Annotated in this window: 39 protein-coding genes (2 of these 39 cut by a window edge); 16 read left to right on the top strand and 23 right to left on the bottom strand. The window is 50.2% G+C overall.

All coding sequences use genetic code 11. From position 1 onward, the window contains the following. On the bottom strand, window positions 1-8,177 hold the 5' portion of the coding sequence (locus CBR65_RS12845; RefSeq protein ID WP_087467217.1) for an amino acid adenylation domain-containing protein. It extends 3,085 nt beyond the left edge of the window; 8,177 of the gene's 11,262 nt are visible here — the first part of the coding sequence; its start codon is at window positions 8,175-8,177; its stop codon lies beyond the left edge, outside the window. 286 nt (window positions 8,178-8,463) lie between these two features. On the opposite strand from CBR65_RS12845, the gene CBR65_RS12840 reads away from it, so the two are divergent. Next, window positions 8,464-9,369: a LysR family transcriptional regulator gene (locus tag CBR65_RS12840; RefSeq protein WP_087467216.1), complete on the top strand. Its 906-nt coding sequence runs from the start codon at window positions 8,464-8,466 to the stop codon at window positions 9,367-9,369. 33 nt (window positions 9,370-9,402) lie between these two features. Here the strand turns inward: CBR65_RS12840 and CBR65_RS12835 are convergent, their stop codons facing one another. After that, on the bottom strand, window positions 9,403-10,923 hold the full coding sequence (locus tag CBR65_RS12835; RefSeq protein WP_087467215.1) for a YifB family Mg chelatase-like AAA ATPase: 1,521 nt from the start codon (window positions 10,921-10,923) through the stop codon (window positions 9,403-9,405). An 82-nt stretch (window positions 10,924-11,005) separates the two neighbouring features. After that, the gene (locus CBR65_RS12830; protein WP_087467214.1) at window positions 11,006-11,248 is read right to left on the bottom strand and encodes an accessory factor UbiK family protein; all 243 of its coding nucleotides are present in this window, start codon (window positions 11,246-11,248) and stop codon (window positions 11,006-11,008) included. Window positions 11,249-11,726: 478 nt separating this feature from the next. On the opposite strand from CBR65_RS12830, the gene CBR65_RS12825 reads away from it, so the two are divergent. From CBR65_RS12825 to CBR65_RS12815, 3 genes are all read left to right on the top strand, one after another. Further along, a complete protein-coding gene (locus CBR65_RS12825; protein ID WP_087467213.1) occupies window positions 11,727-12,065 on the top strand; it encodes a P-II family nitrogen regulator in 339 nt (112 codons plus the stop codon). 31 nt (window positions 12,066-12,096) lie between these two features. Further along, on the top strand, window positions 12,097-13,362 hold the full coding sequence (locus CBR65_RS12820) for an ammonium transporter (protein ID WP_087467212.1): 1,266 nt from the start codon (window positions 12,097-12,099) through the stop codon (window positions 13,360-13,362). 231 nt (window positions 13,363-13,593) lie between these two features. Continuing rightward, window positions 13,594-13,932 carry a P-II family nitrogen regulator gene (locus CBR65_RS12815; protein ID WP_087467211.1) on the top strand — a complete coding sequence of 113 codons (339 nt, stop codon included), beginning with the start codon at window positions 13,594-13,596 and terminating at the stop codon, window positions 13,930-13,932. 86 nt (window positions 13,933-14,018) lie between these two features. On the opposite strand, the gene CBR65_RS12810 is transcribed toward CBR65_RS12815, so the two are convergent. Continuing rightward, window positions 14,019-14,363 (bottom strand): hypothetical protein, encoded by a 345-nt coding sequence (locus CBR65_RS12810; protein ID WP_087467210.1) that lies wholly within the window; start codon window positions 14,361-14,363, stop codon window positions 14,019-14,021. A gap of 468 nt (window positions 14,364-14,831) precedes the next feature. On the opposite strand from CBR65_RS12810, the gene CBR65_RS12805 reads away from it, so the two are divergent. The 5 genes from CBR65_RS12805 to CBR65_RS12785 all read left to right on the top strand — a co-directional run bounded on the left by CBR65_RS12805 (window position 14,832) and on the right by CBR65_RS12785 (window position 19,389). Continuing rightward, window positions 14,832-15,134 (top strand): hypothetical protein, encoded by a 303-nt coding sequence (locus CBR65_RS12805; protein WP_087467209.1) that lies wholly within the window; start codon window positions 14,832-14,834, stop codon window positions 15,132-15,134. A 466-nt stretch (window positions 15,135-15,600) separates the two neighbouring features. Beyond that, window positions 15,601-16,707: a spermidine/putrescine ABC transporter ATP-binding protein PotA gene (gene potA / locus CBR65_RS12800; protein WP_087467208.1), complete on the top strand. Its 1,107-nt coding sequence runs from the start codon at window positions 15,601-15,603 to the stop codon at window positions 16,705-16,707. After that, window positions 16,691-17,560 (top strand): spermidine/putrescine ABC transporter permease PotB, encoded by an 870-nt coding sequence (potB, locus tag CBR65_RS12795; protein ID WP_087467207.1) that lies wholly within the window; start codon window positions 16,691-16,693, stop codon window positions 17,558-17,560. The genes potA and potB overlap by 17 nt, the downstream gene beginning before the upstream one ends. Continuing rightward, window positions 17,544-18,311, top strand: a complete 768-nt coding sequence (potC, locus tag CBR65_RS12790) for a spermidine/putrescine ABC transporter permease PotC (protein WP_087467206.1) — start codon at window positions 17,544-17,546, stop codon at window positions 18,309-18,311. Before potB ends, potC begins: the two co-directional genes overlap by 17 nt. A gap of 1 nt (window position 18,312) precedes the next feature. After that, complete coding sequence (locus CBR65_RS12785) at window positions 18,313-19,389, top strand: extracellular solute-binding protein (RefSeq protein ID WP_087467205.1); 1,077 nt, start codon at window positions 18,313-18,315, stop codon at window positions 19,387-19,389. Between the two features lie 49 nt (window positions 19,390-19,438). Here CBR65_RS12785 and CBR65_RS12780 read toward each other — a convergent pair whose 3' ends face one another. The 8 genes from CBR65_RS12780 to CBR65_RS12745 all read right to left on the bottom strand — a co-directional run bounded on the left by CBR65_RS12780 (window position 19,439) and on the right by CBR65_RS12745 (window position 33,142). Then, a complete protein-coding gene (locus CBR65_RS12780; RefSeq protein ID WP_087467204.1) occupies window positions 19,439-20,152 on the bottom strand; it encodes a UbiA family prenyltransferase in 714 nt (237 codons plus the stop codon). An 8-nt stretch (window positions 20,153-20,160) separates the two neighbouring features. Continuing rightward, the gene (locus CBR65_RS12775; RefSeq protein WP_087467203.1) at window positions 20,161-21,531 is read right to left on the bottom strand and encodes an alkaline phosphatase family protein; all 1,371 of its coding nucleotides are present in this window, start codon (window positions 21,529-21,531) and stop codon (window positions 20,161-20,163) included. A gap of 3 nt (window positions 21,532-21,534) precedes the next feature. Further along, entirely contained in the window at window positions 21,535-22,641 is a 1,107-nt protein-coding gene (gene eboE, locus CBR65_RS12770; protein ID WP_087467202.1) for a metabolite traffic protein EboE, read from the bottom strand. Window positions 22,642-22,696: 55 nt separating this feature from the next. Next, window positions 22,697-23,845, bottom strand: coding sequence for a 3-dehydroquinate synthase (locus CBR65_RS12765; protein WP_087467201.1), 1,149 nt, complete (start codon window positions 23,843-23,845; stop codon window positions 22,697-22,699). Between the two features lie 90 nt (window positions 23,846-23,935). Continuing rightward, on the bottom strand, window positions 23,936-24,832 hold the full coding sequence (locus tag CBR65_RS12760) for a TatD family hydrolase (RefSeq protein WP_087467200.1): 897 nt from the start codon (window positions 24,830-24,832) through the stop codon (window positions 23,936-23,938). A 110-nt stretch (window positions 24,833-24,942) separates the two neighbouring features. After that, the gene (locus tag CBR65_RS12755; RefSeq protein WP_087467199.1) at window positions 24,943-25,635 is read right to left on the bottom strand and encodes an EboA domain-containing protein; all 693 of its coding nucleotides are present in this window, start codon (window positions 25,633-25,635) and stop codon (window positions 24,943-24,945) included. Between the two features lie 458 nt (window positions 25,636-26,093). Further along, complete coding sequence (locus CBR65_RS12750; RefSeq protein ID WP_087467198.1) at window positions 26,094-30,716, bottom strand: ThuA domain-containing protein; 4,623 nt, start codon at window positions 30,714-30,716, stop codon at window positions 26,094-26,096. A gap of 101 nt (window positions 30,717-30,817) precedes the next feature. Further along, on the bottom strand, window positions 30,818-33,142 hold the full coding sequence (locus CBR65_RS12745) for a di-heme oxidoredictase family protein (protein WP_087467197.1): 2,325 nt from the start codon (window positions 33,140-33,142) through the stop codon (window positions 30,818-30,820). Window positions 33,143-33,739: 597 nt separating this feature from the next. On the opposite strand from CBR65_RS12745, the gene CBR65_RS12740 reads away from it, so the two are divergent. Both CBR65_RS12740 and CBR65_RS22110 read left to right on the top strand, forming a co-directional pair. Next, a complete protein-coding gene (locus tag CBR65_RS12740; protein ID WP_157672062.1) occupies window positions 33,740-34,444 on the top strand; it encodes a polysaccharide lyase in 705 nt (234 codons plus the stop codon). 113 nt (window positions 34,445-34,557) lie between these two features. Beyond that, on the top strand, window positions 34,558-34,773 hold the full coding sequence (locus CBR65_RS22110; RefSeq protein ID WP_157672061.1) for a hypothetical protein: 216 nt from the start codon (window positions 34,558-34,560) through the stop codon (window positions 34,771-34,773). A gap of 35 nt (window positions 34,774-34,808) precedes the next feature. Here CBR65_RS22110 and xerC read toward each other — a convergent pair whose 3' ends face one another. The 7 genes from xerC to CBR65_RS22580 all read right to left on the bottom strand — a co-directional run bounded on the left by xerC (window position 34,809) and on the right by CBR65_RS22580 (window position 40,330). After that, window positions 34,809-35,738, bottom strand: a complete 930-nt coding sequence (xerC, locus tag CBR65_RS12735; protein ID WP_087467195.1) for a tyrosine recombinase XerC — start codon at window positions 35,736-35,738, stop codon at window positions 34,809-34,811. A 33-nt stretch (window positions 35,739-35,771) separates the two neighbouring features. Then, entirely contained in the window at window positions 35,772-36,467 is a 696-nt protein-coding gene (locus tag CBR65_RS12730) for a DUF484 family protein (protein ID WP_087467194.1), read from the bottom strand. After that, window positions 36,467-37,297, bottom strand: coding sequence for a diaminopimelate epimerase (dapF, locus tag CBR65_RS12725; RefSeq protein WP_087467193.1), 831 nt, complete (start codon window positions 37,295-37,297; stop codon window positions 36,467-36,469). The genes CBR65_RS12730 and dapF overlap by 1 nt, the downstream gene beginning before the upstream one ends. A 15-nt stretch (window positions 37,298-37,312) precedes the next feature. Continuing rightward, window positions 37,313-38,560, bottom strand: a complete 1,248-nt coding sequence (gene lysA / locus CBR65_RS12720; RefSeq protein WP_087467192.1) for a diaminopimelate decarboxylase — start codon at window positions 38,558-38,560, stop codon at window positions 37,313-37,315. 29 nt (window positions 38,561-38,589) lie between these two features. Then, the gene (locus CBR65_RS22105; RefSeq protein WP_157672060.1) at window positions 38,590-38,718 is read right to left on the bottom strand and encodes a lipoprotein; all 129 of its coding nucleotides are present in this window, start codon (window positions 38,716-38,718) and stop codon (window positions 38,590-38,592) included. A gap of 195 nt (window positions 38,719-38,913) precedes the next feature. Next, window positions 38,914-40,083 (bottom strand): helix-turn-helix domain-containing protein, encoded by a 1,170-nt coding sequence (locus CBR65_RS12710; protein ID WP_087467190.1) that lies wholly within the window; start codon window positions 40,081-40,083, stop codon window positions 38,914-38,916. Window positions 40,084-40,201: 118 nt separating this feature from the next. Beyond that, window positions 40,202-40,330: a hypothetical protein gene (locus CBR65_RS22580; RefSeq protein ID WP_255377141.1), complete on the bottom strand. Its 129-nt coding sequence runs from the start codon at window positions 40,328-40,330 to the stop codon at window positions 40,202-40,204. A gap of 341 nt (window positions 40,331-40,671) precedes the next feature. Between CBR65_RS22580 and CBR65_RS12705 the strand changes: the two genes are divergently transcribed. From CBR65_RS12705 to CBR65_RS12690, 3 genes are all read left to right on the top strand, one after another. Further along, complete coding sequence (locus CBR65_RS12705) at window positions 40,672-42,819, top strand: carbohydrate-binding protein (protein ID WP_087467189.1); 2,148 nt, start codon at window positions 40,672-40,674, stop codon at window positions 42,817-42,819. A 681-nt stretch (window positions 42,820-43,500) separates the two neighbouring features. After that, the gene (locus CBR65_RS12695) at window positions 43,501-46,191 is read left to right on the top strand and encodes a carbohydrate-binding protein (protein ID WP_232461193.1); all 2,691 of its coding nucleotides are present in this window, start codon (window positions 43,501-43,503) and stop codon (window positions 46,189-46,191) included. Between the two features lie 244 nt (window positions 46,192-46,435). After that, a complete protein-coding gene (locus CBR65_RS12690; RefSeq protein WP_087467187.1) occupies window positions 46,436-48,709 on the top strand; it encodes a glycoside hydrolase family 3 N-terminal domain-containing protein in 2,274 nt (757 codons plus the stop codon). Window positions 48,710-48,840: 131 nt separating this feature from the next. Here the strand turns inward: CBR65_RS12690 and CBR65_RS12685 are convergent, their stop codons facing one another. Both CBR65_RS12685 and CBR65_RS12680 read right to left on the bottom strand, forming a co-directional pair. Beyond that, window positions 48,841-49,305 carry a DUF2721 domain-containing protein gene (locus CBR65_RS12685; RefSeq protein ID WP_087467186.1) on the bottom strand — a complete coding sequence of 155 codons (465 nt, stop codon included), beginning with the start codon at window positions 49,303-49,305 and terminating at the stop codon, window positions 48,841-48,843. A 61-nt stretch (window positions 49,306-49,366) separates the two neighbouring features. Then, window positions 49,367-51,130, bottom strand: coding sequence for a hypothetical protein (locus tag CBR65_RS12680; protein WP_087467185.1), 1,764 nt, complete (start codon window positions 51,128-51,130; stop codon window positions 49,367-49,369). A 127-nt stretch (window positions 51,131-51,257) separates the two neighbouring features. Between CBR65_RS12680 and CBR65_RS12675 the strand changes: the two genes are divergently transcribed. Both CBR65_RS12675 and CBR65_RS12670 read left to right on the top strand, forming a co-directional pair. Continuing rightward, window positions 51,258-51,824: a hypothetical protein gene (locus CBR65_RS12675; RefSeq protein ID WP_087467184.1), complete on the top strand. Its 567-nt coding sequence runs from the start codon at window positions 51,258-51,260 to the stop codon at window positions 51,822-51,824. Further along, window positions 51,817-53,814 carry a S9 family peptidase gene (locus CBR65_RS12670; protein WP_087467183.1) on the top strand — a complete coding sequence of 666 codons (1,998 nt, stop codon included), beginning with the start codon at window positions 51,817-51,819 and terminating at the stop codon, window positions 53,812-53,814. The genes CBR65_RS12675 and CBR65_RS12670 overlap by 8 nt, the downstream gene beginning before the upstream one ends. 154 nt (window positions 53,815-53,968) lie before the next feature. Here CBR65_RS12670 and CBR65_RS12665 read toward each other — a convergent pair whose 3' ends face one another. Next, window positions 53,969-55,303: a PepSY domain-containing protein gene (locus tag CBR65_RS12665; RefSeq protein WP_087467182.1), complete on the bottom strand. Its 1,335-nt coding sequence runs from the start codon at window positions 55,301-55,303 to the stop codon at window positions 53,969-53,971. A 171-nt stretch (window positions 55,304-55,474) separates the two neighbouring features. Beyond that, window positions 55,475-57,671 carry the 3' portion of a TonB-dependent receptor gene (locus CBR65_RS12660; RefSeq protein ID WP_087467181.1) on the bottom strand. It continues 134 nt past the right edge of the window, so only the last 2,197 of its 2,331 coding nucleotides appear in the window; its start codon lies beyond the right edge, outside the window — the gene reads right to left on this strand; its stop codon occupies window positions 55,475-55,477.

Genomic DNA, 57,671 nt, shown 5'->3' with positions numbered 1-57,671 from the left:
TTTTCCAAACTGAGCGTTTGGCCGCCGGTTTGCGAGTTATCTACTGGTTCCGGGGATGTAGCATTATTTGCAGTTATATATTTAACGTCGTTTGAAATAGTCTGTATTTTGTTACCGAAATAACGCTGAAGAGTTTCTGCGTATTCTGTAACAAGATGCTTGGCGACTTCGCGCAATGTGCTGTGCTCGAAGAATATAATCGGTGTAATATCCGTGCCAAAGTGGTTGTTAATTGCTGTTGCCAGCTCCGTATTCGCAATAGAATCAAAACCTAACTCGGAGAGTACAGAGTCCGCATTGATCCGACCATGCTCCAGTTTGAGGATAGTTATTGCCAGATTTAGAAGTGTTGATTCCACTTGCGTCTGTTGACCAATTTGAGAAAAGACTTTTGAATCATTTTTTGTAAGTAGGCTTGATGTTTGCGATTTTACCGCAGCGGCTGCAAGCCCGGATCGTTTTCTCACAGCATTGAGTAGCTGAGATGCATCTCCCCGTACAATCACCTGAGGACCACTCAGATTTGCCAGACTGAAATCCAATAGTGCGAGGCCTTCGATTGATGTTATAGGTTCAACGCCGGTAGAATCACGGAAATATTTCACGGCAGACTCTGTTGCAGACATGCCTCCGTCCAACCACAAAGGCCAACTTAAACTAATTGCTCGCCCTTGGCGTTGGCCATCGGCTACCAAACTGTTTCGCCACTCACAAAATTCCTCAATTACCGCATTGGCATAACCATAATCTGTCTGACCCATATTTCCCATGGTGGCGGAAATGGATGAAAATCCGTAGAAGAATGCTAAAGGGAAGTGGCGGGTAGCTTCATCCAGAACATAAATACCCTTCACTTTAGGCGCGATGACAGGCTCAATGTCCTCCATCGATTTTTTTGTGATTAATTTATCAGCAAGAGCACCTGCGCAATGAATAACACCGGTGATTTTGCCTAAATCCATCTCTATCTGTTCAACGCATTTCTTTAAGTCCCCTGCATTTGTGATATCGCAGGTGTAATACTGATAATCGATATCCGTCCACTCTGTGCGAAGCGCTTTGCTTAGAGATTGACGACCTATCAGGGCGAGTTTTATGCCGTATTGCCTATGCAGATGTTTTACTAACTGCCGACCGATACCTCCGGTGGCACCGGTAATCAGGCAGAGAGTATCTTCGGTGGCCAGACTTTGGGGTGAGGCAGATAAATCGACTGGAGTAACGTGATATTCCGGTAGCATGCGTTGAGTTTCTCTGTAGCGGACCTCCACAGAATCAGGGGCATAGCTAACTTCATCCAGCAGCCGTTGTGCTTCGTTATTAAGATCCGCTTCCAAAGCAATGACAGAGGCTTTAATCTTACTGGTTTCCTGGTGTAGCGATCTGATTAGACCACTGATGCCAGCATAAAGTGGGGTTAGATTATCTTTCGCGGAATAGGCGAATAAAATGCGTGATTTTTCCCTACGCAATAATGTTACGGCTTGAGAGCATACTGCGTAAAAAGGTTTGATTACCGATGCAATTACGGCGTCCAGATCTCCTTTTTCGTGGTCATCTATCAGATAACTCCAAGCAAAAATAATATGGTCTGGTAAGCTATTCTGTTTTTTCAGTTGTGCAAACAGGGCAGCAATGCTGTGTTCGTCCTGTGGATTTGCTGTATAGAAATTATCACCAAGGTATTGATACTTTTCGCGGGGTATAACAATAGTCAGATTTTCCGGCGCTGTTACATGATGCGTAAAATCTACGGTTGACGAAAAAACCAGAACGCGGTTTTGCTGTCTATCGTTGATTTTTGGTGTAGATGTAATCCAGTTCTTATGTATTTGGTTAAAGTAATTTTTTGGATCTTCGCCAGATTGATTGTCCGCTTTACGATCAACGTTTAGTGTTTTAAGACAGTATTCCTTTATTTCAACCAAGCAGTTGCCATGAATATCCATTATTCGAATATCGAATTTGCGTATCCCTCGTAACGCAGATTGTGCATCGCTGGTTAATTCTGCATGAACAAAACATTCCTTGGTTAGGGCACCGTATACTGTTAAAGATTTCATGGAGAAGGGTAAGTAAGTGCTATTGGAATCCTGATCAGGATTGGCCAGTATGCCGATCACTGTCTGAATGCCGCCTTCTAATAAGCTTGGATGCAAAATAAACTGCGCATAATCCGCGTTAAATTTTTCTGGTAGGTGAATTTCTGCTAGGGACTCACGAGAATTAAACGCTACGCTTCTAATGGGCTTATAGCCATCTTTGTAGTTAAATTTCAGCTGGCTAAATAGTTCATAAATAATGGTATGACTTATTTCGTTGTTACACCGCGCTTTAATCGCAGCGATATCTATGCGTGCATGGAGAGGTATAGAATTGGATGAGACCTCAATCATTCCTCGCGCATGTATTTGTTGTTGTTGGCCGCGAGAGCGGATTACATACTCTTTCGTAGGCCATGTTCCCTCAAGCGTGATCTCCAGGGTCTTTTGCTGTTGGTCAACTACCAGTGCCTGGAACCACACGTTACCTTTTAGCGTAACGACCTTTCCTTGCTGCTGTTCCCGGGCTAATTGATCGCCAGCGGCACGGGCGAATTCGAGATAACCGACGGCTGGAAAAATTACCACGTCACCCACCAGGTGGTCGCCAATCAAAGGATTGCTGATATCCAGATGTTTAACAAACGTTCCCGGTTCAGACGCTTCATCGAGCAGAGGGTGGGGTGTACCTGTTAAACGCGACAGATTTGTATATGCAGTTGGTGAGTTAGGTAACCAATAATCTATTTCATTGAACGGATAGAGTGGTAATCTTGATTTGGCAATGGGTTTCTCTGCCTCGTAGGCTTTCTGCCAGTTGATGGCAACACCAGCCAACCATAGTCTTCCCAAACTTGAAAACGCGCGTTTTTGTAGTAGAGGGTGAGTGATGTCCTCTGCACTAATATCTTTAAAAACGGAAAAATAGTATTCCTGGGCCGATTTTACATTACTGACGAGATGGCGACCTTCAGTAGCCTCATCATGAATAAAGGTTTGTAATTGTTGGCAAGCATCGTTAATTGTGCTGGATTCAATCAGCAAACGTTCATCAAAAGACGAACGACCTATTTGACTGGTGTAACAGCAACTTTGCCAACACAGCGTTTCCCCATGGGTTCGGAAAAAGCGAAGATATGCTTCAGCTAACTGACGTAATTGAATTTTTGATTTTGCAGATAACAAAAGTACATTAGTACTATTGCCGATCGTCAGTGCTGAGTGTTGCGTGGTGTATTCTTCCACAATGACATGAGCATTGACACCGCCAAAGCCGAACGAGCTAACACCGGCACGGCGTGGTGTAGCATGACCATTAATCTCGCCAGTTACCCAAGGTTCGGCTTTGGCAGTAAAATAAAATTGGCTATCACCGATGTCGATATGTTTATTCTGGTTTATAAACATCGGCATGCCCGGAAGCGTCTGGTGTTTTAATGCAAGTAAAACTTTGGCGAGGCCTGCCTGTCCGGCAACAGCCTCAAGGTGTCCGATATTAGATTTGACAGAACCAATTCCGCAGGGTTGTATGTCCAGTTGGCTATGTTTTCCTAGCTGCTCGAACGCACGCTTAATTCCCTCGATCTCAATAGGATCACCCAAGGGTGTCCCTGAACCATGTGCTTCGATATAGCTGAGCGAATGCACATCAATAGCGGCGTCTTTTACTGCTTTGACAATGAGCTCGCATTGCGCTTCACCGCTCGGTGCGCTCAGTGAATTTGTACGGCCTCCATGATTTTCAGCGGAGCCGAGAATAACGCCATAGATGGCATCGCCGTCGCTCTCAGCTTGATCAAGCGGCTTTATTATCATTGCCGCAATACCTTCACTGCGCACGTATCCATTAGCGCGATCATCAAACGACATGCAATGACCATCTTTACTGAGCATGCCATTTTTGCTGAATGAATGATGTATGTAAGGACTAGCAATGACGTTGACGCCGCCGACGATAGCGGAATCGCATTCGCCGCTATGAATGGCACGAATAGCGCGGTGCATGGCCACTAAAGAGCTTGAGCATGCTGTGTCGATAACTGCACTGGGGCCGCGTAAATTAAATTGGTAGGACACCCGGTTGGCTATCACGCAGTTAATGTTGCCTGAGATGGTATATCCATCTGGTTCAACTGCATGCTTTTGCACCAGATCCCAGTAGTCGGACGTGACCACGCCGACAAATACTCCCATGTTCGCACCACTAACAGTTTCCAGGCTTAACCCAGCATCTTCCAATGCATGATAAGACGTCTGTAGAAAGAGTCGTTGTTGCGGGTCCATCAATTCTGCTTCGCGAGGGGATATATTAAAGAAAGCTGCGTCGAAGCCGCGAATGTTGGGAATAAAACCACCCAGTTTGTAAGGGTTGTCATCACCTGTACCAAATTCAGTGGTGCGCCAGTCCCAACGAGAAGAGGGTATTTCCGTAATGCAATCCACACCATCAATCAGGTTATGCCAAAAATCCTCGGCATTTTTTGCTTCTGGCATTTGCAATGCCATCCCTACGATGGCCAATGGTTGCTTTTTTCCTAACGTATGTTGAGAGCGGCCACTTTTATCGCTAGTCAGCACTGGCTTGTCAATTTGCGAATTGGTGGGTGTGTCTAACTGGGCCTGATAAAAATCCGATAATGGCTCCAAATGCTTTGTCGCTACTAAATAACGACATATTTTATCCACGCTCACATGGCTGTAAAAAATAGCTGGACTGAGCTTTATGGAAAATTTGTTCTTTATTTTGGCGCTGAGTTGCGTGAAGCGTAATGAGTTGAAGCCATACTGGCCGAAGGGTAGGGTTGGATCAACGGAACTAATATTTAGTAAATCCTTGACAATAGTCACGATGTCGTTACGTAAAAGATGAGCTATTTTTCCTTTTTCTTCTTCATTTATTCCCTCATCCCGAGTAACTGATGATTCCTTGGCGGACTCCGTTCTATCGGTTCTCAAACCGTCTTCCGACATACCTAAGCTGGCGAGTGACGCGGTCAATATTTTTCGATCTACCTTGCCATTCAGTGTTAACGGAAATGCCGTAACGGTGTGGAAATGGCCGGGTATCATATACTCTGGAAGAAGTGATGCTAGATGTTGTTTTATATACGCTTCTGTAATTTTTGTAGCCGTATTTGCATATAAAATAAATGCATGCAAAGTGCTGGACTGCTCACTGGTTTGAATAGTTACGACTGCTTTTTCTATCCCATCTAACGACTCGATAGACGTTTCTATCTCGCCCAGCTCAATACGATAACCGTTGAGCTTTATTTGATTGTCTATTCGCCCTAGGCACGAGAGGTCACCTGAATGCAGAAAGCAGGCAGCATCTCCTGTACGATATAAACGGCTTGTAGGATCGTTTGAAAATGGATTGGGTATAAATTTTTCTTGTGTCAGTTCATCACGTTGCCAATAACCGCGCGCTAAGCCGTCTCCACCGATATACAATTCGCCTTTTTCTCCGGTGGAGACCGGATTTAAGTAATCGTCCAATACATAAAAAGTAGTATTGGCGATCGGTTTCCCAACCGTTATTTGGGTAGCATCGATAATTCTTTTAACTGACGACCAAATAGTCGTTTCGGTAGGCCCATACATATTCCATAGCTCATCACACAGAGGAATTAAATGGTTGGCCAACTCTTTTCTTAACGGTTCTCCACCGCATAAAGCTTTTAGAGGGAGTTTCTCGGTCCACCCTGCCGCAAGTAGCATCTCCCAGGTAGTGGGTGTTGCTTGTAATACGTTAATTTTTCTTTCTTGTAATTTATCCAAAAGTGCAAAGCCATCTTTGGCGTCATGCGCTGAACAGATCTCAACAGTTCCACCTTTAATTAAGGGTAGGTAAAGTTCTAAACCGGCAATATCGAAGCAAACGGTTGTCACTGATAACAAATAGTCTTCGGCAGTAAAACCGGGTGCCTCTGCCATTGACACCAAAAAGTTCGTAAGCCCTTGATGAGTAACTTCTACACCCTTGGGTTTTCCTGTGGAGCCCGATGTGTAGATGATATAAGCACTGTCTGCGGTGGAGGGAAAAGCTAGCGAGTTGAGAGAAGATATCTCCTCGGGTTTTAATTGATCAATGTATAAGGAATGAAAATTATGGCGATTAAGATTGTTATGAATTGTGGACTGCGTTAATAATACCTTTAGTCCGCTATCATCAATCATATGTTGCAGGCGGTCATCTGGGTAAATAGGATCAAGTGGAACGTAGATCGCGCTGGTACGCATGGTTGCCAGAAGAGCTGCGACCATATCAAAAGAGCGTTCCAGTAGAACACCAACCCGGTCGCCTGGTGTGATCTGCTGGCTTAACAGCTGAGCTGCAATTTGATCCGCGCGTTGCAGCAACTGAAGATAGTTGTATTCGTGTCCGTCGCTTACTAAAGCCACTTTTTGGGGGGTAGCTTTAGCCTGTTCATAGAACATTTCTACCGTGCTTTTGAGTGGGTAGCTTCTGTTCTGCTGATTTACTTCTTCTAATAATTTTATTTCATCATTACGTAAAAGGTTGATGCGTGAAAGCGGAGCGCGGCAAAGGTGGGTATCCTGGGTGAGTTGGGAAATGAAGAGGTTCAGCTTTTTCTCAAAATTGTATATCAGTTCATGCTCGGCTTCTTCGCCAGCGAACAAGTGCCATTTGCCAGAGGATTTATCCAATAGCAGGGTTATACCATGAGTGGCAACGACTGGATCATATGTCAGGAAATCTTCCTCGGTATTGAGAATAACGAGTGATATTTCAAACTTGTAGCGATTTTCATCCATGCGTTCCGATAAGAGTGAGGTATAGCGAGCAAAGATATCGATAGGGCAGTGCTTATGTTTGATTAACGTATTTAGTTGATCCATAAGCTGGGGCTTGAATATATCGAAGCTTGCGTCGGGAGTCAGGCTCCATACCAAAGGAAGCTGCTTCAAGTAGTACTGATGATCGTCTGTATGGGGAGCTTCCACACCAATCACATAAGTTTCGGCTTTTCGCGCCCGGCTTAAGAAGCCGCACACTAATACAATTATGTCTTGGTTGCTGGATATCCTGGAGTCCAGTAGCGATGAAGGTGCACTCCACTCATGATGATGGCATGCAGGTCGCATGGTTATTTTTTTGAAATTATTGTTTGTATCAAATGCGTTAAAAATGCTTACCCAGTAGGGTTCATTGCGAGCGCTCTGTAAGTAATTATCCTGTTGAAGTTGGGATGTTTTATGATCGAGTAAGTTATAGAAAGTGTTTGGTTGGATGACATCTTGTGGGTCAACCTGCTTTCCGTTCAGATGTTTTAACCTGACCAGAATAACATCCTGAGTTCCGGTAGTTACGCGTAATTCTCCTTGCTCGGTAAGGTAAATGATACCGGCGTTACCGCGAGATTTTTCTTTTGCTATGGCTACCTCATCAACACAAAAAAACCTTTCACCGCAGTAAAATTTTGCTGTGGCCAGAGGATTGTCATAGTTTCCGAAGTCTAGTCCGTTGATAAAAGCTTGAACCGACTCGGCACTGTGCTGCCACGGAATCATGCTGAGATTTTCTGGTCGTTGATACTTCGAAAAATAGGTTCTTTTGCTCAGGTCTTGCGTTACTAACTCAAGTTCATCTTTGGCCAAGCCATGGATAAGGTCATTAAAACTTTCAATGGCAGCCTCATAGCATTTCAAGTTCAGCGAAAAAGCTGTGTCACCTAATTCAGCATCAACCAAGCGTTGCACCAAAATGCGGCCTTCATCAACAACGGGCAGCATTTCATGCCAGGTAACACCATGAGTACGTTCTTGATTTATCAATGACCAGGATGTTGCATGGATGCCTGCATAAGCTGGTAAAAGCGCATCGTGATAATTTATAGAGAGTTTTTTTGCCATATCCAACACGTCTTTGGGAATTATCTCCAAATGCACTATGCTGAATAAGTAGTCAAAATTTACCGAGGAAAGATAGGACCTGTATATCTCCTTTTGTGGAGCTATAGTCGGAATGTTATTAGACTCCGCCCATTTCTTTGCGGATAGATCCGCGCTGATTATGACATTTACGTGGTGACCGTTATCGATTAATTGCTGAGCACATTGAACTAATAAGCTGCCATCACCGATAAGCGCACAATTAAAGCACCCAGACATGTATATCCATTCCTTAAATAAAGTCCGATAGATCGAATCTTCATAAAATAAAGATCTTTGATTTGGTCAACAGGCTAACTTCAAAAAAGCGGTAAGTAGCAAGGCAAGTATGTATAAAATTTTTTATATGTGTAAAACGACGCAGATGGTACATCTTGATATCTCGATGTAAAACCTACAAAATTGCAATACTAAATTGCATTTTTAAACTAGAATCACCTCCCTTCATCACACAAAGAGCGATTAGGCTCATTTTTATATCTATATATACAAGGACGCGACCCACATGTGGAGTTACGATGATCTTGTTATTTTTCTGCGTGTTATGCAGGAAGGAAATTTCGCAAACACGGCCAAAAAATTGGATGTTCCTGCCAGTACAATCAGCCGTCGAATAACAAAGTTAGAGTGCGCATTAAAAACCAAGTTAATCAGGCGAAATACACGAAAGTTTCAAGTAACTGACACCGGGTTGACATTGTTCAATCAATGTATGCCCTTAATTGAATCACTGGAACGAAATTTAAATGCCACTACTGCTTCATTGGATCTGATTGGTGGCAAGCTGACAATTACCGCGCCAACTTTTTTGGCGCAAGAATTGTTGTCGGAGTGCATAATTGAATTTCAGCTTGCGCATCCAGAAGTAGAACTCAATGTCTACACGGATAATCGGATGCGCGACCTGGTTACAGAGGAGGTGGATTTGGCGATCCGTATAGGCCCGCTGGAGGATTCCAATCTAATTGCCCAGCGCCTTTGGGATATTCACATTGGGGTTTATGCAAGTCGGGCGTATCTGGATTCTCATCCGCCGATAGAAACACCTTCCGACCTCTATGGGCACGCTGCATTATTTTTTCGATCTAAAAATGAGCAATGGATTTTTCAGGACAGAAAAACGGAAGATATAAAATCCATCAAGCTTGAATCCCAATTGCATATAAATGATATACGAACGGTAGTGAAGGCAGTGCAAGCTGGAATAGGGGTCGCATGTCTTCCCCAATTCGCCGTCGATAAATGTGTTGCAACGTCGGCACAGGGCTCTCCAGTGGTTTCCCTCCTGGAGAATTACACGGTGCTGCCTGAGCGAAGTCTGTATGTGGTGTATCAGGATGGAAAATATCTTTCGAAGAACGCAAGAATATTTATTGAATATTTGCGAAAAAAATTTAGTGAATTGCCATAGGCTGTAAATCTATTCATTTATTGATTCGGGGTATCAAATGGTCGATAAATTCTCCCGATCCAGTGTGCGGTAACTCAAGGCTTCAGTAATTTGTGTTGTACCGGGTTGCTGCAAGCCTTCCATATCCGCCAGCGTGCGTGCCACTTTTAACACCCGGTGATATGCGCGAGTTGAAAGGCCGAGCTTATCAATGGCCTGTTCCAGCAATAACTTGTCGTTATTGTTCAACACACAAAAGCGCTCCAGTTCCGGTGCGTTGAGCTGGTGATTGTATTTTCCCTGCCGGTCGAGTTGTCGGGTTCTGGTTTGTTCAACCCGCTCGCGTACACGTGTGCTGTTATCGCCGGTTGATGGTGCGTGTAGTTCGCCTTGCTTGAGTGCCCTGACGGGAACATGCATGTCGATGCGATCAAGCAAAGGGCCGGAAATTTTATCGCGGTACCGGCGGACTTGATCCGGTGTGCAGCGACATCGATCGGAATCACTGCCGTGATAACCGCACGGGCAGGGGTTCATGGCGGCAACCAATTGAAAGTGTGCGGGATAAGTGACCTGCGCTCTTGCGCGGGAGATGCGCACTTCACCGCTTTCCAGGGGTTCGCGCAATACTTCCAGGACCTGGCGTTGAAATTCCGGCAACTCATCCAGAAACAGGACGCCGCGATGGGCCAGAGAAATTTCACCGGGCCGCGGGTTGGGACCGCCGCCTACCAGAGCAATCGCTGACGCAGTATGGTGCGGCGCGCGAAACGGCCGTTTTCGCCAAGCGTGGGTGCCCGTCTGTGATGTGACGGAAGGTGCGGCGGAATAAACTGCCGCAACATCCAGCATCTCCCGTTCATCCAGTGCCGGCAATATCCCCGGCAGACGACTGGCCAGCATGGTTTTCCCGGTGCCCGGTGGACCGTAAAGCAGCAAATTGTGTCCACCGCTGGCAGCTATCTCCAACGCGCGTTTTGCCTGCGCTTGTCCTTTTACATCGCTCAAATCCAGATAATCATCGTTATCGGCGGCTACCGCTGCCTCGGCTTGAAATAAAAATTCCCGCTGATGCAGGTGCGCGCAGACCTGAAGCAGGTTATCACTGCCGTAAACGCGAGTTGTGTTACTGAGTGCGGCTTCAGTTGCATTATGTGTGGGCAGGATCAGGCGACGTTGGACATCCCCGCTGGCGAGGGCGGCAGGTAAAGCAGCATTAATCGGGCGCAGTTCGCCAGAGAGTGCCAATTCACCGAGAAATTCATACTCTGCCAGACTTTCTTTGGGGATTTGCCCGGAGGCGGCGAGAATACCAAGGGCGATCGCCAGGTCGTAGCGGCCACCTTCTTTTGGCAAATCTGCAGGCGCCAGGTTGACGGTAATGCGGCGTGCGGGAAATTCGAGATGGCTGTTCAGGATGGCACTGCGCACCCGGTCTTTGCTTTCCTTGACCGCCGTTTCCGGTAACCCGACGATGGAAAGGCTTGGCAGGCCATTGGATAGATGAACTTCTACAGTGACCAGCGGGGCGCTGACACCGAGCTTTGCGCGTGAATAAACAATAGCCAGTGACATAGGCATTCCTTGCGATGTCGAACAAAAGAGCTGTGCACTATAAACAAACCGGCTAGCGAATGAAATGGCTCAGCTCGGCGCACTATGGTTTGTCGCTTGCCCTGGCTTCGAGGCTTGCCAGAGTTTCCTCCAACTGTTCCAGCTTCTCGCGTGTACGTGCCAGGACAGCTTGTTGTGCATCGAACTCCTCTCGTGTGACCAGATCCAGCCGACTCAGGGCCGATTGGAGGGCAAGGTGGAGTTCGCGTTTGGGTAAGAGTGCGGAAATCTGGGGCAGATTTTTCTGTAACTCCTGTAACAGGCGCTGGGCGAAGTCGGTAATCATCATCAAGCCTCGGTTGCTACTCAAAGTTGTGCAGTCTACTCCGTGTTTTCCTCTCTGTCTTAGGCGAGTCGAGGTCATAACAGCGGATTAACACGCCTGAATTTTCCTACTGCCCGAAATCGGTGCGCAGTGATATTGCGAAAGCACAAAAACGGTGCGAGCAAAATCGCAATTCCTTCATTATTCCTGTCGTCTGGCACGTATATATCCTCATCTAATTGAAATACAAGGTTTTTTTTGTATTGGCCTGCTCTATGCAAAGTTCCATTTGAAGACACAGTTAATGGTATTGGCTGTTGCCTTTACCACAACACCTCGCGTTGCGGTGTAAATCGACGCCAGACGGAGACACCAGAAGGGCAATAAACACAGTATCTGTGTTTGGTACGGCACTGATCGCCGCTGTCGATTGGCAACCGGGTCATGTATTTCCGGTGTTTCCCGCACGTCAGTGTGGGATTTTTTTAGGAGCAGATCGATGAAACTGGTAACAGCGATTATCAAACCGTTCAAGCTCGATGTGGTGCGCGAAGCGCTGTCCGACATCGGCGTGCACGGTATGACGGTAACCGAAGTAAAAGGTTTTGGTCGGCAAAAAGGGCATTCAGAACTCTATCGCGGCGCAGAATACGTGGTCGATTTCCTGCCCAAGACCAAGATTGAGATTGCCGTTTCCGAAACGGAGCTGGACTCGGTGGTGGAAGCAATCACCAAAGCCGCGAACAGCAGCAAAATCGGCGACGGCAAAATCTTTGTATCAACCCTGGAGCAGGTCGTGCGCATACGTACCGGCGAAACAGGCGAACAAGCACTTTAAATTTAACAACTTTAAGATCGGGGAATGAGCAATGGAAGAGAATATTTATCATCTTCAGTACGCCATGGACACCTTTTACTTCCTGGTGTGCGGCGCACTGGTTATGTGGATGGCCGCTGGCTTCGCTATGTTGGAATCAGGCTTGGTACGCGCCAAGAACACCACTGAAATTTTGACTAAAAACGTCGCGCTGTATGCGATAGCGTGCATCATGTACATGGTGTGTGGTTACGCGATCATGTACGGTGGCGATGTCTTCCTGACCGGTATTCAGGAGGTTGATGTAACTGCCAAGCTTGGCGAGTTCGCCGAGCGAGAGGGCGGTTTCACCGGTGGCGCGATCTACTCTTCCGCATCTGACTTCTTCTTTCAGGTGGTCTTCGTAGCTACCGCCATGTCAATCGTATCTGGTGCAGTAGCTGAGCGCATGAAGCTCTGGGCATTCCTGCTGTTCGCTGTGGTCATGACCGGCTTCATCTATCCGATGGAAGGCTCCTGGACCTGGGGTGCGGAAGGCAAATTCGGCTTGAACCTCGATGACCAGTTTGGCTTCAAGGACTTCGCGGGCTCGGGAATCGTTCACCTCGCTGGCGCCACGGCGGCATTGGCAGGTGTAATCCTTTTGGGAGCTCGAAAAGGCAAATACGGCCCCAACGGCGAAGTGCACGCGATCACCGGTGCTAACCTGCCCCTGGCTACCTTGGGAACTTTCATCCTGTGGATGGGCTGGTTCGGCTTCAATGGTGGCTCCGTATTGAAACTTGGCGATATCGGAAATGCCAACGCTGTGGCGATGGTGTTCCTGAATACCAACGCAGCAGCTGCCGGCGGTCTGGTTGGTGCTTTGATGGTTGCTCGTATCCTGTTTGGCAAAGCAGATTTAACCATGGCCCTGAATGGTGCTTTGGCTGGCCTTGTTGCTATCACTGCGAGCCCTGACTCGCCCAGCGCTATGGCTGCAACCATAATCGGAATCGTTGCGGGCATCATTGTTGTCTTCTCGATCATCGGGTTGGACAAGCTGAAGATCGACGACCCGGTAGGTGCCATTTCGGTGCATGGCGTAGTTGGTCTGTTCGGATTGCTCGTTGTACCCTTCACCTCTGAAGGCACCACCTTCCTGGGTCAACTTATCGGTGCTGCGGTTATCTTTGCATGGGTATTTATTGCCAGCTTCGTTGTCTGGTTCATCATCAAGCTGGTTATCGGTATCCGTGTATCCGAAGAAGAAGAGTTCGAAGGTGTGGATATCGCTGAGTGTGGTATGGAAGCCTATCCTGAGTTTACGCACAAGTAAGACTCTCTGGCCCATCGCCCGGTAAATATCGGGCGATGGATAGCAAAGCCGTAATCTTGCAGTAAACTTGCTCCTGGTGGACAGATGATTTTCACAGGCGTTGCGTGTATCGTAACGGAACTTCACTGACGTTTACGGGTTCTCAGCCCAACGGCTGTGGCCAATCAGATGAATAAAAAAGCCAGGCGATAAGCAGGCAAGAGACAAGCGAGACAAGCAAAGGAACCCACAATGAAACTGATTACTGCTGTAGTAAAACCATTCAAACTTGACGACGTGCGTACCGCACTGTCAGAGGTCGGCGTACAAGGCATGACCGTGACAGAAGTCAAAGGGTTCGGCCGCCAGAAAGGCCACACTGAACTCTACCGCGGTGCGGAATACGTAGTTGATTTTTTACCGAAGGTGAAGATCGAGTTGGCAGTGGATGATTCCATGGTTGAACAGGCGGTCGAAGCCATTACCAAAGCGGCGCAGACCGGCAAGATTGGTGACGGTAAAATCTTTATCACACCGCTCGAAGAAATTATTCGTATCCGTACCGGCGAAACCGGACCGGACGCGATTTAAGGTCTCAAAAAATAAAAGCCGTCATTGCGACGGCTTTTTTGTCACGGATGTCTCCGGCAGCGTTTCCCTCTGGGTGCGCTGCTTTTTTATGTCTGCTTATCAAGGTTTTGATGTGCAAGTTGACGCACCAGGGGGCGTAAGCTCGCCAGGTAGCGGCGCTGCTGCACAAATAAAAATACCGGGAAAACGATCAGCATCAGCAGCACGCCGGTGGTGCTGGCCTGCAAGCTCAGCCAGGGACCGATAACGGCAATCACGACGACACAAGCCAGAATTAACACAACAAAACTCATCAGGTTATTGCGCCAGATGCGCAATTTATTCTGTGCAACAAACGCCTGCTCGTGAGCGCTTTGCAGCAAGCGAAGCTGGGCGTCCTGGGGTAGGTGATGAATTTCAGGAAAGTATTTCAATAGCGGTTTCACATTCATTAGAATAGCCCGAAAAATGAGTCGACCCGTGCATGGATATAACGGTCCGGCCTTGCGGATCAAACGTCTCAATACCACAGGTGTAAGAAGAACTGCCTGACATAATCCCCACACTGTTGTGTAACCTGCCGCAAATTATACGCAGCTTGGGGAAAAAATATTCCGGTTTCCTGTCTTTGTCCCTGTGGCTGAAACGTCATGTACACAATTCACTCATTTTTTGTTGCTCCCGCTGCGCTATGTGCGCTGGCGGGACGAGAGATGCCGGCCGAGAAGAGCGGCTTGTGGGTGGTTAATAACCAAATTATTTCCACTTTTTGATAGGTAAGATAAAAAAAGCCTAAAAAAAAGCAGCCACTTCGCATGACGTTTAAACAGGCCTGCGCTATAAATTAGGCGAAGCGAACGACCAGCCGAAAAACCGGTATGGCTTCGTGCCTCCAACAGTTCGAGATTCCAGGTGACAATATGGCTACTGATGAACCCCTTAACGATGAAGATGTTGATGAGCCCATCGAGGACGAAGAGGATGATGAGGACGTTGATGCCCTTGATAGTGATGAAGCCAGTTTTTCATCCAGTAGCAAGGCTGCCAGTGTTGAAGTCATCGAAGATTTCAGTATCGCTTCCCGTCAGCGTATACGCGATGAAATCGATGATCAGGTTGCAGCGTTTTTAGCGCGCGGCGGCAAGATCAGTGAAGTTCCGCCCAATGTAACTTCAGATCCACCAAAAAAACCCAGCCCGGATTATGGTGGCCGCCCCATTTAATGGCGAGCACCTGCATAGGAACTGTCATGCTTTGGCCTCGCGAATAGCGGGGCCAAGTTGTTTTTATCGCGCCCCTTTTTCAATCGATATTCCGCCTTTGATCCCGGTTGTCCGGCTAACCGGGGCGCGCCTGCCATTGTGTGATTTTTGCGCGGAGGGACGCTGGATTTTTAGGGGGGGCTATGAGTAAAATGTGCCGTCTTTTGCCTATGGCCAGTGTCCCGCATCCTTAAATCGTTGCAAGGTTTACCAGCGAACAGCTACGCAAGAGACGGTAAAAATTTCGTGAGTAAACCAGCGGCATCCGCGCCCAGCAACGAGTCCCTGACCGTCCCCGGTCAACTCCTCTCGGCTGGCCGTTTGTTTCTCTGGGTTATCCGCTTTACAGTGGCTGACCGTCGTGAGTAACTGATTCACGGCTACGACCCTAACGGCAAACACGTTACATAAGAGGAGCACTGTCACGGTGAATGAACCGCGTCCCCTGCTGATACTAAAACAGTTGTCGAAAACCTATGGCGACAACCGCGTGCTGGATAATTTTGATTTGACGATCTTCGATGGTGAGTTCTTTACTCTGTTGGGGCCGTCGGGCTGCGGTAAAACCACCGTGTTGCGCATGATCGCCGGTCTGGAAGATGCAGACGTCGGTGAAATCCATCTGGCAGGCCAGGAGATCAGTAACATCCCGGCGGAAAAACGCCCGGTTAACACGGTGTTCCAGAGCTACGCACTGTTCCCGCATATGACGGTGTTCGACAACGTCGCCTTCGGGTTGAAGATGAGCAAGGTGCCGAAAGCGGACATCAGGCCGCGTGTGATAGAAGCGCTGGAGATGGTTCGTCTGGGCGATTTTGCCCAGCGTAAACCGAATCAGTTGTCCGGTGGTCAGCAACAACGCGTCGCCATTGCGCGGGCGGTGGTGAATCGACCGAAGTTACTGCTCCTCGATGAATCCCTCAGCGCACTGGATTACAAGCTGCGTCAACAGATGCAAGTGGAATTGAAACGCCTGCAACGCAAATTAGGTATCACCTTTGTGTACGTTACCCACGACCAGGAAGAAGCCTTGTCGATGTCGGATCGCGTGGTTGTCATGCATAAAGGCAAGGTACAACAGTTGGGCACGCCGCGCGAAATTTACGAACAACCCGCCAATTTATTTGTGGCGAAATTTATTGGTGAGATCAATCAACTGGATGGCGAAATCATTGCCGTCGACGGCAACCATGAATACGAAGTCAAAGTGGAAGGTATGCAGTGGACGCTGCACGCGGAGCACAGCTTCAAGGTGGGTGACAAGGTAAATGTATTGTTGCGTCCGGAAGATCTGCGCGTGGAGTATCTGGAAGATGCGCACACCAGCCAGACACTGACAGGCAAGATTGTTGAGCGTAACTACAAAGGTAAAACCCTCGACTCGATTATTCGTTTGCCATCCGGCGCAGAGCTGATGACCAGCGAATTTTTTGACGAAGATGATCCGTCTTTCGATTACAGTCTGAACCAAAGCGTCGCCGTGAAATGGGTGCCGGGTTGGGAAGTGGTGTTGCCCTATGAAGCATCACATTAATCAGTTTCGTTTTTGGGCCATCGGCCTTATCACGGTTTGGCTGGTGCTGTTTGTCTTCATGCCCAATGTGCTGGTATTGATTACCAGCGTCCTGACCCGCGATACCGTCGACACAGTCGCCTTGCCACTCAACGTGGAGAACTACGTTCGCACCCTGGATATCCTCTATCTGCAGGTGCTGCTGGATTCGCTGGGCATGTCATTGCTGGCGATGGTGGTGTGCCTGTTGATAGGTTATCCCTTTGCCATGTGCATCGCGCAACTACCGAAGCGTTGGCAACCGATTCTGTTGTTTCTGGTCATCCTGCCGTTCTGGACCAACTCTCTGGTGAGAACCTACGCGCTGCAATTTATCCTCGGTAACAAAGGGTTGATCAATAACCTGTTGCTGGGCCTGGGTTTGATTGAAAAGCCGCTACAACTCCTGTACACCAAATTTGCGGTGGTACTCGGGCTGAGTTACATCCTGCTGCCTTTTATGGTGCTGCCGTTATTCTCTGCGCTGGAAAAACTCGACGTGCGTCTATTGCACGCGGCGAAGGATTTGGGTGCAGGTGCTTTCCATCGTTTCTGGCGTATTACCGTGCCTTTAACCTCACCCGGCATCGTGGCCGGCTGCCTGATGGTGCTATTACCGGCAATGGGCATGTTCTACATTTCAGACCTGCTCGGCGGGAAAAATTTATTGCTCGGCAACGTCATCAAAACCCAATTCCTCAATACGCGCGACTGGCCGTTTGGTTCGGCCCTGAGTGTGTTGTTGATTGTCTTGCTCGGCTTCATGCTGTGGTTGTATTTCCGCGCGGCGAAGTTCGTTAGTCGTCAGGGAGGCATCAATGACTCGGACTTTTAGATTCGGCTATTTGGGCCTGATTTTATTTTTTATCTATCTGCCGATTGGTGTGTTGGTGGTGAACTCGTTCAACGGGTCGCGTTACGGCACCAGTTGGCAGGGCTTTACCCTGAAATGGTATGAACGATTACTGGGCAATGAGAGTTTAATGACCGCTGCCACGCATTCATTGACCATTGCCGTTGTGGCAGCCACTGTCGCCACCATCATTGGCACCCTGGGTGCGGTGGCACTTTATCGCTATCAATTCCGTGGTAAAGCAGCTTTATCATCCATGGTGTTTATCAGTATGCTGACGCCGGATATTGTGATGGCGATTTCGCTGCTGATTATCTTTATCGCTATCGGGATTGAATTAGGTTTTATTTCGTTGCTGTTAGCGCACATCACCTTTTGTTTGCCCTTTGTGATTATTGCCGTGTATTCGCGTTTACGCGGCTTTGATGTCAAGATGCTGGAAGCGGCGCGCGATCTCGGTGCTTCCGAAAGCCGCATCTTCTGGAAAATTATTCTGCCGCTGGCTGTTCCCGCCGTGGCATCAGGATGGTTATTAAGCTTCACGCTGTCATTAGATGACGTTATTGTGAGCGCATTTGTCACCGGCCCCGGCTATGAAATATTACCGCTCAAGGTATATTCCATGGTGCGCGTCGGTGTTTCACCGGAGGTAAATGCCATCTCGACACTCCTGTTGGTTGTGTCCCTGGTATTGGTCATCATTTCCCAACTTCTTTTACGTGAGGAACGCTAAGATGAAAAAAATGTGGGCATTTGCCATCGCCGTAGCCTGGATACTCAGCGGTTGTAGCGATAAATCCGACAGCGAGGCCAGCACGGCTGATGCAGCACCAAAGTCCGACGAAAAAGTCGTCATCTACAACTGGACCGAATATATCCCTGAAGATGTATTGCAGGCTTTCACCAAAGAAACCGGCATTCAAGTGGAATACGCGACTTACGAAAGTAATGAAGCCATGTATTCCAAACTGAAATTATTGGACGGCAAGGGTTACGACCTTGCGGTTCCCTCCACCTTCTACGTGGAGAAGATGCGCAAAGAAGGTTTGATTCAACCGATCAACAAAGAATTACTCAGCAATTACGCCAACCTCGACCCCTCCCTGTTGAACAAGCCTTACGATCCGGACAACAGTTACAGCGTGCCTTACTTGTGGGGCAGCACCTCCATTGCCGTCAACGGTGATGAAGTAGACGCGAGCCAGATCACCAAATGGGCTGACCTGTGGAAACCAGAATACGCCGGCAAACTGATGGTGATGGACGATGTGCGCGATAATTTTTACGTGGGGTTGCGTGTAGCGGGTTTTGAAAATAACACCACCAACGAAGAAGAAATTCGTGCAGCTTACGAAAAATTAAAAGAGCTGTGGCCGAGCATCAAGATGATCAACTCCGACTCGCCGAAATCACCCTTGATTAAAGGTGAAGTGAGCATTGGTGCGATCTGGAATGGTGAAGCCTATATGGCCCAGGAAGAATTACCGAACCTGACTTACATTTATCCGGAAGAGGGTGCGGTATTGTGGGTCGACAGTTTTGTGATTCCCAAGGGCGCAGCTAATGTAGAGAATGCGCACAAATTTATCGACTTTATGTTGCGTGCAGAGAGCGGTAAAGCGGCGATCGAGGAATTGGGTTACGCGGCGCCGAATATTCCTGCCATTGCGTTACTGGATGAAGAGCTGCGCAATAACAAGATTGTATTTCCCGATAAGGCCGATATCGATCGCGGCAGTTTCCATCAGGATCTGGGCGATACGGTGCTGGTGTATGAAAAATACTGGCAGATGTTAAAAGCCGGTCAATAAGCTCTCCAAAAAAACGCCAGAAGCAATTACTTCTGGCGTTTTTATTTATTCAATCCCCTCTCACATATTTCTGCCCGAATCGAGTCATGGCGGCGGCCAAGAGGCCGACGAAAATCCACCAGGGATTTACCAGAACTGCGAGAACCAACCCATCCAGGATGGCCATGCCGGCAATCATTAATGGGATCAACGGGATGCTGTAATTCTGTTGACGCCGATGTTCATAACGTGCGACTACCGTCACTAGTAATGTATAAATAAACTGCAGCCCACCAGCAATCCAGATCACCACAAACCAATCACCCGCCAGAGCACGTGCCGTTACCACAAAAACCAATAGCCGTGCTGATGCCATTACAATCACGCTGAGCGGCGTCGCCTTGTGAATAACATCGTAAATAACGATGGCCAGGAGCAATAGTAAGCCCATGTAAAAGCCACCAGTTTGCGGTGCAAATAACAACAGTAGTTGGGCTGTGGCGAACAGCGCGAGAGAAATGATCAGCGCGGTCGAGGCGTGGATTTTTCCGGCGGGAATCGGGCGAAAGGTTTGATGCTGGGCATCCCAATGGCGATCCGAATAATCATTGAAGCTCATGCCGCCCATGTAAAACAGCGAGAGTGAGACCATCAGTAATACAACAACCACAGGGTCGAGGGATAAGCTCGCTGCCTGGCTAACCAGTAGCGCGGCTGTGAGCACGTTCATCCATACTGTCGGCAAATTACTGACGCGGCACAGGGTAAGAAAAGTTTTTAGCATGGTGAACTCTATTCTTCAAAAAGGTGTTGCAGGATTAATTCACACACATCCGTTGCTGCAATTCTCTCGGGCATGTTTTTACCGTAATTGCTGATCAACACCGGTTGGGCATGAGGTGATGATGAGGATACGCCATGTTGCCCTTTGACCAGATAAGGGTCGGTAGCAATCACATCCATCACATAACGGAATCCGGCTAATTTTTTTGCGATGCGCGCGCCAACCGATAATTTCGGAAAGCGCAGGCGCGGGTCCAGAAATAATTCACAGGGATCGTAACCCGGCTTTTTATGAATCTCCACGCATCGGGCAAAGTCCGGTGCGCGTGCTTCTTCCTTCCAATAATAATAGGTAAACCAGGAATTCTCTTCCGCCAACAACACCAATTCACCGGAGCGCGGATGATCAAGGCCCAATTCACGTTTGCCTTCGTCATCAAGCACACGCGCAATACCTGGCTGGTTTTCAAATAGTGCTTTAATCTCAGAAATTTTCTCTGGCTGTTGCACATACACGTGGCAAATCTGATGATCGCTCACCGCAAAAGCGGTACAACTGGCATAGTCGAGATATTCACACCCGAGATCGACCTTTAACGAGAGCATGCCCGCGTCGCGCAGGATGCGGTTGGGATGAACTGGATTGGACACAGGCATAATCCCGTATTCAGATAACAACAATATCCGATGTCCGCGCTGCTGAAAAAAATCCAACAATTTTCCTACCACGCGATCGATATCGCGCAAGTCCTGAGCGATATCGCCTTCAGGGCCCACACGCTGCAAACAATAATCCAGGTGTGGCAGATACACCAATTGCAAACTCGGTTGATAATGTTCTTCCACATAGATGGCCGCATCGGCAATCCATTCGCTGGATTTAATATGCGTCGCGGGCCCCCAGAACTGGAACAGCGGGAATTTGCCCAGTTTGGTTTCCAGCGCTTCGCGAACATCCAGGGGATAGCTGTAGCAGTCGGGCAACTTGCGGCCATCAGCCAGATATAACGGTCGCGGCGTCAACGTGATGTCGGCGTCGGTGGCCATGGCGTACCACCAGAACGTATTGGCGCAGGTGAACGAGGGGTCGCGCGCCTTGGCCATATGCCAGACCTTGGGCGCTTCCACCAACTTATTGCTTTGTCGCCACAACCAGACTTCGTTCAGCTCGCGAAAATACCAGCCATTACCCACAATGCCATGTTCACGGGGCAGCTTACCGGTGAGGTAAGTGGATTGCGCCGTGCAGGTGACGGCGGGAATTACCGGTTCGATATTTGTGTTGCTATGCCCATCTAAAAAACGCTGCAGGTTAGGTGTGTGCTCGCCAATCAATGCGCGCGTTAAACCCACAACGTCGATCATCACAGTATTGTGCATAATTTATTTTCCTAACCGGGTTTGCACCCACTGCAGCTCACGGCAGATAGATTCCTCCAGGGTGCCACTACGCAGGTGTTCAGGTAGGGCTTTGAAACTGTAGGTTTCGACTTCAAGGGGAATATCCGGTGATAGCAGTGGCAGCAATTGTTCGAGAAAAAATCGTGTGGTGCCGCATACGCCCAAGTGATCAATAAAAATCGGCACGTGAAAATGTACGCGGCATTCTTCCGGTTGCTGGGCATCATCCAGAAACGCTGACAGCTCCGATAAATCTGTAAAACGGCGCAGCGGTTTATTCGCGCTCTGACGAACAATGGCTTGATGTAAATACACCGGCTCATCAAAATCCATCAGCGCGGAAATTTCATCGCCGCGCGCGCATAACGCGCTGGAGACTTGTACTTTCGCAATAGCGATATCGGCTTGCGCTAATTTTTGCAGGCATTGTGCCGGATCTTCAAACTCGACGGCTTGGTGACAGGCATCAAAACAAATGCCGACAAAAGGCTGTAGCCTCTCCGGTAAATCCAGCCGTGAAAAGAAATCCACGGTTTCGTCGATAGTCTCCAACACGCAACAGGGTTCCGGCTCGAAGGCCAGGCGAATACTAATGCCCGTCGATTGCTCGATCTGCCGCAGATGTTGCAACACCTCGTTGATATGTCGATAAACCACGGGCCAATCATCGTCAGAAAATACTGGCTTGTAAGCCACCGGCACGGTGGATATGGATAAGGGTGCAGCGCGAGTGCTCAATGCGACGGCGAGGTCCGCAAGGCGTTTGGTGTAATCAACACGCGCGCGGCTGCGCCAGTCCGGTTCATAGACCTTTTCTTTCACTGGTTGATTATGAAACGTGCCAAACGGAAAACCATTGATCGTCAGCAAATAACAATCATGAAGGTCGCACCAGTGGCGAAAGCTGGTGATATCCTCTGGTGTAATTTCACTCGCGGCCTGATGGGAAATACGCAGACCCAAAGGAAATTTTTCATTAGCCGATACAGCCGCCTTTACCGCCAGTGCGTGGCCATTCAAATTCGCCATCACATCGGCCCAGGATTCGCCGGGATGAATGTTGGTGCAGTAGGTTAATTCTGGTTTCATATGGCGTTCTCCAGTATTGAGACGCGATTATTGCCATGTGTTTGTTGCCAAGTGCTTATTGGTAGTCGCGCAGTCGCTGCACACATTGCTCCATAACAGCCTCATCAATTTCGCTAACTTCTTTCGCGGAACCTGCACCGGTTAACATGGTGATGCACAGGGCGCCGCCGAGATGCTCGCGGAATCCTGCCAGGGCCTGCGGAATGTTGAGCTGTTCCAGCGCCGGGTGATACAAGCTGAAGCCTATGCCATGCAGCGTGTTGATGATGCGCATCAAGGTTTCTTCATCGATAAATCCCATCTGTCGGGCATAGTGAGAATCCAATGCGATGCCGATGGCGACTGCTTCGCCGTGGCGCAGCTCGTGTTGAGGAAATTGCGTGTGGGAAATTTCTTCCAGGCGATGGGCAGACCAGTGGCCGAAATCCAGCGGTCGCGCGGAGCCGCGCTCAAAAGGATCACCGCCGGTGCCGATGTGACGCACATGCAATTCGGCGCAACGAATAATCATGTGCTCCACGGCTTCGTCTTCAAAGCGCGCAAGTTGCTCACAATGACTTTCCAGCCAGGCAAAAAATTCGCCGTCACGAATGAGCGACACCTTCACCGCTTCTGCAATACCGGCACGCTGATCGCGCGGTGCCAGGCTGCTAAGAAAATCAAAATCATTTAACACGGCATAGGGCGGGGCGAAAGTGCCAACGTAATTTTTTCGATTGCGAAAGTTAATCGCATTCTTTACGCCGACACCGGCATCATTTTGACCCAGCACGGTGGTCGGCATACGAATCAGGCGAATACCGCGATGCGCGATAGTGGCTGCATAACCCATCGCGTCGATAACCGAGCCACCACCAATAACCAGCACAAAGCTGTGACGACAAATCTTGCGCTCCTGCGTCAGGCGAAGAAACTCTTCGACTTCAGCGGGATCGTTCTTGCAGATCTCACCGCCGCGCACAATAAAGGGCTCCTCAAAGGCGATGGTGTCACCATGAATATCACCGTAGAGGGCGATAGCGTCGATCAGCTCGGGGTGATCTGCTAAGACCTGGCTGTCGATCACAGGTTGAACTTTGTGGGTGGTCGCACCGGCCGCCGAAATTAAATCATGTAATGCCATGTTTTCCGGCGCAAAGGTGTCGCGCGTAAAACAAACGGAAAATTCATAGGTCACGGAGAATTGTTGATTGATGAGATGCATAGGCGCCTCCGCTGTGTTGATGTTTAAAAAGCTGGCTCAGCGCACGAATTGTGCGAGCCCCAGCGTTTGCCGTCAGGGATTTTCACAGCGCTAGTTTTTCACCGGTTCGAGCACCAGCGGTGACTGGCCACGCAATACCGAGTTATCACTGAAGAGTGCGCGTTGATCAATGGCGGGTGCCGCTAACAATTGATCGATATCAATTTGCCCGGACTGCGCATAAGCATCGAGTGCGTTTTGCCAGGTGGTGAGACGAACGGCTTCCGGCGCGATGCCGCGCTCAAGCATGAGCTTGGCCGTTTTAGGAACGGATAAGGGATCACTCACACCCCAGTCCGCCGAGCTGTCAACGATGATGCGTTCGGGCCCATATTCACGCACAATTTCCACCATACGTTCGGAGCCCATCTTGGTGTTGGGGTAGATGGTAAATGCTGCCCAGGCACCGCGGTCCAACACCGCGCGCACGGTTTCTTCGTTGTTGTGATCGATAATGACTTTGTGCATGGGCACGCCCATCTCCGCCGCAACATCCAGCGAACGCAACACACCATTTTTCTTATCGCGATGCGGCGTATGCACCATCACCACCATGTCGTGATCGCAGGCGAACTTGAGTTGCCACTGGTAAGCAAAATCTTCGGCGGGTGTGATTTCGTCGTAGCCGATTTCACCAATAGCGACGACGCTTTCTTTCAAGGCAAACTGCGGCAGGATGTCCAATACCTCGCGCGCCAGTCCTTCATCGTTTGCTTCTTTGGAGTTCAACCCCATCGCACAATAATGTGCGATACCAAATTGGCTTGCGCGAAATTTTTCCCAACCAACAAGGCTGGAGAAGTAATCAATAAAACTACCGACGTTGGTGCGTGGTTGGCCCATCCAGAACGCGGGTTCAATCACGGCACGAATACCCGCAGCGGCCATGGCTTGGTAATCGTCGGTGGTACGGCTGGACATATGGATATGCGGATCAAAAAACATCATGGTGTTATCCTCGAAGCAATAGGCGATGCAATAAGTGGCTCCAGCAAAAATAATTTGCCGGGTTTTTTGTCGTTATCCATGACAGCGGGCGTTGGCCTGACAGCTTGTTTTCAACAAGCTGCGTCGCCCAGTAATAGTTTTATATCCGTGGGAATGCTGCGTCCGGCACTGGTACGTTCGGCAATATAGTCGTTTGCCATCTCCGCCAGTGTGGTAGATAACCGGTGCTCAAGGTGATAAATGTGCACCAGAGGAATCTCGATAAATAGCGCCTTCATCACCAGCTGTCGCCAGGCGATATCGTCAAAGTAGGTCACGGGAAAGGGATTATCGCAGCCGGCCGCCCACACAATTGAGCGCATATTGGAACGGCAGGCTTCTTTCATATGCCAGAGAAAACGCTCAGGCGCCGGCAACAAGGGAATCGCTTTATAAAAAGCACAGGCTTCGCCTTCATCGGCGAACTGAAACGCTTTAATCAATACATCCGCAAAGGACTCTTCTGCAAGATGCTGCTGCGCAATGATCAATCTTACGCGCAATAACTCCAGCAGGTTCCATTGCGAAAGATCCCAGCCCGGCATGTTTCTGCTGATGTGCAATTTTTCATCATCAGACAAGTTCAGTGGATGCCGACGGGCATGGCGACTTGCCATCGCAATTAAACGATTAAATCCTGGATAATCAAGCGGCTCACCTGGCGCTGTGCCGGTGCGACAATAGGTGATTGCCTGCGGGCTCAAGCGCGGATGAAGTATGTCATCCAATAAGGATTGGATAGTTTGCAAATGAATAATGTACATCAACAACCGCCGGGATAAATTTCACAAGGGGTAAGGCCACAACATGATTTACTGTTTCAGAATATGCTGCGCTGATCCGTTATTATTGATTGTCAGCTGCAGATCAATTGTTGGATAACCTGCATACCATGTAGCAACTTCGCCAAACTCCCTGCTCAATAAGCTCGCCAGTAAACTCCACGCCGCCGAACCGCATCAGCATGAGACCACGGGTAATGTAAAGGTTCCGGCTGGGGATGCACAACGTGGATGAACGGAATAAACCTGCCGGAAAGCCCCTTTTTACACAATTTAACGCTTCGGCCGTCATTGAATCGGCTATTTGTCATTCTGCGGAACTTGTCAAGCCATTTCCCGCAGGTTAGCGCGCATCATGATCACTGACTGAGCACAACTGATCGATGTTGCTGTGAGTAGCGGGGCAAAAGAACATCGGAGAACCTTTTGCCCCACGTTTATTATTCGTTATTAATCACGGTGGTTCTGTAATGTCGCCGTATAAGCATAAGCCCGATGGCGAATAAACAAAGCAGCAAGAGTTCGTGCCATGCAACAGAGCCTCCACCACTGCCAGCAGGGCTGGATGATGTTCCGCCGCCTGTGTTGCCGGGCGTAGAACTGATGCTGGACGCCGTCGAACTCATTGATGAACGGGCGCTCGATGATGAGCTGTTAACCACCGACACACTCGACACGCCCGCACTGGTTGAACTTGCTACACCAGTACTGGATGCAGAACTTATTGCGCCCACCGAACTGGCCGAGCTTGCGGACGTTGCAGATCGACTTGATGATGCCAGGGCACTCGATGAAGACGATACATTAGCCACGGAACTGTTTGAACGGCTACTGCTTGAACGACTGCTACTCGCCACGCTGGATGACATAACACTGGACGATGATGAGCTTGCCGGCGGCGGCGCGACCGGCTCAATGTTGGAGGTCCACTCAATCGCTTTGCGAATCATCTCCACCATCTTTGGATCTGCAAAATTTTCTTTCACATGGCCAATAGCGGTGTAAAAAATTCGCCCGTCACCGACCGTGTTGGTGTAAATCACCGGATGATCGTCTACCGGATAATTGGAGGTGTAACTGCTGCGATCCAGATTACCCAACACCTCAACATGTTCTGATTCGCGCGGATTACTCTTCCAGAAATACCATTCGTCGTTCAGTACCCATTGCGCCCCAATATGATTGACAAGCGCGTGGGTAATATCTTCGATCACGACGGTTGCGCGCGGAATACCATCGCCGTGGTGAATAAATTCACCGCCACCTAATACGGTATCGGTATACCAATCCCAACCGTGTTCGGTATCCGCTGCCGCGTGAGTGCCAACATAACCGCCACCGTTTTCAATGTAGCTTTTGAATGCCGCTTTTTGTGCATCGGTAAATACATCACCGGTGGTATTCATAAACACGATGGTGGAATAGTTCGCCAGGTTTGCGGTAGTAAATAAGCTGGAATCTTCCGATGCCGTGACGGTGTAACCATTGTCTTGTGCAATTTGTTGCACCATCGCAATACCGTCGGGGATGGAGTCATGACGGAAACCCGCTGTCTTGGAGAAGACCAATACACTCGGACAACTTTCACCACAGCTGACCCTGAATTTACTATTTCTCGGCACACCGACTTCATTGCCGCTGTTGTCGATAAGCGTCACACGCAGGCTATGCTGGCCCGTGGGCAACAAACCGAGATCAATAACATCGCTGGTCGCTACCGTGGCTGGGCCGTCGTCGAGTGAGTAAGTGAATCCGTAATTGGTTAACCAGTTGGGATCGGTGATGTTCACACGCAGACTCACGCGTGCCGATTGATCAATCACCGCATTGGCTGCTGGCGTTACAATATTAATCAATGCTACGTCTGCATCGGCTTCCACACCATAGGCTTCAAATTCAAACAATGAATAACCATAACCCGTTGCGCGCTGTGTACCGTGCATGCGGATATATTGGCCTTGCTCACCATTCAACGGAATGGTTTCTATTCCGCCGCGACTATTGGTGGTGCTGTATACCACCGTCCAGTCGTCACCATTGTCGGAGACTTCAATGGTGTAGGCTCGGGCGTAAGCCGCTTCCCAATTCAATCTGACTTCGGTGAAGTAAATGCGTTTGCCCATATCCAGCTGGAGGTATTGCGGATCAACTTGCGGTTCACTTTCCCAGCGTGAAGCGGCATTGCCATCAATAGCGGCGGGCGCGGTATTGCCGCCCTGGAAACTGGAGGCGGTTGCCAGTACCGGCGTCAATTTTGCGGGGCGCGGTGGAACCACGGAAGGTGCACCGAGCGAGGTAATCCATTGGTCGAGTACCTGAATATATTCGGTGTGCTCCAAGGCGCGACCGATGGGTGGCATACGATCGTTTGGATCAATGGTTTTATCACGCAGATACAGGATCGACTGTTGCGGTGCGCCCGCTTCAACCACTTTCGCATTCGCGATGCCGTAGTCTGCTTCGTAATTACGAATACCTGTGGTGGTAGCGTTCACCACTTTCATTTGACCTAACGCGGTATTGAAACGCGCGTCCCATTGCGAGCCGCCGTTGCCTGTGCCATGACAATGCCCGCAATTGGTATCAAGATAGGACTTCACGCGCTTTTCCAGAGAGGCATTACTATCGGAAAGCGCCGCCAATTTATCGTAGGTGTTAACCAAGGCATTATTGAGCGCCGGTGTAAATAAACCGCGATTATTCCAATGCACCAATTGATTTTGCGTTGTGCCGCCCGGGTAGGTGTAATTACCGTTTAATTGACGCGTGCTTAAGCCGAGTATCTGGCTGGATTCCGCGTTGTGACAACTCAGACAATCAGCCGGGCTCGGATAAAACCAGGTCTGCGTTGCATTGGAACCATTCGCTTGTCTTACGCTGATATCTTCTTGCGCACCGGCCATCAATAAATCCGCATCACTATTGTCAGCGCGCCATTTATAGGTAACGCCATAAATCTTGCCGTCGGCCTTGGTAACAATTAAACGCGTCTCCAGTCGTTTGGTTAACGCCGGATTATTCACATCCACCGGCAATTCGAAATGCTTAACCGCCACAGTGCCCTGGGGAAATTTCCAATCGCCTTGCGCGCTCCATTGCACCTTGGTATCGGCGGGCAATGAAACCCAGCGAAATTTTTCCGCGCGGTCTGACCAGAGCGGACTGTTGGGAGAAAAGGGTAAGAGATTAGCGCTGGGTGTCAGGTTAGCGGTATTACTAAACGCGCCGGTTTGCGACAGCAACCGGGGTACATCAGTGAAGTTCGCATCCAATGTTCTGGGCATATTGAGGTAAGCGAATTCGGTAAGCGGCACTTCCGGCTCCGGTGCTTCGCCCGCATAGACTTCAAATTCGTAGATGGAGTGACCGTAATTTGTGCCGCGTGCTGTACCCGTTAAACGCAAATAGCGATAGGCTTTGGTGGAATTAATGATATGCGGTGTGGTTTTGCCGGCACCGTTGTCTTCGGTCACCAACAGGTCCCAGGTGACGCCATCGACGGATGCTTCAATGGTGTATTTTGAACTGTAGGCAGCTTCCCATTTAATAAAAATGGTTGCAATGATGGTGGGTTGTGCCAGTTCAATATTCAGTACTTGCGGATCAGCGCTGGGGCTTTCCCAGCGCGTCGTCGGATCACCGTCAACCGCATAGGCTGGAAGGTTTCCGCCCACAGCGGGTGATGATGCGGTCGCCGTAGCACCTTGGGCCATGTTGGGGCCACTGTCGCGGCCACCGATGTAATCAAAACGATAAAGCACACCGTTGCCGTAGGGTTCTTTATCGCAACAACCGGAGCCCCATTGCAGCACATAAAACTGATGGGTGCGTGGATCGAATTCCGCATCAATCGCGCCTTGGAAACCGCCGGTGTTCAAGGGGAAATCTTCCGCGATGGGCGGGTTGTTATTGGCGGTGAGGTCGATGGTAAAAAATTTGCTGCTGTTGAAATCCCAGAAGATTAATTTACCGTTGTAATACGCCGGCAATTTATATTCGCTGTCGAGATTTTCATTAAAGCGATACACCGGGCCTGCCATAGTCGCCTGATGGCGAATGGTCCACAACGCGGATTTGGATGATGGCAAGTTGGTCGCGCCGGTGTTGAGGTTGTAATTGTTCACAATGTTATTGGGATTAAAACCAGCGTAAGGTTGGTTGTAACCAATAATGTAGGGCCAGCCAAAATTACCCGCTTCGCGAATCTCATTAAGTTCATCGAGTCCACCGGGGCCTTCGGCACTGTCAGCCGATGAGTCGGGGCCAATATCACCCACGTATAAATAACCCGTGAGCGGGTCGATATTCAAACGGAAGGGGTTGCGAAAACCCATGGCGTAAATTTCCGGGCGGTGCGTGGCATCTGCCGGAAATAAATTGCCCGCCGGAATCGTATAACCACCCGCCGCTGTGGGTTTGATCCGCAGGATTTTTCCCCGCAAATCGTTGGTGTTGCCCGAGGTTTGTTGTGCGGCAGGTTGAAAATAACCACCCGCGGCCTTGTTGTCACCCGTGGTAATAATTAAATTGCCATCATTGTCGAATTGCATTGATCCGCCCATGTGGCCGTGGGCTTCGTCGCCGGTGCGCCACTCAAGCAGAATCTTTTCCGACGCCATATCCAGGGTATTGTTGGCGTTCACTGTATAACGCGATACGCGGGTGAGGCTACCGGGTGCAGTGTATTGAAAATAAATATAACCGTTAGTCGTAAAATTCGGATCAAGCGCAACGCTTAACAAGCCGTCTTCAAATTCGCAACGGACATTGGCAACCGTTGCCGTTTGTGTAGCAACACCACCATCCAGATTCCATGCGTACAATGCACCACACTTGCCGACCACAAACACGCGGCCATCTTTGGCAATTTCAAACTCCATCGGTAAATCCAGGCCGTCTGCGACAACAGTGCGCTGGAAGTCATCAACGGTCGGAACTTGCGCAACAGAGGATTGCACGCTGAAAACAATCAACAGAAAAAACGAAGATAATAGCCACAAAGAATCAGTAAAACGTTTATTTTTTTCGCGATACTTATCGACGAAATTTACCGGCCTGTTCATGGGTGCCTCTCATTATTAAAAGCTAATATGGTGTCAGTGAACGATATGCGTCGACGGCGTAATCGCACGTCGACGTTTTCCTCGCTACTATTTCCTCGCTACTACAAAGATTCCAAAAACTTGATCAATGCGTCTTCGTCAGTGTCTGACAGATTCTCGTAAGCCGTCGCTGACGCCTGACCCTCGCCACCGTGCCACAAAATCGCTTCATCCAGAGTGCGCGCACGTCCATCGTGCAGATAGCTCGCATGGGGCGTGCAGTACTCGCCGCCATCAACACCATCGGCGCTGCCGCCGCGCGGTCCTGCTACACCACCGGTTACACAGGGCGATAAACCAATGCCCCACAAGGGCGGCGTGCGCCACTCGGAACCGCTGGCTTCACCTTCGCTGATGTCATCGGCCAAACCCGGCCCCATGTCATGCAACAAAAGATCGGTGTAGGGATGGATAACCTGATTGCGCATCTCTGCGAGCGGCGCGTAGGCGCTGGTGGTGAAGGTTTCGGTGTGACAGGCGGCGCAGCCGATGGAAGTGAATAACGATTTACCGCGAATCACTTGCGCGTCGTTGTAGTCCCGTTGTGAACGCACGCCAAGCAACTGGATATACTTCACCAGGTTGCTTAAATGCTCTTCTGAAAGTTCCGAACCGGAGTTCCCGCAACCCGCTTGCTCTGAACCGCAATCCGGTGTTGGCAACACGGACGTCATCACACCCATGTCGGTATTTAAAGCCAGAGCAACCTGATGACGCACGCTGGCGGTGGTTGCCTTGTAACCAAAACGTCCAAGGCGCAAATCACCGGTTTCAGGATCAATAACTTTTTGCGCGCGACCGGAGATTCCATCACCATTCGTATCGTTTTCATCAGCCAGCGCGAGGATGGCGGATTCAGGAATTGCTTCCAGCAAACCCATGCCCACCAGCTGCGGTGCAATGCGCGCAGAAAAACGTGCGGGAGCACCGCGTTCAAACGTGAATTCAGGTTTACGCAAACCATCGGCTTCGGTAAAGGCGCTGATGGAAACCTTGCCTTCCCCCGCAGCCGCGCCATCAACGTGTTGCGGTTGCAATACATGCCCCAGCGCAGGGTCCGCGTTGCCTTCTGCATCGGCAACCTTGAATACCCATTTGGTTAACGGCTCACCCAGAGGCGCAACCGGCGCACGGCCATTGCGGTTGTGGCAATTCACACAGGATGCATTGATAAAATGCGGACCCGCCTTGCCAATCATTTCATCGAAGATACCGTTCTCCGGTGATTCATCGTGGTGACCATCGGTAAATTCCGTGTGTGCGAGTCGCCGCCCGAGCATAAACGGTTGGGCATTGTCGTAACCCATGCCGTAAGCCATCTGCATAAAATGATCATCCGGTTCGGCAGAGACCTGGCGATTCAAACTGTGGATGCCGCCGAGCATGGCGGATGGTGGCAGCTCGATAGAGTCGCGCTGATACAGCTTGCCCTGGACGAAGGGGGCCATGTCTGTAACATCCCAGGGGACAAGTCCTTTACCGACAACATATAAAAAGGTGCTGCCGTAATAATGATCGCGACCACGTGGCAAGGCGTTTTTATCCAAAAATTGGCTGATCTCGAATTCCAGCCGGTCGCCCATCTGGATCGGGCGACCTTCACGGCAATTGAAACCCTCTTCTTTCCAGTAATGGGTTGTGTCGATAACATTCATCACACCATTACCGCAAAACTCCGCCAGCGTATTACCACCGATGTACCACCAGCGGTTTTCCGCTTGCAGATCATCCAGCTTGCTTAAAGTAGTGACGTTCATGCGAATGCTATTGCCACCCTTGGCGACGTAATCGATGATCTCAATCGATGCGGTGCGATCCTCCCAGTAAAATGCCAAATAGTGATCGTGAAGTTGAAAGTGATTTTCCTTGGCATGACGATCACGGGCGCGATCAGAAAAACGGGTTACCAGGGCATCGCCGCGATCAAATTGAATGACCGGCTCAAGTTGTGTCTCTTGGTCAAATAAAGGAACGATGTTCACACCGGTGGGCGCACTGGAGGATGAGAACGAGTTCACAGACGATGCAGCCGAACTTGCTGTTGATGATAGGCTGCTGGCGCGACTGGATGATTGACCTGCGAGCGAACTGCTGAGTGATGAACTGACAACGTGCGATGAGCTGGACGATGAAGGGATAACAGCTCCGCTGCTGGAAGGCGAGCTCATTACACTGGAATTATTACCCGTTGAACTATTCATCGAGCTGGCTGGAGTAGAAGATGGCGCCGACGATGCCAGCGATGACGATTGTGCAATGACCGACGCAGAACTGCGGGAACTGTTTCCCTGACCCCCTTGATTATCATCACCGCCACTGCCGCCGCCACAAGCGGACAATATCAGGGAGACCCCGAGTATCGAACATAAATAAGGTACTGACTGCATAGAGAACTCTCTTACTGACCAGGGTATGTTTTGTTAAGCCAACCTTTGCGTCTCCGTAGGTTATTCAGGAATTACCGCCGGTTAACGGGTTGGTCTCGATGTTGGGTATACTCGGAATTACGTGTTGAGCTAATGCTGAACTCAGCACAGCTTACAGATCGGCACCAAAAATCTCGTCCCACTTTGTGGTGGAATCACGGTTATCGTGAGAAGAGTTTGTCCCACTTCGTGCGTTTAAAGAGATTCTTCAGAAAGGGTTATGAGTAGAGCAAAACGCTTTGAGACAGGCATCACACATTTTTTATTTATCAAAAAATTCACTTTAATTATGTGTGTGAAGCTGAATTAAAAATTCAGTAGCTTTGAAACAAAACTTTGCGGCCGCTGGAGTAAAGACGGAAAGCGTTGCGGTATAAAAAGTTGACCATTTTTGCTATTGTCCAAAAAAATAAACAAGAAAACGAATTGGCCTTGGTGAGAGTTTTCACTCAATCGTTAATGAATCATTGAAAAAACCAAGTGCATTACCTGAACTTCACTATCAAAATAACCGGGTCGCTTATGAGCAGAGCAATTTCCCTTATATGTTTTATTCTGATGAGTACAGGCTGCGCAACCCGGCAGCCACTATTATGGCAAGGTGATTTTGAAACCGGCGACCTCTCTCAATGGAGTTACCTGTTAAACCCGCAGGGGCTATCCGTGCAGGAAAACTGTGTATACGAAGGGCACTACGCGGGTCGCGCGATGATTACCGGCGAACCGGACATGTTATGGCATGGTAATGAAAAACTGAATCGCACGGAGTTCAGCCACAAACCATCCGCCGGACGAATCGGTGAAGGGCAGGAAACCTTCTTTGGCTGGAGCTTTTATCTGCAGCAGCCCTTATCCGAACATAAACATGAAATCGGCTACTGGGAATCCGACAAAAGCTATCAGCAAATGCTGCGCTTCAATATCATCGGGCAGGATTTCAGCTTTCAGGAAAGCGCAATGAATTCTCCCTTCTGGACAAAGCCAGGATTCGCCTCGCCGGGCGTATGGCACGATGTTGTGCTGCACATCGGCTGGTCAACCGATCCAGATAAAGGCTTCACCCAGGTCTGGCTGGATGGCGAGAACATGGGAAAACAGTTTTTCAAAACACTCTATGCGGCCGATGAAAGTATGTTTACCCAGATCGGCATCCTGCGTGCGCGAAACGATCAGGTAGAAACCATTTTTATTGATAATGTACGCGAAGGGCAGGATTTAGAGCAGGTGCTGTTGAGTATGGATAGTAATCTTACTTGCGAATAAATTTTTAAACGTTGGAGTGAGCGGTATTCGTTTGGGTTACGCCAACACGCCGTGAATACATCCCTGTAGGCTCAGCGTCGGCATCCCTACGCTTCGGGAAACTTCCCGCGTCCATGTGGGTCGTCCATGCCGACGATGGTTGGCGTAACCCAACCGAACACCGCTTGCGAGCATTGGTGGAAATTTCTGTGCAAAAATACTCAAATTTAACGAACGGAATTAAATCGGATGGCACAGTGGTGGTGACGGAGTTAGGTGCGGGACCGTCACCGGCAGGGATGCCGGTGTCGAGCCTACAGGGACGTATTCACGGCGTGTCCCGCACCTAACTCCGTCATCACCGCCCAAATAGAACTCTCAAATTTCATTCAAATTCAGGTGAACCTTTCTTCCGCTGCGCCCGCGGATGCGCCTTGTCATACACCTTCGCCAGATGCTGAAAATCCAGATGCGTATAAATCTGCGTGGTAGAAATATTCGCGTGGCCCAACAACTCCTGCACCAAACGCAAATCCCCACTCGACTCCAACACATGGCTCGCAAATGAATGACGCAACATATGCGGATGCACCGGATTATCCATCCCCTGTTGCACACTTAATTGCTGCATCCGCAATTGCACCGCGCGATGGCCGATCCGTGCACCACGTTGCGTAATAAATAATGCAACCTGATCAGCAGGTGCATTCAGGGCGCGTTGCGGTAACCAATCCTCCAATGCGGTTATAGCATGACGACCCACCGGCAAGATGCGTTGCTTGGAACCCTTGCCCACTACATTGACCATGCCTTCTTTTAAATCGACATCGGTCACATTCAAACCGGTGACTTCGGCCAGACGCAGGCCGGATGAATAAACCAATTCCAGCAGCGCACGGTCGCGGCAGGCAATAAAACTATCGCCCGTCACCTCAACAAATTGCGAGGTCTGATCCGCGTCCAGGGTTTTGGGTAATTTTTTAGGTGATTTTGGAGCCTGAATTCCATCAGCGGGATTGTTCTTCATCCAGCCGCGTTTAATCGCAAAGCGAAAAAAACTGCGCAGGGAAGACAGCCAGCGTTGCAGGCTTTTGCCGCCGAGGCCACTGCGATGCAAGGCTGCAACACCTTGACGAATATGCTGTGGCTGAAGGGCGGCGAGATCGTGAAGCGAATATTTGGCGCAGAAGCGACAGAATTTTTCCAGGTCGCGTTGATAGTTTTCCTGCGTCAGGGGCGAGAATTGTTTCTCGCTACGCATGTAGGTAAAAAACGCAGCGAGTTCGTCAGCAAAAGGCGTTGCAGCTTCAGTCATGCGCATATCCTCTTGCCATAGATTGGCGATTAATTAGCGCGGTAAATATTTCGGCAATAACCGATTCAATACTTCTGCAATATAGCCCAAAAATAACGTGCCCATACTGGAGCGGTAATAATTCGGATCGCGGTTGGCGATGGCGAGCATGCCGAAGGTGGTGCCGTGAATTAACGGTACCGTCGCCACCGAGCCGATTTCTTCCGCGTGTTTGCCGAATAAAAAGCTCAACTCTTTTTGCCCGAGTGTGCCGCACATGGCGCGGTTACTTTTGAGCAAAGGCGCAATGTGTTCGCGCGCTTGTGCAATGGCAACCACCTGGGCCTGGCTGCTGGGGAGTTTGTCGGCGTTGCCGTAAAGTTGCAGGCTGGTGAAATGGATATTGAAGTCTTTGTCGAAACTGTAATGCAAGGCGTCAATGATATCGCCGAGATCCTGGCCTTCCAATAAGCTGAGGATCAGACGTTTGGTTTTATCAAACAGCTTGTCATTTTCCCGTGCATTGTCGAGCAGTTTGCTCAAGCGGTTGCGCATGTCGATGTTGCGCTCACGCAGAATCGACACCTGCCGTTCAACCAGAGACACCGCCGGACCGCTCTCATGAGGCAGAAATAAATCACCCAATAACTCCTGATGGTGAACAAAAAACTCCGGATGTTGTTGCAGGTAATTCGCAACCTGTTCGGGGTCCAGTGGATCAGCCAGGGTAGGGGATTTTTTATCGGTCATCAGATCTTTACCTGTCCATGAAAAACGGTGGTGGCCGGGCCGGTCATCATCACCGGTTCACCGGGGCCGGCCCAACTGATGCGCAGGCTGCCGCCGGGAAGATTCACTTTGACGTTATTGCCGATCAGCTGACGCAGGTTGCCAGCCACCACGGCAGCGCAAGCACCGGTGCCGCAGGCGAGGGTTTCGCCTACGCCGCGCTCGAATACCCGCAGATTAATTTCATCGCTGGAGACAACTTGCATAAAGCCAGCATTTACCCGTTGCGGAAAACGGGTATGGCGTTCAACCAGCGGCCCAAGCGTCGCGACTGGCGCTGTCGCTACATCGTCAACCAGGGTGACCGCGTGGGGATTGCCCATGGAGACAGCGGAAATTTCCAGCGTGGTGCCATCAACCGCTAACGAATAGGTAAGGGATTGTGCCTCGGCTTCGAAAGGAATCTCCGCCGGTACCAGGCGCGGTACGCCCATATTGACGCAGACTTCGCCGTTCTCGGTGATCTGCAAGGTCATCATGCCGCCGGCAGTTTCCACCGTAATCAGATTCTTGCCGGTCAATTTACGGTCGCGCACAAACACGGCAAAGCAGCGGGCGCCGTTGCCACAGTTTTCCACTTCGCCGCCGTCGCTGTTGAATATGCGGTAGCGAAAATCCACTTCGGGACTTTCCGGAGCTTCAACCACCAATAGCTGATCAAAGCCGATACCGAAATGCCGGTCGGCTAACTGGCGAATCTTTTCAGGACTCAAACGCACCTTTTGGCTGACCCCATCAATCACCATGAAGTCGTTGCCCAAACCGTGCATTTTGCTAAACCGCAGACGCATTGCGTATTCCTTTTATCAAGCGGGTAAAAGCGTTTCACCGCGCAGCATATCGTCGATCGTTTCACGCTCGCGCACAACAAACATCTGGTCGCCGTCGACAATCACCTCAGCGGCGCGGCCACGGGTGTTGTAGTTGGAACTCATACTGAAACCATAGGCGCCGGTGGACATGACCGCGAGCAAATCACCGGGTTCGATGGCGAGTTCGCGGTCTTTGCCGAGAAAGTCGCCGGTCTCGCAAATCGGGCCTACCAGATCCCAGGTTTTTGTACCGCTTGCGCGCGGCTTGACCGGACGAATATCTTGCCACGCCTGGTAGAGCGAGGGGCGGATATTGTCATTCATGGCGGCATCGATGATCGCAAAATTCTTGTGTTCCGTGGGCTTTAAATACATGACCTTGGTCAGCAAGACACCGGCATTGGCGGAAATCGAACGACCCGGTTCAAACATCAGGCTCAGTTTACGGTCGCCCAGACGCTGTTTAATAGCGGCCATATAGTCAGCCACCGGCGGCGGCGTTTCATTGCGATAGGTCACGCCCAAGCCGCCACCCAGATCCAGGTGGGAAATCGTTATGCCTGCACTTTCCAGCTCATCAACCAGCAGCAGCAAGCGATCCAGCGCGTCGAGGAAGGGCGTCAGTTGCGTGAGCTGGGAGCCGATATGGCAGTCCAGCCCTTTGATCTTCAGGCTCGGCAATTCGGCGGCGCGACGATAGACCGCCGGCGCGCGTTGGATGTCGATGCCGAATTTGTTTTCTTTCAGGCCGGTGGAGATATAGGGGTGGGTGTTGGCGTCTACATCCGGGTTCACCCGCAGGGAGATATTGGCCACCATGCCTTTGTCTGCCGCGACGCGGGCAAGGATCTCCAGCTCGGCTTCGGATTCCACGTTGAAACAGAAGATGCCGACATCCAGCGCCCGGGCCATCTCTTCCGGGGTTTTGCCCACGCCGGAAAATACAATGCGCGCCGGATCGCCGCCCGCGCGCAACACGCGCTCAAGCTCCCCACCGGAGACGATATCGAACCCGGCGCCGAGCTTGGCCAGCAGGTTCAGAATGGCGAGGTTGGAGTTGGCTTTGATGGCGTAACACACCATGCCCGGATGATCCCCAAGGGCTTGGGCATAAGACAGGTAATGCTGGGTAAAAGCGGCGCGGCTATAGACATAGGTCGGGGTGCCGAAACGTTCGGCAACGGCGCTCAGGGGCACATCTTCGACGTGGAGTTCGCCGTTGCGTGGTTGAAAATGCTGCATAGATAGACTCGATCAGGCAAAAAAGGCGGCTAGTCTTGTGATTCGGCAGGGGCTTCCGGTTGCGGTTGTTCCTGTTCCGGCAGGTACAGCGGGCCGGTTTGGCCGCAGCCGCTTAGCCACAGGCAGGCTAGCAACAACAAAGCGGATAACGTTTTCATGGTGAATTCCCGGGGCCGAATCACGCCCGTTGGTCCGGGCAAACTGAAGTCAAAACAGCGGGCAGTATAACCGTGCACCGACAGTGCCACAACAAACTGCCGGTGCTTCCAGAGGTTCCGGTGATGAAGAGCAAAGGGGCTCCACGGGTAACCTGCCAAAGTCGCGTAGCCCGCGCCTGGAACTGCCTTGATGCCTTACTTCTTTACCTCCCCATGTTCCTGTCGGTACTGTGAAGGCGTAACGCTGAGGATTTTCTTGAAAAACGTGTTGAACACCGACTTGCTGTTAAAGCCGACTTCCAGATAAATATCGGTGATGGTTTTATTTTTGTGCTTCGGATCAATCAACATCTTGCGCGCTTCTTCAATGCGATAGTTGTTGATGAATTCATAAAAATTATTGTGGAAATGGCGGTTGATAATCATCGACAAATCCTTGGCGGGAATGGCCAGTTTGTCGGCGAGGATGTCGAGGGTGATGTCGGGCAATAGATAGGGTTTTTCACTGCGCATCAGACCGTCGATTTTTTCGGCAAACTCCGGGTTGAGCAGTTTGTCGTTGAGCGGTTTTTTATGGCTGTCTTTCTGCCGCACGGCCTCGAAGGTGGCGAAGTAGCGCATGCTGGTAAACACCAACAGGTTGACCAGAATAAATAATGAGTAGTATCCGGTCAGGCCAATGTATTCAAACACTTTCAGGTCGTGAGTTTTTATCAGGCCGACAATCTTTGAAATGCTCAGGATCACTTCCATGATGGTCACACCAAGGAAGCCGATGACCAGCAGCTTGAGCCACAAGAGGTCAACTTTTTCGATATTGGAGTGGGTGGATTTCAGGATGTCCTTATACTTCAGGATCAACAGAAAACTTAACGCGCAATACACAACGCGCAAGGATTTACAGAAAAAATCCATCGAGATATACGCAGCGCCGTAAACAAAGACTTCATCGCGGATTAATTCAATCCGTTCAGCATAGGGACGGCTGTAAAACATCACGCACATAAACGCGATAAAAATTCCCAGCGGAATCAGATGCAACAGATCGCGGCGCTTTAACGCGAAATCGCGGAACACCAACGACTTCACATAAAAGTACAACAGCACCGCATCCACGTAGTAAGCAAAACCGCCGACAAAAAAAGCTTCCGGAAAGACTTCGCGCACTTTCCATTTGAATACCGCACCCCAGAGGATTAATTCATGCAAGGGAATAAACGCGTGAGCTAATAAAAAAGCGGCGAGGAAATAATTGCTGGGGGATTTGCTGGTGTTGGTGGCAACGAGCAATACCGCAAAAAAGCAGCACTGCATGGCCGTCATCAGTAAAACCACGTCATGAAAATTAAATACAACTTCGTTCATGGGGTTCTGCCCTTGCTTCAATCATTATTGTTATGCATCACGCGGCGAGGAGGGGAGCTTAACGCCGGTGGACGTAAAACGGTTATTGGATAAATACAGGCTGGTGGTCTGCAAGACTTTATCCGCAGTCGGTCAGGTGCGCCGGATAATGTTCCAGAGTGGCGTGCAAGATCATAGCCCAAATAATTGCAGCCTGGCCAGACACGCGCGCCAGTTGCCAACTCAGACGCGGCGATTCAATGCGCATGTAGCCCTCAAAAAGTTGTCATCTTATGAAATTCACGATTGTGGTAATTGCCGCTTCCGGCGCGAAGTGAAAATGCGCGGCGGCCGCTGCGCAGGGAGATAAATGCAGTGGGTGAATTGCGTCACAGACGCAAGCGTGAAGACGAGCAATGGCGCGGGTTCGGCGTAGATTTTTTTAACCGAACGACAGGTTTGTGGGTGGGGCGTACTCTCAATAGGCGTGCAGCGTATTGCGTTGCCGCGATTCAATCCGCCATGGCATGGGCGCTTCGGTCGTTGTAATACGTTATATAAAAAAAGCCCGGTTATGGCGATAACAATAAAACCTTCAGGTATTTCATCATGAAAAAAACCAAGGCCAAGACGACTGCTCTCCGTATCGCTCGAACGTTATGCTCGTTTCCATATGCCCTCGCACGCTGCAAACACCTGTTATGGACAGGCTTGCTCGCAGGCAGTGTTTTATTGCCATCACTTGCCCAGGCGCAAACTGCGTTGCCGGGCAGGGTCCAGGCGGAAAGTTACACCGGCATGGCCGGTGTCCAACTGGAAACCACCACCGACAGCGGCGGTGGCCAGAATGTCGGCTGGATCGATACCAACGATTGGATGACCTATTCCATTAATCCGGCTACAGCGGGCTGGTACGATGTGCGTTACCGGGTGGCATCTACCGGTAGCACCGGTCTGGTGGTACTGGGCCGCAACGGTCAGGATCTCACCGAAGGCACCAGCATCCCCAATACCGGCGGTTGGCAGAACTGGACGACCGTCAGCTCAGCGGTTTATCTGGAAGCCGGCCCGCAGAACATCACCCTATTTGCCCGCACCGGCGGTTGGAATATCAATTGGGTGGAGTTCACCCGTCAGGCGAGCTGGACCCCGCTGCCCAAACTCAAACAAAGCGGGCGCTACTGGGTCGACCCCAATGGCAACCGCGTCAACCTGCGCGGCACCAACGTGGGCAACTGGCTGCAGTTGGAGTTTTGGATGATGAACGAAAACATGACCACCAACGCCGGCACTATCCATGACCAATGCACCCTGGAAGGCGCGCTCACCGGGCGGTTTGGCTACGCCGAAAAAGAACGCCTGATGGATATCTTCCGCGATAGCTGGATCACCGCGCGTGACTGGGACCATATGCAGGCTATGGGCATGAACGTGGTGCGCATTCCGTTTATGTACAACCTGATTGAAAACGAAAATGCGCCTTATACCTTGCGCCCGGATGCCTGGCAGTATCTGGACTACGCCATTGATGAAGCGGAAAAGCGCGGTATGTACACCATCCTCGATCTGCACGGTGCTGCCGGTAGCCAGGGCTGGGAACATCATTCCGGTTGCGCGGGTAAAAACGAGCTGTGGGGTTCGGCTCAATACCGCGATCGCACCAAATGGTTGTGGGACATGATTGCTGCCCGTTATCGCGGGCGCGGTGCGGTCGCAGCATACGGGTTATTAAATGAACCCTGGGGCACTGATGCCAATACCCTCGCGGATTTTTCTACCGAGCTGTATCACGTCGCCCGTGCGAAAGACCCGGACACCATGATCATCCTGCCCGGTCACAACAGCGGCGGCATTGATGCCTACGGTCATCCTTCCGGGCGTGGCATGAACAGCAATGTGGCCTTCGAGATGCATTTTTATCCCGGCCTGTGGGGGTGGAATGAAGGGACCGGCAACGCGCATCACATCAATGTTCACAGCAATTGGCTCCATTGCAACGCCAACGGCACCGGCGAAAGTTGTGACTGGAACAATCGCATCACCAATCTGAACACGCCCTTCTTCGTGGGCGAATTCCAGCCCTGGACATTGCTCGGTGCAGCGGGTGGACAGATGCTGCGCAAGACCTACGATATCTACAACATGTACGGCTGGGCCGCGACCAACTGGGCTTACAAGACGGTGTCTTTCGGTGGCTCTAATGGCAACCCCGGTTCCTGGGGGTGGGGTATGGTGACCAACAGCAACAACGGTGGCACCATGGGCAGTATCAACATCAGCACCGCCACCGTGGCGCAGATCGAAAATTACTTCCGTTCCTTTGCCAATCAGTCGCTGGTGCGCAATTCTGAAATCACCTATTGGATGAACTACCGTCCCACGGTAGGACAGCGCATTGAAGCTGAGCATTTCAGCGCCCATGCCGGTGTGCGTATGGAAACCACCACCGATGCCGGCGGCGGTTTTAATGCGGGTTACATCGACACGAATGACTGGATGTCCTATCCCATCAATATTCCCAGTGCTGGCTGGTACACGGTGCAATACCGGGTGGCCTCACCCAACAGCACCGGCCAGGTGGTGTTGAGCCGCAACGCGACGGACCTGGTGGTGAATACCGTACCCAACACCGGCGGCTGGCAAAACTGGACCACGATTTCCAACAGCGTTTATCTGGAGGCGGGTCAGCAGACCTTGTCGCTCTATGTGCGCAATGGAGGTTGGAATATTAATTGGTGGAGTTTGACGGCGCAGTAACCTTGAACCGAGGCTGAAGGCCGATGTAAAAAAACCGGGTTTGGAGAAGTCCCATTAATCCAGACCCGCGTTTTTAACCCCTTCCGCATTTCTTGCTTCGGTGTCGCTTATGAATTTTTTACGCGACGTTTGTTTTGGCCGGAGGCCGATGGAACAAGCACACTGGCTTAATGAATTGATTTTGAATGCTTTTTAGCGTCGTTCTGCTGACCCGATCCAATCCGAACCTCTAACGCCTCACCTGACTCACTCGTACCCGTCCATTCGAACGACAGGCGTCTCCCGACCCGTTAATGTCTTCTCAGGGTTCGCTAATCCTCCGTGTTACAACCGGCTCACCCTTCGGTGGCGAAGCGGTGAGCCGGTGTTGTGTCTGGAGCCCCGCCACCTTGAGAAAAGGGTCGTCAACAGCGACCTGCCTCTTTCTCAATACCTTGGGTCCCGCTTCCCGGCAGGTGGAGTGGGGCCTTTTTTTACGCCTTATGCGTCCCAGTTTGCCATCGGGCGCAAGGTAGGACGATTTGCCGGGTTCGAGTAAGGGTTACTCGGACGACGCCGGGCGACTGCACAGCGACAATCGCCGGGCTTTATTGATAACAGCGACAAAATAAAAACAGCAGGGCCGCACCAAGCGGTCAGCGAAACACCACCACAATCACAATAACGAATGAGGTCAATAAGATGTCAACAACTCTCCTGGGTGCGTTAACCACGCATACCCGTTCCCTGTCCCTCGGCATGGTGCTGGGCACCAGCCTGATACTCGCCGCCTGCGGCGGTTCCTCGGGCGATGACGATTCCCCGACGTCCAGCAGCCGTTCCAGTTCGTCTGCAGTCAGCTCATCCGACGTCAGTTCGTCAGTGGCGTCTTCTGAAATGCCATCATCTTCTTCGTCATCTGTCACCGACGCCTCCTCCAGTTCCGCCGAGTCCATGTCGTCCTCCAGCGCCAGCAGCGAAGGGCTGACCATGCTGCGCACCGACGGCACCCGCTGGGTCAAGGCCAGCGGCACGCCGATCAATCTCAAGGGCACCAACCTGGGCAATTGGCTGGTGCAGGAATTCTGGATGATGGGGCAGGCCGGCGAGACGGTGCATGATCAATGCACCCTGGAAGCTGAACTGACCGAGCGCTTCGGTTATGAAGAAAAAGAACGCCTGATGAAGGTGTTCCATGACAGCTGGATCACCGAGCGCGATTGGGATCAGTTGAAAGCATTTGGTTTTAACGTGGTACGTCTGCCGTTCCTGTGGAGTGTGATTGAAGACGAACAGAACCCCAAAACCCTGCGCGAGGATGCCTGGCACTACCTGGATTGGGCGATTGCCGAGGCAAAAGAGCGCGATATGTACGTGATCCTCGACCTGCACGGCGCCCACGGCGGCCAGACGCCTAATGATCACACCGGCTGTTCCGGACAGAATCAGTACTGGACCAACGCGGAATATCAGGACCGTACCAAATGGTTGTGGGAGCAGGTGGCTACCCGCTACAAAGATGAACCCGTGGTAGCGGCCTATGATCCGCTCAATGAGCCCTGGGGCTCAACCGCCGAAGCTATGGAGACACGCGTGCTGGAGTTATACGACGCCATCCGCGCCATCGACGAGAACCACATCATCATGCTGCACAGCCATTACGGCAGCATCGATGTCTACGGCGACCCGGCCGCTGCCGGGTTGACCAACGTAGCCTTTGAGCTGCATCCCTATCCCGGCCTGTTCGGCGACCGTCCCAACGACTCTCACTACGATATTCACCGCGACTGGTTGCGCTGTGGCGAGAGTGGTACCGGAGGCGTGTGTGAGTGGAATACCCGCCTGACCAACCTGGATACGCCGATGTTGATGGGTGAATTCCAGCCCTGGCAAAGCGCCGGTCTGGAGCTGGGTGGCAAGTTGGGCCGCGCCACCTACGATACCTACGCGCAATACGGCTGGGCCTCGACCAGTTGGTCTTACAAGCTGGTGAGCATTGCCGGCGGGCAGGGCGAAGGTACCTGGGGCATGGTGACCAATGTGCCCAACACCGAACTGGATGTGGGCGTGGGCCAAATCGTCAAGGCCAGTACCTGGGATTGCAATGGCTGGGATTCCACCTTTGCCGAAGCCTGTGCCGACCAGCCGGGCACTATCTCGCCCAAAGGTGAAGGCACCAAGACCTACTACATCATCATCAAGACCGGTGCCAATGCGGGCAGCATCCCGGATGTGACCTACGACAATATCAGTTTGGTCAACACCGCCACGGCTGAAGACTTGATCGTCAACGGTGACTTTGAAGAAGGGTTTACTGGCTGGACGACAGTGGCGATCAGTGGTGAAACCGCCAACGATTTCTACTTCACCCAGGCCGAGAAATTGCCCACCGGCGGTACGGGCGCGGCGCTGCATATCGGTCGCCCCACCGGCGTGGATGGCGAGATCAACAGTGCGATCTACCAGGCGGTTACCCTTGAAGCCGGCCAGGAATATGTATTCAACGGCGTGTTTCGCGGCAACAACAGCAATAACACCTGGGCGGAAATCTACCTGATAGAAGAAGAACCGGTCGCGGGCGAGGATGTTATCGATGATCAAGGCCGTGTTGACTTCACCACCGCCAGCGCCGAAGAGATCGAAGCGCTCTTTGCCAGCTACGGCACCGTGGAGTACGACGTACACGAAGGTCTGGCCCATTGGCTGGTGACCGACGAGCACAACGACGTGTTTGATTACCCGGATCGCCCCACCAACCTCGTGCTCACCGAAGGCGACGGCAGCAATGCGCTCACCTGGGACAGTGTTGCCGGCGAAGGCATCACCTACAAGGTTTACCGCAGCACCTCGCCCGCTGGCGACCGCACCTTGCTGGCTGAGGAACTGACCGTCACCACGTTTACCGACACAGAGCTGCTGGGCGGCGAAACTTATTACTACAGTGTGGCGGCGGTGAGCGCGTCCGGTGAAAGTTACCGCAGCGAACAGGTGAATACTGAACTGCAATACGTTGTGATTCCCGCACGCATCGAAGCAGAAAGTTACACCGATATGTTGGGTATTGTGGTGGAAGCTTGCACCGATGTGGGCGGTGGACAAAACGCCGGCTGGTTCGACGGCGGCGACTGGGTGGAATATCAAATTCACGTACCGGAAGCCGGCGACTACACCATCGACTACCGCGTGGCGAGTCAGGACGGCAGCGATGGCTTTGAACTCCTGCTGAACGAAACGGAGATCGACACCAAAGCCATCGCACCCACCGGCGGCTGGCAAGCCTGGTCCACGGTGTCATCCACCATCAGCTTACCGGTCGGCAACCACACCCTGCGCTTCAACATGCTCGGTGGCGGCGGCTGGAACATGAACTGGTTCGAGATCAGCGCCGACTAATTACTATTTGTTCGTAGGTCGGATTAGCCAAAGGCGTAATCCGACAACCAAGGTCCAGATAACTCCCCAGTCATCCGGACCGCAGATTGCGGGCAAAGGAATTGCCCAACCTATCCCCTGGCAAAAAAACCTCGCGATCCTGTACCTCCCAAAAAGATACAGATTTGCAACCCACTTCCCGGCTCATAAAAAATCCGGAAGAAAAAATGTAAAAAATGGTGAACAACCACTCTTTGGAGATGTTATGAAAAAATTTGCTTGTCGCTGTCTGCGAATGAGTCTGCTAATGGTGGCAGCGTTAAACCCGTTGGTTTACGCCGCACCCGATCCGGCCCTGGAAAAACAAATCGATGAACTGCTCGCCAACATGAGCCTCACGGAAAAAATCGGCCAGACCCAATTGCGCGACTGGGGCACCTATGCCGAAAAAGATATGCCAGCCATCAAGCAAGCAGTACGCGACGGCAAGATCGGTGGATTCCTCAACGTCACCATGAGCAGCGTCAACAAATATGCGTTTGAAGAATTGCAACGTATTGCGGTGGAAGAAAGCCCTAAAAAAATTCCATTGATCTTTGGTCAGGATGTTATCCACGGCTACAAAACTATCTTCCCGATTCCGCTTGGCCAGGCCGCCAGCTGGAATGCGGATATTGTGAAACAAGGTGCGCGCATCGCGGCTGAAGAAGCCACCACTGATGGCATTCGCTGGACCTTTGCGCCAATGATCGATATCGCGCGCGATCCCCGCTGGGGCCGTATTGCCGAATCGCTCGGCGAAGATCCCTACCTGGCGTCACTGCTGGGGGTGGCGATGACCGAAGGCTTCCAGACAGAAGATCCGACCGATCCAACAGCGATGGCCGCATCGGCGAAACATTTTGTCGGCTATGGGGCAACGGAAGGTGGTCGCGACTACAACACCGCTTATGTGCCGGAAGGTTTGTTGCGCGATGTTTACCTGCGTCCGTTTAAGGCGAATGTGGACGCCGGCCTGATGACCATCATGAGCTCCTACAACACCCTCAACGATATTCCGGCCACTGCCAATAAGTTTACCCTGAAAAAAATCCTGCGTGACGAATGGAAATTTGATGGCTTCGTGGTGAGTGACTGGAATGCCGTCATGGAGATGATTCCCCATGGCTTTGCTGCAGATGCCAAACACGCTGCGGAACTGGCTGCTAACGGTGGTATTGATTTTGAGATGCACACCGATACCTTTGAAAAATATTTACCCGAGTTAATCAAGGAAGGAAAATTTTCCGAAGCGGATTTGAACACTGCCGTGCGCAATATGCTGCGCATCAAGTTGCGTTTAGGTTTGTGGGATAACCCCTACCCACGCGGTAACCGGGAGCAGGTATTGCTGAATGAAAAATTCCTTGCCGCCGCTGAGACAGCCGCAGAAGAATCCTTTGTATTGTTGAAGAACGACAAAAAAATCCTGCCGCTCAATAAAAAGCAAACCATTGCTGTGATCGGCCCGCTGGCCGATGCGCCCTTCGAACAACTCGGTACCTGGATTTACGATGGTGAGAAAAAAGATACGCGCACTTTCTTGCCTGCCTTGAAAAAATATCTCGGCAACGACAAGAACATTATTGTCGCTCCCGGCGTTAGCTATAGCCGCGATAAAAGCACCGCCGGTTTTGCCGCTGCCGTTGCCGCCGCCAAAAAAGCCGACGTGATTTTATATGTGGGTGGTGAAGAGTCTGTGCTTTCCGGTGAAGGTCACAGTCGTGGCGATATTCGTTTGCCCGGCGTACAACAGGAATTGATTGCGCAATTGGCGGCAACCGGTAAACCACTGGTGCAAGTCATTATGGCGGGCCGCACGATTCAGCTGGATCAAACTCTCGAACAATCCACGGCCTTATTGATGGCTTGGCACCCCGGCACCATGGGTGGCCCGGCGTTGGTTGATGTACTATACGGTGAAGTGTCTCCGGTGGGCCGCTTGCCATTAACCTGGCCAATTGCGGTAGGACAAATTCCTTACTACTACAACCACATGGCCACCGGCCGCCCGGCCACCGATAAAAATTACACGCGCATCGACAAGATCGAACAAGGCGTGTTCCAGCATCAACCGGGTAACTCATCCAACCTGCTCGACTACGGCCACAAGCCACAATTTCCATTTGGATACGGTTTGACTTACACGACGTTTACTTACGACAATTTGCAGATCAGTGCAAAAGAAATCGGTTTGGGTAAAACACTCACCGCCAGCGCCGTAATTAAAAACACCGGCAAGGTTGCCGCAACCGAAGTGGTGCAATTGTACGTGCAGGACATTATTGGCGATGTCACTCGCCCGGTACGGGAATTGAAAAACTTCCAGCGCGTTTTCCTGAAGCCAGGCGAATCGCAAAAAGTGACCTTCACCCTGCACACCGACGAACTCGCCTTCCACAATCAAGCGATGCAACTCGTTACCGAGCCTGGCCAATTCAATTTATGGATAGCGCCGAATGCGGAAGAGGGATTACAGACAAGCTTTATGGTGAAATAAAAACGTTGATGGTAACGCGTCGGATTACGACACTGCGTGTCTAATCCGACCTACATCTCCCGATTAAAAATTCTATCCCGATTCGTAGGTCGGATTAGCGCAGCGTAATCCGACATTCTAATCTGTTCATTCTATTTCACCCGCGTTATCACCTGAATCCGCACCGTACGCGTTGCCAGATGCACTTCCCGCAAAAAGTAACCAAGCCCCACAATCAATGTCAGTGTGGATGCTGTAAACAATGCACTAATGACCCACTTGAATTCAACCTGCAACAACACCTGCAAAAAAATCACTGCCACCACCATACACACCAGCAATGCAGAACAGGTACAAGCCGTAATGGCAGAGCTGGCATAGTGGCGCCGACGTTCAAGGCGGCCAAGTTCCTTATTAAGTACGTCCAGATTGTCCAGGTGTTGTGGAAGTTCTTCCTCGGTCAGGCTGCGGCCCCGATCGATGATACGTGCAAGCCGACCTGCCATCACATTCAACAAACCGGCAATACCGGTTAACAAAAACACCGGCGCCAGTGCAAGCTGGATAGCGTGGGCGACATCACCGAAGTCCAGAATAATTTGCGCAGCGGAGCTCATGTTCTAGTTCTCTAATTTATATCTATGCCTTGTGCAACCTTAAAACCATCCAGGTTAGCAATTAAAAGTATTGATGTTGACGGACATGTTTCCAGGTTTTTCCTTCGTCGGTTGATTCATAGAAGTCACCTGATACACCGGCGCAATACAACATAATTCTGTCGTCAATTTCAGGTACTATATCTGTACAGAATTTAGCAGGAAACTCAACATTCAATTTCTTCCACGTGTCTCCACCGTCAGTTGTAGAAAGCAGGTAAGATTTGCGTTGTTCTGGGTCAATGTCAATGCTTCTTACGCTGGCGTAGCCTTTCTCGGGACTCACAAATACAGGTGTGGCAATAAAATCAAAGTCTTCAATCCGTTTCATTGATTGACCATTAACGGTGCATCGACGAACTTTATTCTTGGCCTTTGGACAATTGTTTATATATGTTTTAATTTTTACCCAGCTGTCTGAATTTGCATCGTAACGGTGAAAAGAATCTTTGCCTGTCCACGACCAAAACCCGGCAATATCAATACCTATACTGGTTTTGCCCGCGTCCATGATCCCATCCATCCTGCCTAAAGCGTTGGGCTCGTATATTATCTTGTTATCGGAAGATAATTTGAAGAGTTTATAATCTACACTGTCGATGACTGTAAAAGTCTTGCCATTACTCGCTTTTTTTATGCCGACACGAACATATTCCTGGCCTAAAAAATTCTCTACGCGTAGGCTTTCTACGCGTTGCCAAGTCTTGGGGGGCCTGAAGGCAGGCTCACCTGTATTCAGTATCTGATCGTTCACATCAACCCAGCCTTTACTGACTCGGTATGAATAGACCTTTTTCCATTCCGGTATTCCTTTGTTCAAATCACCATGCAAAATTACGCCATTACCGTTTTGTACAGTATAAATCGCAGCCTCGCCTGAAGACAAAAATTGAATACTGGTTACCTCGGTACCTATATCCAGAGACAAATCTTGCCATTGCGCATTTTCATCCCTTAAGTAAAGCGCCCCTTGATCTCCTCCCACCAACAGTTGTCCTTTGTGATCGGTGTCTATTGCTCGCAAATCAGCGTTGGTATCAAGGGTTTCCTGCTTCCATTCGCCATTTGGTATTCTCTCCAGGATAGTGCCGAGCTTCCCTGTCAAGAATAGCGATCCTCCATCACTCATGTGGCGTGCGGAAAAAAGTGTCGGATTTTGAGATAAGGAAACATAAGTTGAAAACCGTTCTGTATCTGAACCGTCTTCATTCCAGGTAAGTACTTCTGTAGGTGAGTATTTAATAAATGGACGATAGTGTTTGATTAATTCCTGATTATTGGTTTGTGGAATGCGAATTAATTTATCCGAGTATTTTTCACCTTCAACTTTGCGGTAATAAATAAAGGTTCCCAAATCAGTAACTTTTCCGGGTGCAACCGAAAAAACTCCAAGATCAACACCGCCAGTAGCCCACAGCGAATAGAAATATTCGCCAATCACAAAAAAAGACCTGATGCTCTCTACTGTGTACTCGCCCGGCGGGATCGCAGAAGCAAATAGCGATGTATTCCCATCGGGATCGTTTAACGAAACAAGCCGAGGGTATTTGTTACCTTTAGAAACGTTAATGTTCTTGGGCGTTAGCGTTAATTGATTGAACGGTAGGCTGGAACCCCCGGCATTAATGACCGTTGCTACAACAATTCCATCGTTATTGATCGGGGTTTTATCAGTGATTGGCGGCTTCATATTGACATCAGACGGTAGGCAGCCAGCCAATAGAAAAATCATTGCTGCTAAAGCAGCAAAGTAAAACCCTTTGATACCTTGAAAAAGATTAGACATAGAGACTCCATGTGGATAAAAATGACGGGGCAAGGTACCAGCCAAACTTTCACCACCCGAACTCATCAGGTTAGTTGCCCCAGTGAAAGATATCCAAGTTGAGGGAGGGAAGCAATAAAGAGCATTTATGGATATGTTAATTAAGCACTTCAAGCACTTTCTTGTCATCACTATCTGTTGTCTTCTCGTTTTTCACCTTACTGCCAATGCAAACGAATCCGATTTTACTCTCAAGGTAAAAAGAGGGAACGGACTACTGTTGCTGGACGTTCAGGTCGATGCACCATCGGCTGTGATGACTTTGCAAGGTGTTAAGAGCAGACAGCTTGTCATCAAGCTTGCTCCCACCCACGGTCGCTGGCTGGTTAGTTCTTTGCCTAAAGGCGAGTACCAGATAATGAACGTTAAAGTACCGTATTTCGATTTGCCCTATGTAAACAGTACGGAGAAAGATCCTCGATGGCGGATAAAAATTGAACCAGGCCAGCTAAATTACATTGGAAGGATTGAGGTGGAAAGAGAGCGTACAGAAAATTATGTGGCGATAAGAAAGCATAATCGATTAGTGGCCGACTTATCGCATATTCGAAAAGACCTGGCGGATATTCTGGCAGATTATCCGTTAACGGATGGTGGTTACTTACGTGACGATTTTATTGAGCAATTACTGAATGGAGGCTTGAGCCATGATTAACTCATGTTTTAAAAAGCGTTTCTTCAGCGCAATACTAGGTATGTGTTTGGTAATAAGTCTGCCCAGCTATTCAGATGTTTCAATTGAACAAATATTCAGGCCGCCATTAATCACCACAATGGTTATCCGACCTGATGGAAAGGCGATACTTTCGCTAAAAGAAGAAAACCATATTAGATACCTGAGTCTCACATCGATACCCCAAGGCGACGAGAAAAGGCTGTTTACACCGTCAGAATATGGCTCTGATAAATCAATGGTTGGAGGAATTGTTTGGTTGGATAATCGCTATTTCGCTATCAATTTCTTCGAACCGAAAGCAGGTATAGCAGATTTAATGGATACTAAAACTTCCCGGCGACTGTTGATTGTTGATTCTCTTGCCCCGGTGGGTAGTAAAGAACAAGTGCTTAATGTTAAAACTCCAGGCTGGTTGGTTGATACATTGCCTGCCGTTGACGGTGAATTTTTATATGCCAAAAGCGGCATCCAGTCGCGCATTTATAAGTTAAAAGTTGATTTGTTAACACCCGATAAAAAGGCACTTAGCAAGTCAGACAAAATAGATGGTGGACAGTTTGTTGCGGAGAACCAGATTATTCAGGTAGATGGTTATGCAACTCGATGGTTTTCAAAAAAAGGCGGTGGCTTCAAGTCAGTTTTGCACTTCACTGAGCCTTATGTATTGTCTCTGACGGAGTTTGGGCCTGACGGAAAGCATGAACAGGCCTTTTCATGGAGGCTTCTCGAACTAGATAAAGATAAATCAAAGGATGGTACTGATAAATCTATTGAAAACTACCTTCCCCTTGCTCTCGGCCCTGCGGATAGTGAGTACTATTGTCTCGATAGGCTGGAAGATGAATCGAAGTCTCTATATCGTGTGAATTTCAAAACAAAAAGCCAAACACTGATATACGAAACGTCAGCTTTTAAAATTGTTGATCTTGTTTTTTCACCGGATCACCAGTTAATCGGTGTGCAGGTCTTGAAAAACGAACGCTTATCATTTGAGCCTTTGGCGCAACAAGCGGTGACTGCCGATACTACTATTGGAGAGAACTTGGTCTTGACGGCCGGTTCCAGTGCCGATGCGAATAAAAAACTCGTTTATGAAGAGTCGCATAATCAACCCGGACAATACTGGCTGGAAACCCAATCTCCTAAACAGCGAACATTAATGGGAGATCGGTATCCTTGGCTTGTTAATCAACTTAAATCCAAACAAGTTGAAGGCAGTTTGAATGTTGAGGGCATTGACATCCCTTATTTATTAAACCTGCCTGTTTCAAGCACTAAAGTTCCGCTCATCGTTATGCCTCACGGAGGACCCATTGGTATTTTCGACAGCCCTTATTTCGATCACTATACACAGCTTTTTAGCGCTCGCGGCTATGCTGTATTACGAGTCAATTTTCGTGGATCGGGCGGGCGCAGTAAACAACTTCGGGAGGCAGGAAAAAAAGAGTGGGGCGATTTGATACTGAAGGATATATATGAGGCTACGAGGACTGTTATACAGAGAGCAGATGTGGATCAGTCCCGGGTTTGCCTGTTTGGTATCAGCTACGGTGGCTATGCTTCATCCATGTTATTGATTAAACATCCTGACGTTTATCAATGTGCGGTGGCTGTCGCAGGTGTTTACGATCTAAATCTCCATCTTCAATCCGCTCAGCTCTCCGAGCAACAGGATCAATGGTCAAAAGAATATATCGGCGATTATCGAACAGAGTACGATGCACTCAAGTTGATATCCCCCGCTTTTCTTGCCGACAAGCTGCAACGGCCTCTGCTACTTTTACATGGTGACCAAGATGAAGTGGTCGATATAGAGCAAAGCGCTCGCTTCAAATTCAGCTTGGATAAAGCAAACAAAAAGGCGGAGTTTATCAGGCTCGAAAAGATGGGACACAGTGTGACATCGTCGGAAGAGGCTGAGAGATTACTTTCACCAAGCCTGGAATTCTTGCATGCCAATCTTATGTAGGGCGTAACTGCCTTCATTACACTCTTATATTAAACTTGGTTTGACGTTATAAAATTCTGCTTTTTTGATGAACTTCGCTTCTTGATCTGCCGTCTCCACCATAGACGGCAGTATCGAAAATACCTATAAGAGAAATTTATTAAAGCTACATACATTAATTCGATAAGCCTAACCACTTTCTCGCTCTACTTATACGTCGCAAGAGCGCAAACTCAAGCAACAAAATGGTGATTAAAGAAATTGCCATAAGAGGCAGAAGCAGAGCAAGCCCGAACGTTATCACAATAACAACTATGTTGAGGCGCATAGGTTGTGGCGATGGTGCTCCCAACGTTGATTGTGGTTTACGTTTACGCCACAAGATAAAACCACTCACACTGATCAGTATCAAACCGGTGCAGGTCAGCACACCCAGCAATAAATTAAACCAGCCGAATAAATAACCTTCGTGCGCAGCAATACCGACACCGATGGCGCGGTCGAGCAATGCTTTATCGGCGAAGCCGCTTTGTTTTTCGATGTTGCCGTCGTGCTGAATCCAGACATCGGCGCGCAGCGGTCGGTTGGGTGTTTGCGATGAGGCTTTCCAGGTGTGGTGATGCGCATTGGCCACGCTTAACTCCACCGGGGGTGCCAATTGCAGAGCTTGCGCTTTGGCCAGCACGGCGGGTGTCAAATCAAACACATCACTGGCCTGCGCGCGCCAATGTTGGTGTTCCTCTTGGCGGCTTTGGGTCCAGTCCTGTTGTACGGGTTTCAGTTCAAAGGCACGCACTTCTTTTAATGCTGAGCCCCACACCAGTGCCCAGGGTAAACCGGTGATTAATAAAAATAACGCGAGTGATGAAATCCAGATGCCGGTTACCGCGTGCAGGTCACGCCAGAAAACACGATTGCCTTGACGCACGCGCGGATACAGTACACCGGCAAGTCTGCGACTGGTGCGCGGCCACCATAAATACAAACCGGTAACGATCAGAACAATGGCCCAACACGCTGCCAGTTCTACCAATATTGAACCGACGTTGCCGGCCAATAATTCGCCGTGGATTGTTTTGACAATATTCATCAATTTATCGCTGCGGGCTTGTTTACCCACGACCTCGCCGGTGTAGGGATTTACAAATACATGCCAGACCTGATCGGCTTGCACATTAATCATGACGGCTTCGTCTACAGCTTGCGGCAAGCGGTAGCTGAGCAATTTTCCGCTGGGAAATTGTGCCAATGCAGCGGCAATGTGTTGGTTGGGTGAGAGCGCATCCTGTGTCACAGTAAGTCCGTGGTATTGCGCTTCTTGCCAGCTTTCGTAATAGGGCTTGAATAAGTAGATCGCACCAGTGATGGCCAGCAGGATCACAAAGGGAATACAGAAAATGCCAGCGTAGAAGTGCCAGCGCCAGATGCTGCGGTAGAGTGCCTGGTTGATTGATTTTTTATTCGCAGTTGTATCAGTGGTTGCGAGGGAGTCGGTGGCTTGATTGTTCATCGCCAGTTACCTTTATGAATATTCTGGTCGTTTTTCATATTGTTCGGGTTGGTGCTGTTACGTGAGACGTGATGTCGGATTACGACACTGGCGTGTCTAATCCGACCTACGTGGCATCAGCATTTTTGTAGGTCGGATTAGCGCAGCGTAATCCGACAAGCACGCTTAATTTCAAAGACTGTAAGAGAGATTGAAATACAAGGTCCGCCCCGGCCAGGGATGTGCCACAAACGAACTTTCGTTGGTGAGGTTATCGATACCAAAACCCAACTCAACCTGATCACTGACGTCGTAGGTGGTTTTCAATCCAATACGGGTATAACCATCTTGCGCACCCATCACTTCTTCGGCATCGTCGGTGTTGTCGAGGCGACCAAAACTTTTATCAGCGTATTGCAGTGTTCCGCTAATGTCCCAACTGTCGCTGGCGTGATAGGTCAGCATCAGGTTGCTGCGCCAGCGGGGCATGCGCGGGTAATCGTTACCTTCGATGGTTGATTCAGGATTTTCACCCTCGACGGTACTGTTGTCTTCAATGATGGATTTTGTATAAGCGAGGTTGAAGCGTACATCCAGCTCAGGAACAAGGACGCCGTATCGGTTAAAGATAAACTCCACGCCGTCGGTCTTTACTTCGTCGACAGCAGTAAAGGTTGTTTCAGAACGTCCTCCTGGTATCAGGACGGATTGCGATTCAATCGCATCCCGAATCGTTTCAGTAAACACATTCACGCGCACATAACCGGTATCGAATTGCCGCTCAATCATCAGGTTTTGATGGAAACCATCTTCCGGCTTTAAATCCGGTTTTGCTTCAATGACGGTGGAGTAGGACTCACTCTGCATGAACAGCTCTTCCACAATCGGAAAGCGATAGGCTTGCGCAACGGAGTAGCGCACCAACCAATCCTGAGCCGGCGTATAACCCAATGAAAATTTGGGTGAGAATTTTGAGCTGGAGCTTTCCGGTACTTCGGCTAACTCAAATTCCGCTGTATCAGCAACATCCTCACTGAAGTAACCGTCGAAACTTTTCCAGTCTTCGTAGCGCCCGCCGATGGCCAAATCCCAGGCTTCATTGATCGCCCAGTTAGCCTGGATAAACGCCGCGCTGATTTCAGTTTCGCCGCCGCTGCGACTGCTGTAACCATTGTTGTCGCCGCGCGTCCAGTCGAGTGAGTTATAGACATCCAGATTTAACTGGTAGGCCTCGTAACGCGCGCCGGTAATTAATTCCAGACCGTCCACACCAACATCACTCAGGATAAATTTGCCTTCCAGGGTTTGCCAGCCAGTGTCATCGTAGTCGGTGGTTTGGCCGCGACCGGTAAATAAAGGGTCATTGGGGTTGTGGCTGGACGCGCGGCTGTTATCTTTCACAATGCGGAAGTCGCTGGCATTGCCTTCGAAGCGCAGGTTATCGCTGAGATCACCTTTTACACGGAAGCCAACCGACAGACTCTGGCGATCAAGGTTGCTGGCACCCAGGCGGTTTTCTCTGATATCAAGGGCCACGCCGTCTTGCACGAAATCGCCGGACCAGCGAGTTACGCCGTCGGCGTCCACCAGATAAGAATTTGCAGAATCGCGCAGGGTGTTGCGATCTTCGTAAGCAACATTCAATAACGTTGACCAATTACCGAAGTCGTAACCCAATTTTAATTTGAAGTTGTCGGTTGTGGCTTGCTCTACGCCTGTATCACCAAAATACAATGCAGGTTCGCCAAATACATCCTGGCCAGCGACGGCTCCGTTGACGGGCACGAGATTACCCTCGGGCTCACCGTTGTCAAAATAAAACGACTGCGGCTGGCTGTCATTTTCCAACCGATTGTAGGACACATAAAAACTCAGATCGCCGAATTTATCGCCGTAAGAAATAAATGCCTTGTGACCATTCAGCGTGTCATCAAAGCCATAGGCATCGAAATCCTGGGAAAAATAATCCAGATCCACATGGACTTCGCGCTCTTGCGGAATCGCGGTTTCAATCAGCACCACACCACCCATGGAATTACCGCTGTACTCCGCTGAAAACGGGCCGTACAAAATTTCAACCTGGGCAATTTCGCTGGCGCTGACCATGGTCCAGCGCGGCGCACCGCTCCAGCGCGATTGCAGTAAATAATGCAGCGGCACGCCGTCGGCAAACACCATGGAGCGGGAGGTGGCAAACATGTTCGAGCCGCGCAGGCCTAAGGTGCCGTTGGAATCGCCGATGTAGCGTTTGCGGATGACGATACTGGGCTCGTACTTCACCAGGTCTTCCGTCGTGGCGACGTTGATGCTGACCATATCTTCCTGGGTCAGCAGGCTGGTGGGGTTGGTATAACCCGCTTGGCGACTGTCTTTCTGCTCGCCCCACACG

The sequence above is a fragment of the Cellvibrio sp. PSBB006 genome, assembly GCF_002162135.1.
Taxonomy (GTDB): Bacteria; Pseudomonadota; Gammaproteobacteria; order Pseudomonadales; family Cellvibrionaceae; genus Cellvibrio.
Note: the sequence above shows the minus strand (reverse complement) of the source record. Positions and strands in the feature narration are given on the sequence as shown.

Bases quoted from the DNA above. Each gene is read 5' to 3' on its own strand.
- CBR65_RS12840 (WP_087467216.1), top strand. From the start codon at position 8,464: ATGTGGAGTTACGATGATCTTGTTATTTTTCTGCGTGTTATGCAGGAA.
- CBR65_RS12835 (WP_087467215.1), bottom strand. From the start codon at position 10,923: ATGTCACTGGCTATTGTTTATTCACGCGCAAAGCTCGGTGTCAGCGCC.
- CBR65_RS12830 (WP_087467214.1), bottom strand. From the start codon at position 11,248: ATGATTACCGACTTCGCCCAGCGCCTGTTACAGGAGTTACAGAAAAAT.
- CBR65_RS12825 (WP_087467213.1), top strand. From the start codon at position 11,727: ATGAAACTGGTAACAGCGATTATCAAACCGTTCAAGCTCGATGTGGTG.
- CBR65_RS12820 (WP_087467212.1), top strand. From the start codon at position 12,097: ATGGAAGAGAATATTTATCATCTTCAGTACGCCATGGACACCTTTTAC.
- CBR65_RS12815 (WP_087467211.1), top strand. From the start codon at position 13,594: ATGAAACTGATTACTGCTGTAGTAAAACCATTCAAACTTGACGACGTG.
- CBR65_RS12810 (WP_087467210.1), bottom strand. From the start codon at position 14,363: ATGAATGTGAAACCGCTATTGAAATACTTTCCTGAAATTCATCACCTA.
- CBR65_RS12805 (WP_087467209.1), top strand. From the start codon at position 14,832: ATGGCTACTGATGAACCCCTTAACGATGAAGATGTTGATGAGCCCATC.
- potB (WP_087467207.1), top strand. From the start codon at position 16,691: ATGAAGCATCACATTAATCAGTTTCGTTTTTGGGCCATCGGCCTTATC.
- potC (WP_087467206.1), top strand. From the start codon at position 17,544: ATGACTCGGACTTTTAGATTCGGCTATTTGGGCCTGATTTTATTTTTT.
- CBR65_RS12785 (WP_087467205.1), top strand. From the start codon at position 18,313: ATGAAAAAAATGTGGGCATTTGCCATCGCCGTAGCCTGGATACTCAGC.
- CBR65_RS12780 (WP_087467204.1), bottom strand. From the start codon at position 20,152: ATGCTAAAAACTTTTCTTACCCTGTGCCGCGTCAGTAATTTGCCGACA.
- CBR65_RS12775 (WP_087467203.1), bottom strand. From the start codon at position 21,531: ATGCACAATACTGTGATGATCGACGTTGTGGGTTTAACGCGCGCATTG.
- eboE (WP_087467202.1), bottom strand. From the start codon at position 22,641: ATGAAACCAGAATTAACCTACTGCACCAACATTCATCCCGGCGAATCC.
- CBR65_RS12765 (WP_087467201.1), bottom strand. From the start codon at position 23,845: ATGCATCTCATCAATCAACAATTCTCCGTGACCTATGAATTTTCCGTT.
- CBR65_RS12760 (WP_087467200.1), bottom strand. From the start codon at position 24,832: ATGATGTTTTTTGATCCGCATATCCATATGTCCAGCCGTACCACCGAC.
- CBR65_RS12755 (WP_087467199.1), bottom strand. From the start codon at position 25,635: ATGTACATTATTCATTTGCAAACTATCCAATCCTTATTGGATGACATA.
- CBR65_RS12750 (WP_087467198.1), bottom strand. From the start codon at position 30,716: ATGAACAGGCCGGTAAATTTCGTCGATAAGTATCGCGAAAAAAATAAA.
- CBR65_RS12745 (WP_087467197.1), bottom strand. From the start codon at position 33,142: ATGCAGTCAGTACCTTATTTATGTTCGATACTCGGGGTCTCCCTGATA.
- CBR65_RS12740 (WP_157672062.1), top strand. From the start codon at position 33,740: ATGAGTACAGGCTGCGCAACCCGGCAGCCACTATTATGGCAAGGTGAT.
- CBR65_RS22110 (WP_157672061.1), top strand. From the start codon at position 34,558: ATGTGGGTCGTCCATGCCGACGATGGTTGGCGTAACCCAACCGAACAC.
- xerC (WP_087467195.1), bottom strand. From the start codon at position 35,738: ATGACTGAAGCTGCAACGCCTTTTGCTGACGAACTCGCTGCGTTTTTT.
- CBR65_RS12730 (WP_087467194.1), bottom strand. From the start codon at position 36,467: ATGACCGATAAAAAATCCCCTACCCTGGCTGATCCACTGGACCCCGAA.
- dapF (WP_087467193.1), bottom strand. From the start codon at position 37,297: ATGCGTCTGCGGTTTAGCAAAATGCACGGTTTGGGCAACGACTTCATG.
- lysA (WP_087467192.1), bottom strand. From the start codon at position 38,560: ATGCAGCATTTTCAACCACGCAACGGCGAACTCCACGTCGAAGATGTG.
- CBR65_RS22105 (WP_157672060.1), bottom strand. From the start codon at position 38,718: ATGAAAACGTTATCCGCTTTGTTGTTGCTAGCCTGCCTGTGGCTAAGC.
- CBR65_RS12710 (WP_087467190.1), bottom strand. From the start codon at position 40,083: ATGAACGAAGTTGTATTTAATTTTCATGACGTGGTTTTACTGATGACG.
- CBR65_RS22580 (WP_255377141.1), bottom strand. From the start codon at position 40,330: ATGCGCATTGAATCGCCGCGTCTGAGTTGGCAACTGGCGCGCGTGTCT.
- CBR65_RS12705 (WP_087467189.1), top strand. From the start codon at position 40,672: ATGAAAAAAACCAAGGCCAAGACGACTGCTCTCCGTATCGCTCGAACG.
- CBR65_RS12695 (WP_232461193.1), top strand. From the start codon at position 43,501: ATGTCAACAACTCTCCTGGGTGCGTTAACCACGCATACCCGTTCCCTG.
- CBR65_RS12690 (WP_087467187.1), top strand. From the start codon at position 46,436: ATGAAAAAATTTGCTTGTCGCTGTCTGCGAATGAGTCTGCTAATGGTG.
- CBR65_RS12685 (WP_087467186.1), bottom strand. From the start codon at position 49,305: ATGAGCTCCGCTGCGCAAATTATTCTGGACTTCGGTGATGTCGCCCAC.
- CBR65_RS12680 (WP_087467185.1), bottom strand. From the start codon at position 51,130: ATGTCTAATCTTTTTCAAGGTATCAAAGGGTTTTACTTTGCTGCTTTA.
- CBR65_RS12675 (WP_087467184.1), top strand. From the start codon at position 51,258: ATGGATATGTTAATTAAGCACTTCAAGCACTTTCTTGTCATCACTATC.
- CBR65_RS12670 (WP_087467183.1), top strand. From the start codon at position 51,817: ATGATTAACTCATGTTTTAAAAAGCGTTTCTTCAGCGCAATACTAGGT.
- CBR65_RS12665 (WP_087467182.1), bottom strand. From the start codon at position 55,303: ATGAACAATCAAGCCACCGACTCCCTCGCAACCACTGATACAACTGCG.